The organism is Geodermatophilus sp. SYSU D00708, assembly GCF_054050115.1.
Map to the genome: position 1 here is coordinate 1 of NZ_JBJGYS010000008.1, position 57671 is coordinate 57671.

The window sequence follows — 57671 nt, forward strand, 5'->3', positions numbered from 1 at the left end:
GGCCGGGGGGGGGTGGACCCCGGGGGGGGGTGGCCCGCCCCCGCCCCGGCCGGGGGGGGGGGCGGCGGGGGGCGGGCCGCGGCGGCGACCGCGGTGCTGGGGGCGGCGGCCGTCGGCGTCCCGCTGGCCCTCCGGGGGCCGGCGCCCGCGCCCCCGCTCGACCCCGCCCCGATGGCCGCCGACGCCGCCGTCCTCGCCGAGCCGACCCGCGGCACGCTCGCCGGCGACCGCGGCTTCGTCGAGGCCCTCCGCCGGCGGGACTGGGGGCCGCTTGTGGCGCCGCCGATCGCCGAGCGGCAGGTCGTCCTGGCCACCGACACGGCGTCGGGCCGGGTCGCGCTGGTCGCGGGCACGGTCGACGAGGACCTGCGCGGCGTGTGGCTCACCGGGCCGGCCGGCGCCGCGGCCGGGGACCTGGTCGCGCACGTGCCCCCGCACCTGGGGCCGGGGCGCCCCGCGTCGCTGCTCCTCGGCGAGCCGGGGACCGCGACACTGGTCGTCGTCGCCGGCCGGGACGACGCGGTGGAGGTGTCCCCGCGGCTGCAGGTGGGCCCCCGCGGAACGGTCGCCCGCACCTACCGGCCGGTGGTGGCCGACGACGGCGTGGCGGTCGTCCCGGTGGAGGGGGCCGGCGCCGGCGCGAGCGTCCGGGTGCGCCGGGAGGGGCGGGTCGTGGACCGGTCCGCTCCCGAGCGCGCCACCGCGGCGCCGCCGGCCGCCGCCGCGCCCGACCTCGAGCCGCTGCGGCCGGTCCCGGTCCGGCCGGCCCCCGCGGTCGTCGCGGCCGCCCTCGCCGACCTCGCCGGGCCGCTGGGCACGACGCCGGAGTCGCTGGAGCCGCAGCTGCTGTGGTCGGGGCCGCTGCCGCTGCACCGGGTCCCCGGGACGGTCGCCGTCCTGGTCGGCCGCAGCCCGGGCGGCGGCCTGCTGGTGACGACGTGGGCGGAGAGCGGCACGCGGGCCACCCCGTGCGGCGTGTCGACCCCGCCGGGGACGACCGCGGTCGCCGGCCTGGTGGTCGCGCGGACCTGCGCGCTGCCCGACGAGCACGGCCGCTGGCTGGTGGTGGCCGCTCCGCCCGACGCCGTGCAGGCCGCCGTCCTGGACCGGCGCGGCGGGGTGCTCACCGCGCTGCCGCTGTCCGGCGGCGGCGCGGTGGCGCGGCTGCCCGAGGGCGCGCGGACGGTGCGCACCCTGGACGCGGCCGGCCGGGCCCTGGCCGAGGTCCCGGTCGCGGCCGCGCCCGTCACGCCGTTCGGCGACTACGGCGGCGGGCCGGTGCGCTGACCGGCGGCCGACCGGGTCGGTCGAACGTGATCATGCCGCGGAGCGACAGCCTCAGCCGGCGCCCGGGTCCCGCCGGCGCGGCACGGCCACGGTCTGCAGGTCGTCGGCGACGACCAGGTCGCCGTCGAAGACCGCCGCCGCCTCGTCCCGGTAGCGGGCCGGGTCGGGGTACCGCTGGGAGAAGTGGGTGAGCACCAGCCGGCGCACCCCGCACCGGGCGGCCACGGTGGCCGCCTGCCGGGCGGTGAGGTGGCCGTAGGCGGAGGCCAGCGCGGCGTCCTCCTCGAGGAAGGTCGACTCGACCACCAGCAGGTCGGCGCCCTCGGCGAGGGAGAAGACGGCGTCGCACAGCCGGGTGTCCATGACGAAGGCCACCCGCTGCCCCGGCCGCGGCGCGCTCACCTCGGCCAGGTGCACGACCCGGCCGCCGACGTCCAGGCGGCCCTCGCGCTGCAGCCGCCCCACGTCCGGCCCGGAGATCCCGGCGCGGGCCAGCTCGCCGGGGAGCATCCGGCGGCCGTCGGGCTCGACCAGCCGGTACCCGAAGGCCTCCACCAGGTGGTCGAGCCGGCGGGCCTCCAGCGTCCACGAGGGTCCGGCGGCCACCGGCCCGTCGCCGGTCAGCGGCACCTCGCGCAGGTCGAGCACGTCGTGGAAGACCGACGCGGCGCGCAGCCGGGCGAAGTACTCGCGGCCGGACGCCGGGAAGTGGGCGTGCACCGGGTGCGGGACCCGGTCCAGCGACATCCGCTGCACGACCCCGGGCACGCCCAGGCAGTGGTCGCCGTGGAAGTGGGTCAGGCAGATCCGGGTGACCGCGCTGCTGGGCACGCCGGCCAGCAGCATCTGCCGCTGGGTGCCCTCGCCGGGGTCGAACAGCAGGCCCTCGCCGTCCCAGCGGAGCAGGTAGCCGTTGTGGTTGCGGGTCCGGGTCGGCGCCTGGCTGGCGGTGCCGAGGACGACCAGCTCGCGGACCGTCACGCCGGCGACGGTAGTGCCGCCGGCGCGACGGTGCCGCCGGTCAGCTGTCGTGGAGGATGATGCCCCGGATGATCTTGCCCTCGTCGAGGTCCTGGTAGCCCTGGTTGACCTCGTCGAGCGTGTACCGGCGGCTGATCAGCTCGTCGAGCTTGACCCGGCCCTCGCGGTAGAGGGTGAGCAGCCGGGGGATGTCGTAGAGCGGGTTGCTCATCCCGAAGATGTGCCCCTGGATCCGCCGCTGGTAGCCGACGACCCCGCCGCCGGCCGCGAGCTGGATCTGGTTCTCCCCGGTCCGCCCCACCGAGGTGACGGTGACCTGGCCGCCCTTGCCGACGATCGCCGCGGCGGCCGAGACGACCTCGGCGGTGAGCACGCCGACGGTGCAGATCGCGTGGTCGGCGAGCTGGCCGCGGGTCATCTCGACGACGGCCTCGTGCGCCTCGCCGGCGTCGGCGAAGGTGTGGGTGGCGCCGAACTCGCGCGCCTTCTCCCGCTTGAACGCCACCGGGTCGACGACGACGAGGTTCCGCGCGCCGGCGTAGGCCGCACCCTGGACGGCGTTCATCCCGACCCCGCCCGCGCCGAAGACCACGACGGTGTCGCCGGGGGCCACCTTCGCCACGTTCACCGAGGACCCCCAGCCGGTGGGCACGCCGCACCCGACGAGCGCGGCGACCTCGAACGGGATGTCCTCGTCGATGCGCACGACGGAGGCCTCCTGGACCACCGCGCGCTGGCTGAACGTGCCCAGCATGCAGAACCCGCCGAGGTCGTTGCCCGCGTCGTCGTGGAACCGGAAGCCGCCGTCGGCGAGCTTCCCGGTGGCCATCTCCGCGCCCCGGTCGCAGAGGTTCTGGTGCCCGGTCGAGCAGTACCGGCAGACCCCGCAGGCGGGGATGAACGAGCAGACGACGTGGTCGCCCACGGCCACCCGGCGCACCGCCGAGCCGACCGCCTCGACGACACCGGCGCCCTCGTGGCCGCCGACCATCGGCAGCCGGGCGACGCTGTCCCCGGTGCGCAGGTGCTCGTCGGAGTGGCACATGCCGGAGACGGCGAAGCGGACGCGCACCTCCTCCGGCTGCGGCTCGTCCAGCTCCAGCTCGGTGACCTCCCAGGGCTTGCCCGGCTCCCGGATGATCGCGGCCCGCGTCCTCATGCTCGATGTGCTCCCTGGTGTCGTGCGGTGGTGTCGGTGGGTGGTCGTGCGGCGCCCGTGGTGCGGTGCTCGTGGTGGGTGCTCAGCCACCGGCGGCGGCGAGGGTGCTCAGCCGCCGGCGGCGGCGAGGGTGCTCAGCCGCCGGCGGCGGCGAGGGTGCTCAGCCGCCGGCGGCGGCGAGGGGTGCTCCGCCCGCCTCGTCGGCCTCCCCCGGCTGCCGGGGGTCGTAGGCGGTGAGGGCCGGCAGGTTGGCGTGCAGCCGGCGCAGCAGGGCGAGCAGCTGCTCCATCTCGGCGGGCTCGAGCCCGTCGACCAGGAGGCGCTCCCGCTGGAGGGCCACGGGGACCATCTCCTTGTGCAGCGCCGCGCCGGCGCCGGTCAGGTAGAGACGTCGGAAGCCCGGGGTGCTCTCGGCGGCGACCAGCCCGCGGTCCACCAGCGTCTTGACGCTGCGGCTGACCACCGACTTGTCCACCTGCAGCACGTTGCTGATCACCTGGGCGGTGCAGCCGGGCTCCATGCCGAGGTGGGAGATCACCCGCCAGTCGTTGACCCCGATGCCGAACTCCCGCAGGTACACCTGCGAAGCGGACGAGGACAGCGCGTTGGCGATGACCCCGAGGTAGTACGGCAGGTAGCGGTCGCGGTCGATCCGGGGGCTCATGGGCCGCCGGCGCACGGATCCGGACATGTCCCCCCGGCCCTCCTGGACACGCTGCGCCCGTGTCGTCTCGCTGCCGGTGGCCAGGCTAGTGGGCCGCACGGGGCGCCCCCTCGGCCTCGGTCGCCGGGGTCAGCGACAGCGGCACGCTGCGCCAGGCCCGCAGCGAGTTGTTCAGCTCCCGCTCGCCCTCTCCCCGCAGGGCCAGCGTCCCGACCCGCGCGGCCAGCTCCTGGAGCAGCACCTCCACCTCCGCGCGGGCGACGTGCTGGCCGATGCACTGGTGGACGCCGAGGCCGAGGTCGAGCTGGCCGTGGCCGCGCCGCTCCAGGCGGAAGGACAGCGGTTCGTCGTACCGGCGGGGGTCGGTGTCGGCCGCGGCGAGCAGCAGCATCACCTTCTCGCCGGCCGGGATCCGGACGCCGTCGACGACGACGTCGCGGGTCGTGGTCCGGAAGACGTTCTGCACCGGGGAGTCCAGGCGCAGGGTCTCCTCGAAGGCGTGCCGGGCCAGGCCGGGGTCGGCGCGCAGCAGCGCCCACTGGTCGGGGTGCGCGGCCAGCTGCCACACGGTGGCGGCGATCCCGGTGACCGTCGAGTCCAGCCCGGCGCCGAGCAGGGAGCGCACGAGCACCGGTGCCTCGTCCTCGGAGACCGTGCCGTCGTCGGTCAGCGCCCAGATCCGCGCACCCAGCCCGCTCGGGGACAACTCCTCGCGTCGGCACCGGTCCAGCACCCAGCCGGTGGCTCCCGCCGCGGCCTCCTGCGTCCGCCGGAACCGGTCGTTGAGCGGGCCGAAGCTGTTGAACAGCGAGCGCCCGTAGGGCAGCAGGTGCTCCCGCCCCTGCTCGGGCAGGCCCACGACGTCGGCGAAGACCCCGACGACGTAGGGCTCGGCCAGGTCGGTGACGGCGTCCACGTCCCGCCGGGCCAGCAGCCCGTCGATCAGCGCGGCGGCCGTGGCCGCGAACCGCGGGCGGTGCTCCTGCAGGGCCCGCGGCGACACCAGCGGGTCGACCGCGCGGCGGTACTCCTCGTGCTCGGGCGGGTCGGTCTCGAGCAGCAGGCTGCGCGGGCGCCAGGAGGGTTCCTCGCGGTAGTTCTGCAGGCCGGTCCCGGCGGAGGACTCGAAGTCGGTCCAGTTCCGCAGCACCGCCTTCACGTCGGCGTGCCGGCTGACCACGTAGCAGCCGTACCGGGCCAGGCGCACCACCGGCGCCGTCTCGCGCAGCCGGGTCTGCCACGGCACCGGGTCGGCGAGGGACTCGTCGGAGAACGGGTCGAGGTCGGTCTCCGGCGCGCTGAGCCCCAGGTCGTCGTCGACGGTCACGCGTGCACCGCCCGCCGCTCCAGGAGGAACCCGTCGTAGCCGGCGGCGACGACCTCCTCGCAGCGCTGCCGGTAGGTCGGCACGCCACCGAGGTAGGGCATGAACACCCGCGGCTTGCCCGGCACGTTCGCGCCGACGAACCACGAGGGCGCCTGCGGGTACAGCGTCCCGGCCGCCACCTCCTGCACGTGCCGTGTCCAGGCGGCCTCGGCCTCGGGATCGGGCTCGATGGTGTCGACGTCGTGCTCGCGCACGTGGCGCAGGCACTCGGCGATCCAGTCGACGTGCTGCTCGATGGAGACGATCACGTTGCTGACGACCGACGGGCTGCCCGGACCGGTGATCGTGAACATGTTGGGGAAGCCGGCGACCTGCAGGCCCAGGTAGGTCCGCGGCCCCTCCGCCCAGTGGTCCCGGAGGGCGACCCCGTCGCGGCCCCGGATGTCCATGCGCAGCAGCGGGCCGGTGACCGCGTCGAAGCCGGTGGCGAAGACCAGGGCGTCGAACTCGTGATGGCACTCGGAGGTGCGGATCCCGCGCGGGGTCACCTCGACGATCGGCGTCTCGCGCAGGTCCACCAGGGAGACGTGCGGGCGGTTGAAGGTGTCGTAGTAGCCGGTGTCGAGGCAGATCCGCTTGGTCCCGAGCGGGTAGCCCCGCGGCACGAGCTTCTCCGCGACGTCGGGGTCGCGAACGATCTCGCGGATCTTGCCGCGGACGAACTCCGCCGCGGTCTCGTTGGCCGCCGGGTCGGTGATGATGTCGGTGTAGGACGCCGGCAGGCACGCGAACAGGCCGGCGTCCCAGCACTGCTCGTAGCGCCGGGCCCGCTCCCCCGGGTCCACCTCCAGGGCCGACCGGGTGCCGCGCTCGACGAGGATCCCCGTCCGGGCCTGCAGGACCGCCGCCCGGTGCTCGCGGTACCGGGCCTTCCACTGCTGCTGGTGATCCGGGTCGAGCGGGGCGTTGCGCGCCGGGAGGCTGTAGTTCGCCGTCCGCTGGAAGACCGTCACCGACGCCGCCTGCTCGGCCAGGACCGGGATCGCCTGGATGCCCGACGAGCCCGTCCCGACGACGCCGAGCCGCAGGCCGCCGGCGTCCACGCCCTCGTGCGGCCAGTTGCTCGTGGACCAGATCGGCCCGGCGAAGGAGTCCACGCCGGGGATCTCCGGCGGTTTCGGGGCCGACAGGCAGCCGGCCGCGGTCACGAGCCAGGTGCAGGTGACGCGCTCCCCGGTGTCGGTGGTGAGCACCCAGCGGTTGGCCGCGTCGTCCCGGGCGGCCGACACCACGCGGGTGCCGAAGGTGATGTCCCGGCGCAGGTCGTACCGGTCGGCGACGTGCTCGATGTAGCGCAGGATCTCCGGCTGGGTGGCGTAGCGCTCGCTCCACTCCCACTCCTGCTCGAGCTGCGGGTCGAACGAGTAGGAGTACTCGAGGCTCGGCACGTCGCAGCGCGCGCCGGGGTAGCGGTTCCAGTACCAGGTGCCGCCGACGCCGTCGCCGGCCTCGATGACGCGGACCGACAGGCCCAGTCCGCGCACGCGGTGGACCATGTACAACCCAGCCAGCCCGGCGCCGACGATGACGACGTCCGGCTGCGGGCGATCGGTGGTGGGAGCCACGGTCGTCTCCTCGGGTCGGGTCCAGTGGGGACGGCGCAGGGGCGGCACGTGCTGCGCCGCCGCCCCCTGCGGTCAGTTGTCCGGCGTCCAGACCACCCGGTCGAGGTCGGGCTCCTGGTCGACGATGCCGAAGTGCACCGCGGCGTCGGCCAGCGGCGCGAGCTCCTGGGGCTCGAGGCCGGACTTGAAGGCCGGCAGTCCCATCGACTCGATGAGGGCGGGGTCCAGCTGGGTGTAGGTGGGCAGCTGGGCGCGGATCTCGTCGGGGTGGTCGGCGGCGTACTCCAGGGACTCCTGGATCGACTCCTGGATGCGCTGGTAGAGGTCGGGGTCCTCGGCGATCTGCTGCTCGGTGGCGAAGTACGACGAGGAGACGATCTGCTCCCCGGGCGCCAGGTCGTCGTAGGGGTTGGCGATCACCCGGGCGCCTGCGTCGGCGGCCATGCTGCAGAACGGCTCGGCGCAGACGAAGGCGTCGATGTCACCGGAGGCCAGCGCGGTGACCTGGTCGGGGAAGGACATCTCGGCGAGCTGGACCTTCGCCGGGTCCGCGCCGTCGGCCTCGACCGACACCTCGAGCAGCGCCTCGGAGAGGTTGTTCAGGGTGTTGACGCCGACCGTGCGGCCCTCGAGGTCCCCGGCGTCCTGGATCGCCGGGTCGACCGCCATGAGCATGTTGATGCCGACCTCGGGGTCGCCGGTGGCGGCGGCCGCGGGCGCGATGATCGTCAGCGGCAGCCCCTGCTCGCGAGCCTGCATCACCGAGATCACGTTGCTGAACGCGAAGTCGTACTCGCCACTGACCACGGAGGGGACCAGGGCCGCGCCGCCCTGCCCGGTGTTGAAGTGCAGCGTGAGACCGCGGTCCTCGAAGAAGCCCTTCTCCTGGCCGAGGTAGAGGACGGCCACGTCGGACACCGGGATGACCCCGACCTCCACCGTGGTCGGCTCGGCGGACGCGGAGCCCGACGTCGCCGACGCGCCGGTGGACGCCGGCTCGTCGTCGCCGCCGCAGGCGGCGAGCAGCAGGGACGCGGCCGCGGTGAGCGCCAGGGCCGCACCGGGCCCGGAGCTGCGGTGCCTGGGGACGCGCATGTCGCCTCGCTCTCGTGGGGGCCCGCACGGTGGCCGGCAGTGGCGCCCAACGTGGCCCGCGTCACAGCTGCTGTCAAGAGCGGAGTTGCAGTCACAACGCCACACGCCGCGGGATTCCCTGCGGCGCTGCGGCACCGTTCCGGCGCTTGACGGCCCCGTGGTCGCGCAGCACAGTTGCGAACGCAACCGGCCGTCGGACTCCCCGCCGGTCGTCGACGGCGCGGGCAGCCGCGCGGGAGCGGGGTGCAGGGTGGGCGCTGACGGCGTCGTGGCCGCGGGGCGGGTGGCGGTGGTGACCGGTGCGGCCAGCGGCATCGGGCTGGCGATGGTGCGGCGCTTCGCCGCGGACGACATGCGCGTGGTCATGGCCGACGTCGAGGCGCCGGTGCTCCGTGCCGCGGCCGCCGAGCTGGCCGCGGCCGGTGCCGAGGTGCTGCCGGTGGTCACCGACGTCTCCGACCCGGCCTCGGTGGAGGCCCTGCGCGACGCCGCGCTGGGGGCCTTCGGCGCGGTGCACCTGCTGTGCAACAACGCCGGCGTCGGCGGCTCGCAGGACCCGCTGTGGGAGGTCCCGCTCGCCGAGCTGGAGTGGGTGTTCGGCGTGAACCTGTGGGGCGTGGTGCACGGCGTGCGGGCCTTCCTGCCGGTGCTGCAGCAGCAGGACGTCGCCCACGTGGTCAACACCAGCTCGGTCTTCGGGCTGTTCGCCGGCTCGCTCGGCGCCTACGGGGCGTCCAAGCACGCGGTCGTGGCGCTGACCGAGTCGCTGCACTTCCAGCTGCGCGAGACCGGCTCCCACGTCGGGGTCACCGTGCTCTGCCCGAGCGCGGTGCGCACCAACTTCGACACCTCCTCCCGCAACCGGCCGGCACACGCGGGGCCGACCACGGACGAGGGCAGCGTCACCCAGGCCGCCCGCGCGGAGCTGCAGGCCCGCTCCGCGCCGCCGCGGGAGCCCGACGAGGTGGCCGACCTCGTCGTGGACGCGATCCGGACCGGGCGGTTCTACGTGCTCACCAACGCAGCCCGCGACACCGCGATCCGCCGGCGCGCCGAGGAGGTCCTGGCCGGCGGCCCGCCCACTCCCCCGCTGAGCTGGTGAGCCGGGCAGTCAGCCGCCCGCCCGGGCGCCGTACCGCTGCAGCAGGGCCGGGACGACCTCGGCCCCCACGGTGCCGGCGGCGGCCCAGCCCAGGACGACGCCCCAGGTCAGCGGGTCCAGCGGGGTGCAGCCGAAGAACCGGCTGACGCCGGGTGTGGAGACGAGCGCGACCAGCACCGCCAGCGACCCGGCGGCGGTGGCCAGCACCAGCGGGCTGCGCCGTCCGGCCCAGGCGGTCTGGCCCAGCTGGGTGGCGATGAGGGCGGCCAGGCCCATCGTCCCCGCCCGCCCGGCGGGACCGGTGAGCCGGCCGGCCGCCCACGCCCCGGTGGCGCCGGCCGCGGTGGCCGCGCCGCGGACCACGACCATCCGCCGGACGCCCTGGGAGAACCCGCGCTGCGGCCCGGCGCGCAGCACGGCTTCCAGCGGGTGCCCGGCCAGCGGCCCCTCCGACTGCTCCAGGACCGCCGCCCGCGGGGAGGCCACCGCGACGGCGAGCGCCGGGAACATGTCGGTGAGCAGGTTGACCAGCAGCAACTGGCGGGTGCCCAGCGGCGCGCGCCCCCCGAACGCGGTGCCGAGGACGGTGAAGGCCACCTCGCCGGCGTTGCCGCCGACCAGGATGGACACCGCGTCACGGACCCGCCGCCACATGGCCCGGCCCTCGCCGATGGCGTCCACCAGCCGGGTCAGGTCGAGGTCGGTGAGGACCAGGTCCGCCGCGGCCCGTGCGGCCGGGGACTCGGCTCCGGAGACGCCGATGCCCACGTCGGCCAGCCGGATCGCGGCGGCGTCGTTCACCCCGTCGCCGGTCATCGCCAGCGTGGCCCCGGCGCGGCGCAGTGCGCTGACCAGGGAGACCTTCTGCTCCGGGGAGAGCCGGGCGAAGACCGCGCCCTCCCGGACCATCCGCGCCCGCTCGCTGTCCGACGCCCGGGCGAACTGGGCGCCGGTGACCACCCGGTCGGCGCCGGGCACGCCGGCCTGCGCGGCGATCGCCCCGGCGGTCTCCGGGTGGTCGCCGGTGGCGAGCACCACCCGGACGCCGGCGGCGCGCAGCTGCTCGATCGCGGTCACCGACGACTCCCGCAGCGTGTCGGCCAGGCCGACCAGCCCGCGCAGCCGCAGGTCGTGCGCCGCGGCCTCCAGGTCGTCGGGGACGCCGTCCAGGTCGCGGTCGGCCACGGCGAGCACCCGCAGCCCGTCGGCCGCCAGCTCCTGTACCGCCGACCGCACGTCCGGCGACCCCGCGCAGCGCGCCGCGACCACCTCCGGCGCGCCCTTCACCAGCAGCCGGCCGTCCCGGACCGCCGCGGAGAAGCCGCGGTCGGCGGCGAAGGGCACGCAGGCCTGCGCCGCGCCGTCCGGGTCCACCCCGCGTTCCTGCGCGGCCTCGACCACCGCCCGGTCGGTCTCGTGCGCCCGGGCGTCGCCGTTGGCCACGCCCGCGGCGGCCAGGCGCAGCACGTCGTCCTCGTCGGAGGCGTCGGCGCCCTCGCCCAGCGGCAGCAGCCGGACCAGCCGCAGCCGGTTCTCCGTCAGCGTCCCGGTCTTGTCGAAGCACACCGTGTCGACCCGGCCGAGCGCCTCCAGCACGCGCGCGCTGCGGACCACCGCACCGCGGCGCGACAGCCGCCGCGCCGCGGCCTGCTGCGCCACGGTGGCGACCAGCGGCAGCCCCTCCGGGACGGCGGCCACGGCGACGGCGACGCCGGCGGCGACCGCCTCCCGCAGCGGACGGCGCCACAGCACACCCAGCGCCGTCACCGCCGCCCCGCCGGCGAGGGTGAGCGGCAGCACCGCCCGGGTGAGCTCGGCCAGCCGGGCCTGGACGCCGACCGGGGGTGCGGCCCCGCCGGCGGCGCGGGCGGCGCGGCCGGCCTGGGTGGCCGACCCGACGGCGACGACGACGGCCCGGCCGCTGCCGGCGACCACGGTGGTGCCGTCGTGCAGCACGCAGGTGCGGTCGGCGACGTCGGCCCCCGGTGTGGCCGGCACCGTCTTGGCCACCGGGAGGGACTCGCCGGTCAGGTTGGACTCGTCGACCTCGAGGTCGTTCGCCTCCAGCAGCCGGGCGTCGGCGGCCACCACGTCCCCGGCGGCCACGCAGACGACGTCCCCGACCCGCAGCGCGCTCGCGGGGACGTCCTCACACCGGCCGTCGACCTCCCGCCGGACGGTGACGTCCTGCTCGAGCAGCAGCGCCTCCAGGGCGGTCTCGGCGCGGAGCCGCTGCAACCCGCTGACCAGGGCGTTCATCACCGTGACCCCGCCGACCAGCAGCGCGTCGGTGTTCTCCCCGAGGGCGGCGGTGGCGCCGGCGCCGGTGGCCAGCACCGGGGTGAGCGGGTCGGCGAGCTCGGCGGCCACGGTCCGCAGGAAGCGGGCGGGCACGCGCACCACCGGCAGGGACCGCACCACCCGCACCGCCCCGGGGACCCGCCCGTCCGGCCCGTCGGGCTGCTGCGGGAGGTCGGCCAGCCGGGCGAGGACGTCGTCGGGGTCCAGCGCGTGCCACGGGGTGTGCACCGACGGCGGTGGTACCGGCCGCCGGGCGGCGCGGACCGCGGTGAGCGCGCCGTCGACCAGCGTGGCGGTGCTCGCCGTCTTGCCGGGCGCGGTCGCCTTGGCCTGCCCGTACCGGGCGCTGCCGACCGCGGCGAGCAGCCCGCCCAGCACGTTGCCGGTCACGGCGGTGGTCACCGACCGGCGGCTGACCGACCGGGCCGGGACCGTGGCGGCGACGAGAGCGCACGCGTCGACCAGGCCGGCCCCGGTGACCAGGTCCGCACCCCAGGCGGGGGCGCACCCCGGGACGACGGGGGCGATCGCGACGTCGGCGGCCATCAGCGCCGGGCCGTCCGTGGCCGACACGAGCAGCACCGCCCGCCCCTCGGCCTGCAGCCGCCGCACGGTCTCGACCAGCTGCTCCTCGGCGGGCGCCACCTCGTCGGCGGCGCCGGCGACCTCGCGGGTGCCGACGTGCCGCGGCAGCACCAGCCGGTGGCCGGCCTCGGAGGCTGCGGCCATCAGGGCCTCGGCGTGCGGGTCGAGTTCCGGCGCGATGGTCACCACGCCCACCCGGCGGCGCCCGCGCAGCAGGCTGCGGACCTCGCCGCCCTCGGCGCCGTCCGCGGTGCGCGCCGGGCCCAGCCGGACCCGGGGCTCGCCGTCGTCGTCGCCGTCGGGCGCGGCGTCGTGCTCGCCCAGCAGCCGCACCGCGGCGGTCCACACGGCGGCGTCGTCCCAGCCCTCGGCGGTGGCGGTCGCCTCGATGACGACGGGCGGGCCGGTGCACAGGGTCGCGGCGTCGAGGACGACGGTGTCGACGCGGTCGAGCCGCCGGTAGGCCGCGCCGTCCAGCGGCAGGACCCCGCGCCGGCACATCAGCAGGTCCAGCGTGGCGCCGAAGGACTCCCGGCCCAGGCCCGCGGCCTTGGGGTTCTGCGACTTGAGCATGTCCGCCGCCCGCCCGGGGCTGCCGGTGAGCGGCAGCATCCCCAGCGCGGCGGCGAGCGAGATCGGCTCCAGGCGGGCGCGGTAGGTCTCGACGGGCCCGTCCGGCAGTGGCTGGGGGCGCTTCCCGGGCGGGGTGAGCGGCTCGCTCTCGTCCTCCGGCTCGGGGCCGCACAGCTCCGCCTCGCGGCGCTGCCACACCTGGCGGCGGGCGCGCAGCTCCGCCACCTGCTGGATGGCGGCCGCGGCGTTGAGCGCCGGGATGGCCGGGCTCTGCGTCAGCGCGTGCAGGAACGCGCTCGTCCCGTTGAACACGAGGTCGGTGCCGATGACACCGACCCGCTTCTCCAGGTTGGACCGGACCCAGCGCTGGCTGTCGAGCAGGGCGATGGCGAGGGTGACGTGCCGGGACACCGCCGGGATCGGCAGCACCTTGGCCAGGTAGGCGACGCCGACCGAGGCGGTGTCGACGGCGGCCGCCACGGCCGCGGCGAGCAGCGGCTCGAGATCGGCCGGGTGCTCCACCGACTCGGGGAAGACCTGCGCACCACCCCGGGCCTGCTCGATGGCGGTCACCGCGCCGACGACGTCCCCGATGCCCACCCGGCGCTCGTCGAACGCGACGAAGACCCGGCCGACGACGTCGTTGACCGTCGCCCACTGGACACCCTCGAGCCGCTCGAGCTGGCGGCGCAGCGCCCGGCGCACCTCCGGCTGCTCCTCGACCGAGGGGGCGCACACCTCCAGCTGGACGTGCCCGCGGTCGGCCCACACCCGCCGGGTGTGCCGGTGCTTCGGCGGCTCGACCATGCCCCTGGCGGCGTCGAGCAGCGAGTGCAGGTGCCCGTCGGGGACAGGGTCGGCGCCGGTGAGCACGGTGCCGACGGTGCGGGCCCCGGTGACCGCCGCGGTGTGGGCCAGTCGGCGGCCGACGCCGACTGCCGCGGTGGTGACCTCGCCCGCAGTCCGCACGGTGGCCCGCGCCGGTCCGCCCAGCAGGCCGGCCGTGACCAGCGCGGGGGCGGCGGCCAGGCCGATGCCGAGGCGGGCAGCCGCGCCCGCGGCGCCGCGTGCGGCGTCGATCCGGCGGAGCAGGCCCATGGGCGTCCCTCGAACGGTGGTGCCGGAACGCTACGCCGCCGGAACGGGATCGGCTCGACGAGCGGATCTCCCGTCTGCGGTGTGATCCACGTTACTTTCGGCCGACCGCCCCGACTCCTGGAGGACCCATGGACAGGCTGCGCTTCGGCACGTTCCTCGCCCCGTTCCACCCCGCCGGGGAGAACCCGACGCTGGCCCTGCAGCGGGACCTGGAACTGGTCGAGCACCTGGACCGCCTCGGCTACGACGAGGCGTGGATCGGCGAGCACCACTCAGCGGGGACCGAGATCATCGCCTCGCCGGAGATCTTCATCGCCGCGGCGGCGGAGCGGACCCGGCACATCAAGCTCGGCACCGGCGTCACCTCGATCGCCTACCACAACCCGCTGTGGGTGGCCGAGCGCATGGTGCTGCTCGACCACCTCACCCGGGGGCGGGCGATGCTCGGCTGCGGCCCCGGCTCCCTGCCCACCGACTCGATGATGCTGGGGCTCAACCCGACCGACACCCGCGAGCTGCTCGAGGTCGACCTCGACATCATCATGCGGCTGCTGCGCGGGGAGACCGTCACCCAGAAGACCCGCACGCACGAGCTGGTCAACGCCCGACTGCACCTGCGGCCCTACACCGAGCCGCGCTTCGAGGTGGCCGTCGCGGCGGTCGCCTCTCCCACCGGGCCCCGCATGGCCGGCCAGCACGGCATCGGGCTGCTCTCCATCGGGGCGACCCTCACCAAGGAGGGCTTCGACGCGCTCGCCCACCACTGGAACGTCGTCCAGGAGCGGGCCGAGCACTTCGGCCAGACGGTGTCACGGCGCGACTGGCGGCTGGTCGGGCTGATGCACGTCGCCGAGACGCGGGAGCAGGCCTACGCCGACGTCCAGTACGGCATCGAGACCTGGTTCCGGTACTTTCAGAAGACCGCGGCCTTCCCGCAGATGGCGGTCGAGGGCGGCGACGCCAAGGAGATGATCGACTTCATCAACGAGGCCGGCATCGGTGCGATCGGCACCGTCGAGGACGCCCGCGCCCAGGTGCAGCGGCTGTGGGACCAGTCCGGCGGGTTCGGCTGCATGCTGCTGCTCGGCCACGAGTGGGCCAACCCGCAGGCCACCAAGCGGTCGTGGGAACTGATCGCCCAGCGCGTCGTGCCGCACTTCCAGGGCGGCGAGGTGAGCCACGCGCAGCAGACGCTGGACTGGAAGGAGTACGCCAGCGGCAAGCGGGAGGACTACGCGGCCCAGCAGATGCAGGCGGTGGCCACGATGACCGAGCGGTACGAGAAGGAGAAGGCCGAGCACTGAGAAAGGACCCCCTGCCCCCCACCGCTCGCGAGCTCGCGGCGGGACCCTGCGGGGGGCCGAGGCCCAGGGCGGCCCGACGGGGCTCATCATCCCCCTGCCCGCCCGCCCGCTGGCCGCTCCCCGGGGCGGCCGGCGGGTCAGGGCAGCGGGAACGAGTGGTGCTCGTGCGCGACCACCCAGCGGCCGTCCTCCCGGCGCAGGCCCAGGGTCAGCCGCAGCCGTCGGCCCGGGGCCTCCGCGAGCTCCTCGGGGGTGCCGCAGCGCAGCAGCGCGTGGGCGTAGGCCACGTCGGACCCGGCCGTGACGTCGAGCTCGACCAGCTCGAACGACGCGCCCTGGCGCTGCCACGCGAAGAACGCCGGCCAGATCTCGCGGTAGGCGGCCAGCCCGCGGACGCCGTCGTCCGGCGGCGGGACGTCGAACACGACGACGTCCTCGGCGTGGTCGGCGAGGACCGCGTCGAGGTCGCCGGTGTGCACCGCCGCCGCCCAGCGGGTCACCAGGTCGCGGATGGCTGCCGCGTCGTCGCTCATGCCGGTTCCGACCGCGCCTCCGGGGCGGACTCATCGGCGCGACCGTCCGCCTCCTCGTCGGGCACCAGCTCGTAGCGGCGGCCGTAGGTCTCGACCACCGCCTGGACCGCGGCGACGACGGGGATGGAGACCAGCGCGCCCATCGGCCCGAACAGCGCCGCCCCGACGATGACCGACCCGAACGCGACCGCGGGGTGGATCTCCACGGTGCGCGCGGTGATCCGCGGGCCGAGGAGGTAGTTCTCCACCTGCTGGTAGACCGCGCCGAAGACCACCACCCAGACCGCGTCGATCGGCTGGCCGGCCAGGGCGATGAGCGCCGGGACGCCGATGGCCAGGTAGGTGCCGATCGTCGGGATGAACTGCGAGACCACCCCGGTCCACAGCGCCAGCGGCAGCCAGAACGGGACGCCGAGGACCCACAGGAGGATGCCGGTGGCGAAGGCGCTGATGAAGGCCAGGAGGAAGCGGGACACGAGGTACCCGCCGGTCTTCTGCGCGGCGATCGCCCACACCGTGGAGATCACCCGCTGCTGGCGCGGCGGGAACCACCGGGCGACGGTGGCGCGCAGCACCGGGCCCTGCGCGGACATGTAGTAGGCGAAGAGCAGGAACGTCAGGCCCTGGAACAGCAGCCCGACCAGCGCGGTGAGGATGCCGACGACACCCGGGGTGAGGTCGGACAGGATGCCCTGCACCCGCGCCGGCGTGAGGTCGAGGGAGTCGACGATGTCACTGGGCCGGAAGGACGAGTCGAAGGTGCGGTTGACCCAGAGGACCACCTCCTCGACGACGCCGGGCAGGGCCCGGAGGAGCTCGATGAGCTGGTCGACCAGCAGCGTCCCGAAGACCGCGAGGAAGCCCACGGCCAGCGCGGTCACCGCGAACAGGACCAGGCCGGTGGCCGCGCCCCGGCGCAGGCCGGCGCGGGTGAGCCGCTCGACCACCGGCTCCACGCTGATGGAGAACAGCCAGGCGAGGAACAACAGCCCGAGGAAGCCGCGCAGGCTGGCGAAGGCCCACACGGCCACCTGGAAGACGGCGACCGCGACGAGCGCGAAGACCACGCCGCGCCGCAGCCAGGGCGGGGCCTGCCGGAACCAGCCGGCCTCGTCGGCGGGGCGCCGGGCGGCCGGCTCCCCCCGGCGGGGACCTGCGCGTTCGTCGCCGTCCACGCGCGGACGCTAGACCCTCCCGCCCGCCGGCGGCACCGGTCGCCGGCGGGACCCGGCGTGCGCGGCGCCGTTCCCGCCCGCCACGATGGGGGCATGGCCGACACCAGCGAGGACGTGCAGGCGGTGCTCGAGGCGGAGGACCGCCGCTACCGGGCGATGGTCGAGGGCGACCTCACCGCGCTGGACGCCCTCCTGGCCCCGGGGATGAGCTACGCCCACTCCAGCGGCAGGCGCGACACCAAGGACGAGTACCTCGACAAGCTCAGGACGGGCTACTACGTCTACCGCAGCGCGGAGCACCCGGTCGAGCGGGTCGAGGTGGCCGGCGACGCGGCGATCGTCATCGGCCGGATGACCTCGGACGTCGTGGTGGACGGCACGCCGAAGCACATCGACAACCTCGCCCTCGCCGTCTGGACCCGCGCGGACGGCAGCTGGCGGATGCTGGCCTACGCGCCGACGTCGCTGCCCCGCTGACCCCCGCTCAGCCCACGCGGAAGAAGTCGAAGACCACCGCGGCGGGGTGGCGCACCCCGGAGCCGACGAAGACGTGCGAGGTGAGCATCGCCAGCCGGGGCGCGTCGGTCTCGAAGCGGGGCGTGGACCGGAAGTAGATGCGCGCCGGGTCGACCGGGAGGTCCTGCCGCAGCCGGGCGACGTCCTCGGCCGAGCCGGTGCGCAGGCCCAGGTTCTCGACGTACACCCGCTCGCCCCGGTCGCTCTCCAGGACGTAGCGCGCCTCGGCCACCGTCTCGGTCTCGGTGCGGATGACCTGGAAGTCCGCGCCGCCGGGGAGGACCCGGCCGGTCATCAGCGGCCCGGACACCGTCCCGCCGGTGATCGGGATGACCCGCCGGTGCCCGGCGGGGGTCGTCCCGATCTCGATCGGCCGGTCGACGGTCACCTCCAGGTGCAGCACGTGCTCGAGCGGCGGCGGGACGACGGTCACGGTTCTCCTGGGGCGGTCGGGTGCGGGTCGCTGCGATCCTGCCCTGCCTCTCCGGACCACCCGCGCAGCAGGGCGCCCGGGTCGACCAGCAGCGCGTCGGCGTCCCACGAGGTGCCGCGCAGGTCCCGGACGACGACCGGGACGTCCGTGTCGAGGGCGCGCTCGCTGACGCCGACGACGGTCGCCCCGGCTGCGCGACCGGCGGCGATCCCGGCCGGGCTGTCCTCGAGGACGGCGCACTCCCCCGGCGGCCGGCCGAGCGCCTCGGCGGCGGCGCGGTAGCCGGCCGGGTCGGGCTTGCCCGCGGAGACGTCCTGGGCGCAGACCAGCACCGCGGGCAGCGGGAGGCCGGCCGCGGCGAGCCGGGCGGTGACCAGTTCCCGGCGTCCGGAGGTGACGACCGCCCACGTCCCGGCGGGCAGGGACGCGAGCAGGTCCGCGGCCCCGGGCACGGCGCTCACCCGGGCGGCGTCCTCGACCTCGTAGCGGTCGATGGCCGCCAGCGCGTCGGTGCGCCCGGCCTCGTCCACGAGCAGCGCGACGGTGTCCGCCGTCCGTCGCCCGTGCACCACCGCGGCGACCGCCCGGGGGTCCAGCCCGCGCTCCCGGGCCCAGCGCGACCAGGACAGCTCGACGCTGGCGTCGGAGTCGACCAGCACGCCGTCGGCGTCGAAGAGCAGCCCTCGACAGGGGACGCGCAGGCTGACCACCTCAACGATCCTGCCGCAGCGACACTCGGTGCAGTCTCCGCAACCGAAGGGATCGGGTCGGGCGGGGTCAGGCGGCGGCGGGTCAGGCCGCGGGGGGCCCGCGGCGGGTCAGGCGGCGGCGGGGAGCAGTGGGCCGGTGTGGATCGGGGTGCCGTCGGGGCGCCAGGTGCGCCATCGGCCGTCGGGTCGTCGCTCGACGCGGAAGCCGTGGTGCACCTTGGTGTGGTGCCGCTCGCAGAGGAGAGCGGAGTTGTCCAGGCTGGTGTGGCCGCCGTGGATCCACTCCAGCACGTGGTGCACGTCGCACCACCAGGTGGGGGCGCCGCAGCCGGCGAACACGCAGCCGCCGTCGCGCACCTCCACCGCCCGCCGCAGGTGGGGCGGGACGAGGCGGAGGGTGCGGCCGTAGTCCAGCGGGACCCCGTCGGGGCCGAGCACGATCCGGGTGAGCTGTCCGTCGCAGGCCAGCCACCGGGCGCGCGCCGCGGAGATCACCGCCCCGAGGCGAGCGTGCCGGCACCGGAGGCGGTGGCCGGGTCGACCAGGTCCTCGATGCCGATCTGCACCAGCACCTGCGGCTTGTGCCCGCGCAGCTGCGGCAGCGACCCGGCGGCCAAGGCGTTGTCGCACAGCTGCACCAGCGCGTCGGCCAGCTGCTGCGGCCGGGAGCGGTCGTCGGCGGCGCAGCGGCCGGCCTGCACGACCGACTCCAGCGCGGCGGCCAGCTTCTCCCCGCCGACCGCGTCCAGGTCGAACCGGCCCGTGAGCGACCCGTCGGCGTGGCGGGCGATGGTCAGCCGCCGACCCGCGGTCGGATCCGGCTCGGGCCCGTCGGGATCGAGGCGGGCCAGGTAGTGGTGCACCACCTGCCGCAGCTCGTCGTGCGGCCGCTCCGCGGCGACCTGCGCCAGCACCGCGTCCACCTCGCCGAGGTCGGCACCGGCGGCGGCCGCGGCGGCCTGCGCCTCCGGGCGGGTGATCGGCTCGATGAGCGCGACCTGGCCCTCGGTCACCGCCCCGGCGGCGAAAGCCGCCCCGACGGCGGGCAGGTGTTCCAGCGCCCGCCCGGCGCGGACCACCCGGCCGGCCTCGGCCACCGACAGGTGCCCGTGCCCGCGCAGCCACGACGCCATCGACTTCAGCCCGTCGAACTCCGCCGCCCCGGTGCCCTCGCACTCGGCCACCGTGCGCGCCACCTCGGCGGCCAGCCGGTTCTGCGCGCACAACAGCCCGCGCAGCCGGACCAGCAGCGCCGGCCCGAACAACCGCGCCAGCTCCTCCCCGCCGAGGGTGTCGAGGGCTGCGGTCAGCTCGTCCACGACACCTCCCCAACGGTTCGATCACGTGTTCGAAGTCTACCGCCGCAAGGCCCCCGCCGCAGCTCGAATCCCCAGCTCAGAGCGCTGTCCACAGATCATCGCAGGGGCTTGACTCGTGCTCGACGCACCGCCGCAGCAGCACGACCGACGACCGCGGTGTCCCGGCGATCACGAAGCCACGGGTCACCCCGACGAACCCGGGAAGGGCGCCGGCGCTGACCCGTCGAGCGCTACTCCTCGCTCGGGGCCGGCTTCCCGCGGCCGGTGCGGCGCCGGCCCAACCAGCGGATCAACCGCGCCAGCGCCAGCTCCAGGCCGGCGTCGTTCCCCGCGCTGGACTGCTGACCGAGGAAGTCCGCCCCGGTGTCGCGTCGCGGTGAGCCGTCCCCCCAGGGACCGCGGTCGAGGGTGCCCATCGCCACTCCTGGGTCAGGCCTGCGCTGCTCACGCCCACTGTGCCGTACGCGTCGCGGTCCGTCGCGGAGGTCGCCCCAGTGGCGGACGAGGGTCAGACGCGCCGCAGGTGGCCGGTGACCAGGTCGGCGACGGCGCGCATCCCGGCGGCGTTCGGGTGGTACGGCACGACGCCGCCGGCCGTCACGTCGCCGAACTCCCAGCCGGTGACCCACGGATCCGCGGAGCAGACCGAGTGGTCGCGGCTGGCCGCCGACGCGCGCACGAGGTCGGCGCCGGCCGCCCGGGCGGCGGTCGCGGTGGCCGCCTCCAGCTGCTCGGCGATCCCGCGGCAGAGGGCGAGGTCGCCGTCGTCCATGGGCAGGGCCGGGCACCCGCCGCCGGACGGCGGCAGCACGGTGAGGTAGTCGACGAGCACCACGCGGGCGCGGGGCGCCCGCTCCCGCACCGCTGCCACGGCCGCGGTCAGCTCCACGGCCAGCCCGCCCAGCGCCCGCTCGACGGCGGCCGGGTCCACCGGCGCGCCGAAGAACGCGCGGGCCGAGGCGGGCGCGGCCGAGGGCGCCACCCGGTACGAGCAGCGCAGCATCGTCAGCAGGTACTCGACGTCGTTGCCGCCGACGGTGACCGTGACCAGGTCGGTCCGCTCGTCGACGGCGTCGATCTGCGGCGGCACGGTGGCCCCGCCGAGCAGCACCTGCGGCGTCCGGACGACGGAGGCCAGGGTGGCGCCGCCGCAGGAGACGTCCACGAGGTCCAGGCCGAGCCGCTCGGCGACCAGGTGCGGGTAGTTGGCGCCCGAGCGCCCGCAGCCGGGCTCCAGCACCGGCTCGATGCCCGGCCCGGCCGCGAACGAGCTGCCCAGGGCCACGTAGCGCACGGTCAGCCCACCCGCGCCGCGGCGGCCCGCTCGAGCAGCCGGTCCAGCTCGCCGGCCGGGATCGACGCCCCCAGGTCGGCGACGAATCGGCGCATCGGCATCGAGGCGACCATCCGCAGCATGCCGAGCCTGGCCTCGGTGGACGGCGGCGGGAGGTCCGGCAGCCACGTGGCGAACCCCTCGACCAGCGCCGTCCCGACCACCGGGTGGGCCACCCACTCGCCGAGGGCGGAGTCGAGGGTGAGCACCGGGACGAGGTCGTCGCCGGCCAGCGTCAGGACCGCCTCGGCCACCACGTCGAGCGCGCTGGCCCCGACCTGCACCGCGTACTCCCCCGGCGCGACGACCCAGCCGCTCTCGCGCACGTCCCAGTAGGCGAATGCCCGGCGGTCCAGGTCCAGCCGCACGGTCCGGCTCTCCCCCGGCGCCAGCGCGACCTTGGTGAAGGCGCGCAGCTCCCGCGCCGGACGGCGGACCGGCCCGGCCGTCGTCGCCACGTAGACCTGCACCACGTGCTTGCCGGCGCGCCCGCCGGTGTTGGCCACCGTCACCGACACCGTGGCCGTGTCGTCTCCGGTGGCGACCACCTGCAGGTCCGTCGTCTCGACGGTCGTGTAGGTCAGCCCGTGCCCGAACGGGTAGCGCACCGGCCGGCGCAGCGTCGCGAACCCCCGGTAGCCGACGATCACCCCCTCCGCGTAGCGGACGTGCCCCTGCTCGCCGGGGAAGGCGAGGAAGCTCGGGACGTCCTCCAGCCGCAGCGGGATGGTCTCGGCGAGGTGCCCGGACGGGGCGACGACGCCGAACAGCAGGTCGGCCAGCGCGCCGCCGCCGGCCTGCCCGAGCAGGGCGCCGTCGAGGATCGCGTCGACGTCGTCGTGCCAGCCCTCCAGCGACACCACGCCGCCGTGGGAGAGCACGACGACGGTCCGCGGCGCCACGGCAGCGACTGCGCCGATCAGCTCGACCTGGACCGTCGGCAGGTCGAGGTGCTCGCGGTCGAAGCCCTCGGACTCCTCGGCCTCCCCCAGCCCGGCGAAGACGACGGCGACGTCGGCGGCGCGGGCCACCCCGACCGCCTCCTCGCGCAGGGCGGCGGCGTCCCCGGAGCCGTCGAGGGAGAAGCCGGGGGCGAAGGCCACCGACGGCGCGAGCGCCCGCACGGCGTCGAGCGCGGAGTCCACGCGGGTGGGGGCGACGTTCGAGCTGCCGCCGCCCTGGAAGCGCGGGGTGCGGGCGAACTCGCCCACCACGGCGATCCGCGCCCCGGCCGACAGCGGCAGCGTCGCGTGCTCGTTGCGCAGCAGGACGGCGCACTCGGCGGCCAGCTCGCGGGCCAGCGCGTGGTGGGCGTCGGCATCGAACCCGTCGGTCGGCTCGCCGGCGTAGCGGGCCAGGGCGGCGACGCGGGCCGCGCTCGCGTCGACGAACGCCTCGTCGAGCTCACCGGCGCGCACGGCCTCGACCACCCGCCGGTCGCCGGCACCGCGGTCGCCGGGCATCTGCAGGTCCAGCCCCGCAGCAAGTGCGGCGACCCGGTCGTCGACCGCGCCCCAGTCGGAGACGACGACGCCCTCGAAGCCCCACTCGTCGCGCAGCACCTCGGTGAGCAGCTCCCGGTGCTGCGACGCGTAGACGCCGTTGACCTTGTTGTAGGCGCACATGACCGTGGCCGGCCGCGCCTCGGTGACGACCCGCTCGAAGGCCGGCAGGTAGATCTCGCGGAGGGTGCGCTCGTCGACGTCCGCACTGACCTGCATGCGGTCGGTCTCCTGGTTGTTGGCGGCGAAGTGCTTGACGGACGCGCCGACGCCCTCGGCCTCCTGGCCCCGCACGTGCGCGGCGCCGAGCACTCCGGCCAGCAGCGGGTCCTCGGAGTAGTACTCGAAGTTGCGCCCGCACAGCGGCGACCGCTTGATGTTCACCCCCGGCCCGAGGACGACGTGCACGCCGAGCGCCCGCGCCTCGCGGCCGATGGCCCGCCCGACGCGCTCGGCCACCGACGGGTCCCAGCTCGCGGCGACGGCGACCGCCGGTGGGAAGCACGTCGCCGGGACGTTGGCGTGGATGCCGATCGTGGCGAAGTCGCCCTGCTGGCGGCGGACGCCGTGCGGCCCGTCGGTGAGCACCACCGACGGGACGTCCCCGACCGGCTCCGTCGTCCAGAAGTCGCGGCCGGAGAGCAGCGCGGCCTTCTCCTCGAGCGGGAGCGCGTCGAGGGAGGGGTCGGGCGTCACGGGAGCTCCCGGGGGTCGTCGGTGCCGGCGTACGAGAACGAGCGCACCACCAGCTCGCCGCGCGCGCACCACGGGCCGCCCAGCCGGCCGGTCATGCCGCCGGCGACCTCGGTCGCGACGTACCGGCCGTCCAGCCGGCCGAGCTCGGCGAACCCGCCGTCCCGGCCGACCAGACCGGCGACCAGGACGTCGGGCGCCAGCGCGGTCGAGGAGAAGTGCCCCTCGCCGGGCAGCGTCCGGATCTCCAGCACGACCTCGCCCGCGACCGCGGCCTCGCCCAGCACCGACCGCAGCGGGCCGACCTGGGCCACCGCCCGCACGCGGTCGCCGTCCAGCTCCAGGTCGAGGTGGTGGCGGGCGTCGATGCGCAGCGACAGCCCGCCCACGCCGTCCACCCGCACGGTCGCGCGGAACCGGGCGGACAGGTGCTCCTGCCGGCGGCCGGCGGACGCGAGGTCCTCCGACGCGGGGTCCGGGTCGCGGGCGGCCAGGCGCCACCCGCCCTCGACCGGCGTCAGCAGGTCGCCGGGGAACCGGCGCGGCGCCACCCAGGAGACCGGCAGGGCCGGCCCGGCCAGCTCGTCGACGACCACCGGGCCGTCAGGCGGGTTGGCCGGGCACGGCTCCCCCGCCGCGCCGCCGTTCCTGCTGCTGCACGGCACGGCCGACCGCTTCGTCCCCTGCGTGCAGAGCCAGCGGCTGGCCGCGGCGCTGCAGGGCGCGGGCGCGCACGTCACGCTGTCCACCTCCGCCGGCGCCGACCAACATGTGGCTCGGCGCCCCCGACGCCGCCCGCGACGCGCTCGACCGCACACTCGCGTTCCTGCGGCGCCACCTGACGAACGAGAGGAACCAGTCATGAAGATCGTGGGCATCCGCCGGGACGGCGGACCGGTCGAGGTCGCAGCGCTGTCCGACGACGGCGCGCAGGTGACCGTGGTGGCGCCGCTGGAGGAGTTCTGGGCCGACGCGGCAGGCCTGCTCTCCCGCGAGCCGGCCGGGGAGACCCTCGCCGTCGCCGACGTCGAGCGGGTGCCGCCGGTGCTGCCCGGCGCCCGCGTGGTCTGCATCGGGCTGAACTACCTCAAGCACGTCGCCGAGGGCTCCTTCGCCGGCCAGGACCTCCCGCCCTACCCGACGCTGTTCGCCCGCTGGACGGCCTCGCTGACCGTGGACGGCGCCGAGGTCCCGGTGCCCTCCGACGAGGACGGCCTGGACTGGGAGGGCGAGGTCGTCGCCTACGTCGGCTCCACCCTGGTCGACGCCACCCCGGAGGAGGCGCTGGCCGCCGTCGTCGGCTACTCCACGTTCAACGACCTCACCTCGCGGCGGGCGCAGAAGCTGACCAGCCAGTGGATCCTGGGCAAGAACGGCGACAACTCCGGCCCGTTGGGCCCGCTGGTGCCCGCGGCCGAGGTCGGCGACCTGCGCGAGGGCCTGCGGGTGCAGACCCGGGTCAACGGCGAGACGGTGCAGGACGGCCGCACCGACGAGATGGTCTACACCGTCGGCGACACCCTCGCGCTGATCTCCCGGACGTTCACCCTGCGCCCGGGCGACCTGCTGGCCACCGGCACCCCGTCCGGCGTCGGCTACGCCCGCGACCCGCAGTGGCTGCTGCAGCCCGGCGACGTCGTCGAGGTCGAGGTCGAGCGGCTGGGCGTGCTGCGCAACCCCGTGGTCGGCAACGAGTCCCGGAAGGCCTGAGCCGTGTCCGGGGAGTTCCGCCAGTACCTGTTCCCGCACGACCACCCGCGGCTGGCCGAGGTCCGCGGCCTGGACCCCTACGCCTACGGCGAGCTGGCCAAGACCCCGGGCACCTTCACCGGTGGCCTGGTCGAGGGCTGGACGCCGCTCTACGGCAACGAGTTCCGCGGCGTCACCGAGGACGGCACCCTGCGCGAGGGCCTGTACCCGCTGGAGCCTGCCCGGCCGGGCGAGGAGGCGCCGGTAGAGGCGATGGTCGGCGCCGCGGAGGCGCTGCTGGCCGCCCTGTCGCCCGAGGACCGCGCCCGGGTCGCCTTCGACGTCGACGCCGTCGAGTGGCAGACCTGGGCCAACCCGGAGTTCATGCAGTACGACACCGGCCTGCGGCTGGAGTTCCAGCCGCCGCCGGTGCGGGAGGCCGCGCTCGCCCTGGTGCGGGCCTCCCTCTCGCCCGAGGGGGCGGCCTCGGTGCACGCGATGATGCTCGTCAACGGCTTCCTCGGCGACGTCGTCGACCTGCCCACCGTGCTCGGCGAGTGGAGCTACAACGTCGCCGTCTACGGCACCCCGGACCTGCGGGCGCCGTGGGGCTGGCAGCTCTACGGCCACCACTGCGCGGTCAACTGCCTGGTCGTCGAGGGCCGGATGGTGGTCTCGCCGGTGTTCCTCGGCGCCGAGCCCGACGAGATCGACGCCGGTCCGCACGCCGGCATCTCCGGCCTGTTCGCCGACCGGATCGACGCCGGGCTGGCCGTCATGGCCGCGCTGGACCCCGACCAGCGCGCCCGGGCGACGGTGTACGAGCAGATGGTCGACCCCGCCATGCCGCCCGGCCGGGTGCACCCCGGCGACGAGCGGCACCTGGCCGGCGCCTTCCAGGACAACCGGGTCATCCCGGTCGAGGGCGTGCCGGTCGCCGAGCTCTCCGCCGAGGCCCGGCAGCGGGTGCTCGACGTCGTCGCCACCTTCGTGCGGCTGCTGCCCGAGGGCCCGCGCGCCGCGCGGATGCGGGAGGTCGAGGCGCACCTGGACCAGACCTGGTTCTGCTGGATCGGCGGGCACGAGCCCGGGGACGTCTTCTACTACCGGGTCCAGTCGCCGGTGGTGATCGCCGAGCTCGACCACCACTGCGGGGTCTTCCTCGACTACGACACCCCGAAGACCTTCCACATCCACACCGTGCTGCGCACCCCGCACGGCAACGACTACGGTCGGGCCTGGGTGCGGCAGTGGCAGGAGCGCGCGGCCGGGAACTGACCCGGTCGGGGGGGCGCCGTCCGCCCCGCCCGCTCAGGCCCCGGCGGGGCGGTGCCGCGCGCGGTACACGCGCGGCGGGACGCCGTGGGCGGCCCGGAACACCCGGCTGAAGTGCGCCGGGTCGGGGAAGCCGACCGCCACGGCGACGTCGGCGACGCCGAGGTGGTCCTGGCGGGGGTCGAGCAGCAGGTCGCGGGCCCGCGCCATCCGCTGGCCGCGGACGTAGGCGGCCACCGGGCCGATCTCGGCCGAGAACGCGGTGTAGAGGCGGCGCCGCGAGACGCCGAGGACCGCCGCCACCAGCTCCGGCCCGAGCCCGGGGTCGTCCAGGTGCCGGGCGACCACCTCCCGGCCGCGCGCCACCAGGTCGGCGTCACCGGTCCCGATGCCGGCCCGGGAGCGGGGGGTCTCCCGCACCGCGCGGTCGAACTCGCCGGCGAGCTCGCCGTCCGTGGCACCGGCCAGCAGCCGGGCGGCGAGCCGCTCGGCCGCGGGACCGGCCATGACGGTGGCCGAGACCGCCGCGACCCGGTCCCGCGACACGGCGACCAGCTCCTGGGGCAGCAGGGCGATCAGGACCCCGAACGGCAGGTCGCTGCCCACCTCGTAGGGCGCGGAGGTGTCGTAGACCGCGACCTGGCCCGGCGCGAGCCGGCAGCGTCGCCCGTGCTGGCCGACCGACACACTGCCGGCCAGGGCGACCGCCGCCTTGTAGTGGCCGGCCCCCGCGCCGCCGGCGAGCTCCCCGGTGCGCACGCCGGTGTGCGCGGTCGCGTGCAGGCGGCACACCCGCACGTCGCCGGCGCGGCGCATCCGCATCCGGCCGTGGATGTTCGCCGCCGTGCTGCGCATCCGCAGCGGGACCAGCATCCGCGAGGCGGCCGCCGTCCACCGGGCGACCGTCTCGGGGCCGCCGGCCGGCCCGGACTCGTAGCGGTCCTCGGCGGGGAGAGGGGGCACGGGCCGTCCAGGAGTCAGGAGCGGGGGACGCGGTGCCGCCGAGCCTAGGAGCTGGTGCGTCCCCGACGTGGACATCCGTGCACGGCTGCACGGATGTCCAAGTGCCCGGCCGGGGTGCTCCCTAGCGTCCGCGCCATGACTTCCTCCCCCTCCGTCGTCCGCGTGGCCGCCGTCCACGGTGCCGCTCCGTTCCTCGACCTCGACGCGGGCGTCGCCCGCGCGGCCGAGCTGATCGTCGAGGCGGGCCGCAACGGCGCCCGGCTGGTCGCCTTCCCCGAGACCTACCTGCCCGGCTACCCGAGCTGGATCTGGTCGCACACCGCCAAGTACGCCGCGCCGCTGTTCGCCGAGCTGTTCGCCTCCTCCGTGGACCTCCCCGGCCGCGCGTCGGACACCCTCGCCGCCGCGGCGAAGGAGGCCGGCACGTGGGTGGTCATGGGCATGAACGAGCGCGACGGCGGAACGCTCTACAACACCCAGGCCTACTACTCCCCCGAGGGCCGCCTGGTGGCCCGGCACCGCAAGCTGGTGCCCACGAACGCGGAGCGGACGGTGTGGGGCCGCGGCGACGGCCGCGACGTCTTCGTCGTCGACACCGGCTTCGCCAAGGTCGGCGGGCTCATCTGCTTCGAGCACAGCATGGACCTCAACAAGTACGCCCTCGCCACGCTCGGCGAGCAGATCCACGTCGCCGCGTGGCCGGCCATCAGCGCCACCCACGCCGACCCCAACGCCGGCAACTTCGACCACTACTCGCAGACCCTCGCCGCAGCCCACGCCATCTGCGCCCAGACCTACGTGATCGTCGTCCAGGGCCGGCTGTCGGAGGAGATCGTCGACCGGCTCGGCGTGCCGGAGGGCCCCGACGCCCCCACCGTCGGCGGCGGGATGACCGGCTTCATGGGGCCCGACGGCCGCTGGCTCACCGAGCCGCACCGGCACGACGAGGCGGTCCTCTACGCCGACCTCGACCTCGGGGTCATTCCCTTCGCCCGGTTCTTCGCCGACTCGGCCGGCCACTACGCCCGTCCGGACGTCTTCCGCTTCGGTGTCGACCGCACCCCGCAGACCGTGCTCGGGACGCAGCGGGTGGCGCCGGTCCCCGTCGCCGCCGTGGGCGGCGTCGAGCCGCGGGACGGCGAGCCGGCGGCGAGCTACCGGGTGCTCTCGGCCGTCACCGGCTGAGCCGCGGGCACCCGCGCGGCACGGTGCCGCGCGGGTGCCCGCCTGCGAAAGCGTTCCGCTGATCCAGCGAAAGCCCTTCGCTTTCGCTTCCCTGCGGAGCCTTGACGTTGGATTTCGGGCGGCTCTACCTTTCGCGCGCCGAGTGACCCCGGTCACATGTGAGGCGCGAGGAGGTGGCGGTGCCCTCCCTGGACGAGCACGCTCGCTCCCAGGCGATCCTGTCCGCGCTGGGTGCCACGGGCCGGGTCGAGGTCAACGACCTCGCCCAGCGGCTCGACGTCTCCGCCGTCACCATCCGCAAGGACCTCGACGCGCTCGAGCAGCGGGCCGCCCTGCGGCGGGTCCGCGGCGGGGCGGTCGCGGCCGCGCTGGTCGACGAGGGGTCCTTCGAGACCCGCCTGCGCGTCCGGCGGGCGGAGAAGGCCGCCATCGCCCGGGCCGTCGCGCCGCTGGTGCAGGACGGCGACGTCATCGCGCTCGACTCCTCGACCAGCTGCCACTACCTGGCCCACGAGCTGCTGCGCCGCCGGTCCCTGGTGGTGATCACCAACAGCATGCCGACCGCGACCCTGTTCTCCGAGCGGTCGGAGGCCACGGTGCTGGTGACCGGCGGCATCGTGCGCCGGTCGGCGCGGTCGGTCGTCGGGCTGATCGGCGACGTCCTGGCCGGGCGCGGGCGCATCGACAAGGGCTTCATCGGCGCCCACGCCGTCTCCGCCGAGCGCGGCGTGCTGGAGATGGCGCTGGAGGAGGTGCAGGCCAAGCAGTACTTCGCCGCCCACTGCAGCGCGCTGTTCGGGTTGGTCGACTCCAGCAAGTTCGGCAGCTTCTCGCTGCACACGGCCACGCCGCTGGCGCAGCTCACCGCCGTCTACACCGACGCCGCGGCCGACCCCGCCGTCGTGGCCGCGATCGAGGCGGCCGGCACCCGCGTGCACCGGGTCGCCGTCCCGGAGGAGCAGCGGTGAGCGCGGTCCGGACCGTCGCGGCGGTCGACCTCGGCGCGGAGAGCGGCCGGGTGGAGCGGGCCGACTTCGACGGCGAGCGGCTGACCGTCCGGGAGGTCGCCCGCTTCGCGCACGCCCCCGCGCCGGTCGACGGCATCCTGCGCTGGGACCTCGACCTGCTCACCCGGGCGGTCACCGACGGGCTCGGCGCGCTCGCCGCCGAGGGGTCGCCGGTCGCCTCGGTCGGCGTGGACGCGTGGGGCGTCGACTACGGGCTGCTGGACGCCGACGGGCGGCTGGTGGACGCGCCGACGTGCTACCGCGACCCGCGGCAGTCCGCGGCGATGGACGAGGTCCTGGCCACCGTCGGCCGGGAGCGGCTGTACCGGGCCACCGGCGTCCAGGTCAACGAGATCAACACCGTGTTCGCGCTGGTGTCCGACGCACGGACGACCACCCGGCTGGACCGGGCGGCGTCGCTGCTGATGCTGCCCGACGTCTTCCACTCCCTGCTGTCCGGCGCCCGCGTCACCGAGGCCACCGCCGCGTCGACCACCGGCCTGTACGACGCCGGCGCGGGCCGCTGGGCGGGCGACCTGGCCGAGGAGCTGGGCATCCCGGCCCGGCTGTTCCCCGAGGTGGTCGACCCGGGCACCGACCTGGGCCCGGTCGTCGGGCCGCTCGGGGACGGCCCGCTCGCCGGCACGCGCGTGGTCGCCCCGGCCGCGCACGACACCGCCAGCGCCGTCGTCGCCACCCCGTTCCCCGGGCCCGGCGCGCTGTTCGTCTCCTCGGGCACCTGGTCGCTGGTCGGCGTCGAGGTGGCGCGGCCGGTGGTCACCGACGGCTCGCTGACGGCCAACCTGACCAACGAGGGCGGCTACGCCGGCACCACCCGGCTGCTGCGCAACGTCATGGGCCTGTGGCTGCTGCAGGAGTGCCGCCGCGCATGGGCGGCCCGGGGCCTGGCGTTCACCTACGCAGAGCTGACCGAGCTGGCCGCCCGCGAGCCGGCCCTGCGCAGCGTGGTCAACCCCAACGCCCGCGAGTTCCTCGGCCGCGGCGACATGCCCGCCCGCGTGCAGGCGTACTGCCGGCGCTCCGGGCAGCCGGTGCCCGAGACCCCCGCCGCGGTCGCCCGCTGCGTCGTCGACTCCCTCGCGGTGTCCTACCGGGTGACCGCCGAGGACATCGCCGCGGTGACCGGCACGGCGCCGGCCGCGGTCTGCGTGACCGGGGGCGGGGCCCGCAACGGGCTGCTCGCCCAGGCCACCGCCGACGCCACCGGGCTGCCCGTGCACTGCGGCCCGGTGGAGGCGACCTCCCTGGGCAACGCCGCCGCGCAACTGGTGGCCCTCGGCGAGCTGGGCGGCGTGGCCGACGTCCGCGCCGTCGTCGCCCGAACCGCCGACCTCCGTACTTGGTCCCCGCGCCCGGACGCGCGCTGGGAACAGGCCGCAGCCCTGCTGCGGGAGCGAACTCAGGACGACGACCGCGAGCGGGGGCTCATCCCGACCTGACCAGCGGACGTTCCTGGACCCACCGGCTCGCCGAGCCCGGTGGCACCGCGGGGGGCGACCCCCCACTCCGAGAGGTGACCGATGAGCAGGACAGGAACGACGAGGTGGGCCGTCGCGCTCGGGCTGGCCGCCACTCTGACCCTCGCCGCCTGCGGGCAGGGCAGCGGTGGCTCGGCCTCGGGCGGCGGCGGGAGCGACAGCGGCGGCGGCTCGGAGGGCGGCGGGGGCGGCGGGGGCGGCGTGACCGTGGCCTTCGTCCCGAAGCTGCAGGGCATCCCCTACTTCGAGGCGATGAACACCGGCGGGCAGGCCGCCTGCGAGGAGCTCGGCTGCACCTGGCTCTACCAGGGCCCGGTCGAGGCCGACCCGGCCGCGCAGGCCGACATCGTGCGCTCCTACATCCAGCAGGGCGTCGACACGCTGATCGTGGCCCCCAACGACCCCGACTCGATGGCGCCGCTGCTGCAGCAGGCCCAGGACGCCGGCATCGCCGTGGCCACCTCGGACACCGACGCCCCCAACTCGGTGCGCCAGGTCTTCGTCAGCCAGGCCTCGACCGAGGGCATCGGGCAGGCGCTCACCGACGCGCTGCTGGAGGCCATGGGCGGCTCCGGCAAGTACGCGATCGTCTCGTGCGGACAGACCGCCGAGAACCTCAACTCCTGGATCGAGGTCCAGAAGGCCTACACCGCGGAGAAGTACCCGGACGCCGAGATCGTCGACATCGTCTACGCCGGTGAGGACCAGGCCGCGGCCACCCAGATGGCGACCGACCTGATGAACGCCCACCCCGACCTCACCGGGTTGGTCGGCGAGTGCACCTCGTCGGCGCCGGGCGTGGCCCAGGCCGTGCGGGACGCCGGGAAGACCGGCCAGGTCTTCACCGTCGGACTCGGGACGCCGCAGTCGATGCTGCCCTACCTGGAGGACGGCTCCTCGAGCGCCAGCATCCTGTGGGACGTCGAGAACCTCGGCTACCTGACCGCGTGGGCCGGCGTCCAGCTGGCCAACGGCGAGTCGTTCCAGGCGACCAACGACGTCAGCGCCGACATGCCCGAGGTGGCCTACGACGACAGCACCAAGGTGCTGCTGCTCGGCCCGCCGCTGCGGATCACCAAGGACAACGCCGGCCAGTTCGACTACTGACCGGTCCCGGGGGGGGGGGGGGGGGGGGGGGGGGGGGGGGGGGGGGGCGGGGGGGGGGGGGCGTGGGGGGGGGGCGGGGGGGTGGGCGGAGCGGCCCGCCCCCGTCGCCCCCCGCGCCGCCCCCCCCCGCCCCCCCCCCCCCCCCCCCCCCCCCCCCCCCCCCCCCCCCCCCCCCCCCCCCCCCCCCCCCCCCCCCCCCCCCCCCCCCCCCCGCCCGGCCGCAGCGAGGAGGACCATGAGCGAGACCCGGACCAGCGGACCGGCCGAGCCGGCGACCGCCCCGCCGACCCACGCGGGGACCGAGCGGCTGTCCGTGACGGGGGTGTCCAAGCGGTACGGGGCCGTGCGGGCGATCCGGAACGCGGACATGACCGTGCGGGCGGGCAGCGTGCACGCCCTGGTCGGCGAGAACGGCGCCGGCAAGTCCACCCTGATCAAGATCCTCTCGGGGGCGGCGACCGCCGACACCGGCCGGATCACCTTCGAGGGCCGGCCGGTGACCATCGGCGGCACCGCCGACGCCATCGGCCTCGGCATCGCCACCGTCTACCAGGAACCGCAGCTGTTCCCCGACCTCACCGTCGCCGAGAACGTCTTCACCGGCCGGGAGATCACCCGCCGCGGCAAGGTCGACTGGGCGGCGCAGAACGCCCGCGTGGTGGAGCTGCTGGAGCTGATCGGGCTGCCCGCGCGCTACGCCACCGTGCCGGTCAGCGAGCTGTCCATCGCCGAGCAGCAGCAGGTGTCCATCGCCAAGGCGCTGGTCGGCAACGCCAAGGTGCTCATCCTCGACGAGCCCTCGGCGATCCTCACCGACGCCGAGATCGAGGTGCTCTTCGGCGTCGTCCGCCGGCTGGCCTCCACCGGCGTCGCGATCATCTACATCTCCCACCGGCTCGACGAGCTGTTCGTCATCGCCGACGAGGTCACCGTCATGCGCGACGGGCAGACCCTGGGCACCTGGCCCATCGAGGAGCTCTCGGTGCGGCGGGTCGTGGAGCTCATGGTCGGTGGCATCCTCGAGGACACCCCGCCGGCGCACGCCGTCCCCGATGCCCCGCCGCGGCTGGTCCTCGAGGGCCTGTCCTGCGAGGGCGAGTACAACGACGTGGACGTCGCCGTCCGCCCGGGCGAGATCGTCACCCTCTACGGCCTGATCGGCTCGGGGGCCGCGGAGATCGCCGAGACCGTCTACGGCATGCGACGGGCCACCTCCGGCCGGGTGCTGCTCGACGGGAAGCCGATCGCGCCGCACTCCCCCCGCGCCGCCAAGAAGCTGGGCATCGCGCTGCTGCCGGCCAACCGCAAGCTGCAGGGCCTGTTCAGCTTCCAGTCGATCGCGTTCAACATCTCCGCCGGGCACCTGCCGATGCTGTCCAGGCTCGGCACCTGGATGGACCGGCGCCGCGAGCGGCAGGTCGCCCGGGACTTCATCGCCCGGCTGTCGGTCAAGACGCCGTCCGAGCGCCAGCCGGTCTCGGCGATGTCCGGCGGCAACGCGCAGAAGGTCGTGCTCGCCCGCCAGCTGGTGGAGCGGCCCAAGGTGCTGGTGCTCGCCGAGCCCACCCAGGGCGTCGACGTCGGCGCCAAGGAGGAGATCCACCGGATCGTCCGCTCGCTGGCCGACGAGGGCACCGCCGTCCTCATCGTCACCTCGGACCTGCCCGAGGCCATCCGCATCTCCGACCGGCTGCAGGTGGTACGGGCCGGGACCACGACGGTCGAGTTCGGCCCCGGGGCGAGCCAGGCCGACGTCCTGGCCGCGGCCGCCGGCGCGGTCGACCAGGAGGAGGCGGCATGAGCGCGTCCACCCTCACGCCCCCGGGCGGCGCTCCCGCGGCCGCGCACACCGCGAAGGCGCGCGGCCGGGTCCTGCCCTTCCCGATCACCGGCCAGGAGATCGTGCTGATCGTCGTCATCGTCGCCCTGTGGGTGGCGCTGGCGCTGGCCACCCCGGCCTTCCTCACCGAGGGCTCGATCGTGCCGCTGCTGGTGGCGATGGCGCCGGTGGCGCTCATCGGCATCGGGATGACGGTCATCATCATCACCGGCGGCATCGACGTCTCGGTGGCCGGCATCGTCATGGTCTGCGCGGTCGTCGTCGCCAAGGCGATGGTCGACTCGGGGGTCGGCCTGCCGGTCGCCGTCGCGCTGTCGGTCGTGCTCGGCGGCGTGCTCGGGCTGGTCAACGGCGTGCTCATCGCCTACGGGCGGGTGCACGCGATCATCATCACCTTCGGCACCGCGAACCTGTTCAAGTTCCTCGGCCTGCAGCTGTTCGGCGGCACCACGGTCGACAACATCCCCGGCACGCTGGCCTTCTTCGGCCGCGGCGAGGCCGGCCGCACCCTCGGCGTCCCGCACAGCTTCCTGCTCATGCTGCTCGTCGCGGCGGCGGCCTGGTACTACCTGCGGCACACCCCCGGCGGCCGGCACCTGTACGCCATCGGCGGGGACGCCGACGCCGCGCGGCTGGCCGGGGTGAAGGTGCAGCGGCGGGTGATGTCGGCCTACGTCCTCACCGGGCTGCTCACCGGGCTGGCCGCCTGCTTCGTCATCGCCCGCGGCACCTCCACCCTGGCCCCGAACGTGGGTGCCGGGATGGAACTGGCCGCGATCGCCGCGGTGGTCATCGGCGGCACCTCGATCATGGGCGGCCGCGGCTCGGTGCTCGGCACCGTCCTCGGCGCGCTGCTCGTGCAGACGGTCACCTCCGGGGTGACCCAGCTGGGCTGGCGCTCGCAGCTGTCCAGCCTGTTCATCGGCATCTTCATCCTGATCGCCGTCGGGGCCGACCTGCTCCGGCAGCGGGCGAGGAGGACGACGTGAGCACCACGGTCTCCCCCGAGGCCCCGGCGCCGGCCCCGCGCCCGGACGACGAGGACGGCGCCCGGCCGTCGCGGGTCCGCCAGCTGCCCGAGCTGCTCCTGCGGGCGCTGCTCACCCAGCGGATCGTGCTGCTGCTGGTGCTGCTCGTCGCCGTCGTCGTCACGTTCCTGACCCTGTCGGCGCGCAACTACCTGACCGCGCCGTACGACGCGTCCTACCTGTCGGCGACGCTGATCAGCGCCGTCCCGCTGGTCATGCTGGGGCTGGCCGAGCTGCTGGTGATCACCTCCGGCCGCGGCGGGATCGACCTGTCGGTCGGCGCCATCGTGTCGCTGACCAGCATGGTGTTCGGCTTCGCCTACGGGGAGTGGGGCTGGCCGCTGTGGGCGTCGATCGTGCTGGCCGCCGCGTTCGGCGGGCTGTGCGGCGCGCTCAACGGGTTCCTGATCGCCTACATCGGTTACCCGGCGCTGATCACCACGCTGGCCACGTACTACGCGTTCTCCTCGATCGCGATCGTCATCAACGACCAGCAGCCGATCAGCACCCAGCCGATCCAGGACTTCTTCTCCGCCGCGCGGTCGGTGCCGATCGGCGGCGGCGAGGACCCGCTGCAGGTGCCGCTGGGCATCCTCACCTTCCTGCTGCCCACCACCGTGGTGGTCTGGCTGATCCTCAACCGCACCACCTACGGACGGCGGCTCTACGCCATCGGCACCAACGACGTGGCCGCGGAGTGGACCGGCATCGACGTGCGGCGCACCCGGTTCACCGCCTACCTCACCGCCGGGGTGATCTCCGGGCTGGTCGCGGTCGTGACCGTCGCGCAGTTCGCCTCCGCCCGGCCCGACGCCGGGGTCGCGGGCAGCGGCATGGCGCTGCCGGCCATCACCATCGCCGTCCTCGGCGGGGTGGCGATCACCGGCGGCATCGGCCGGGTGGCCGGCGTGGTGCTGGCGACGCTGCTGATCGTCTGGCTCAACGCCGGCATCCTGCTGGCCGTGCCGGGCAACGCCGGCTCGCAGTGGCAGCTGGCCGCGCTGGGCATCGTCCTGGTCTTCGCCGCGCTGCTCAACGGCTACGCCGGCCGCCGGTACGGGCGGACCGGGTGAGCGCCGTGTGGGACCCGGGGCTGGTGAGCGAGGAGCTCGTCGCGCTCACCCGGGCCCTGGGCGAGCGGTCCCGGGACCTCGTCGTCCTGGCCGAGGGCAACACCTCGCAGCTGCTGCCCGACGGGCGGGTGGTGGTGAAGGCGTCGGGGTCGGCCATGCGGACGGCGACGGCGGAGGACTTCGTCGTCGTCGACGTCGACCCGCTCGTGGAGCTGATGGCCGCCCCGACGGCGACGCAGGCCGACCTCACCGCCGCCCTCGACGCCGGCGAGCACGGCGGCCGCCGCCGGCGGGCCTCGATAGAGACCCTGGTGCACGTGGCCGCGCAGGCGTGCGCGCCGACGGCGTTCGTCGGGCACACCCACCCGACGGCGGTCGTCGGCCTGCTCGCCAGCGTGCACGGGCCCACGGCGTGGGATCGGCACGTCTACTCCGACGAGGCCGTGGTGATCGGCCGCCCGCTGTACGTGCCCTACGCGACGCCGGGCATCGACCTCGGCCGGGTCTACCTCGCGGCGCTGCGGCGGTACGTCGACGAGCACGGCGCGCTGCCCACCCTGGTGCTGCTGGGCAACCACGGCATCGTCGTCAACGCGCCCGGCCCGGCCGGCGTCGAGGCGGCCTCGGAGATGGCGGTCAAGGGCGCGCAGGTGCGGGTGGCCGCGTACTCGGTGGGCGGCGTGGTGCCGCTGGAACCGGCGAAGGTGGAGGAGTTCTTCGCCCGGGAGGACGTGATCGAGCGCCGCGCCCGCCTCGGCGGCTCGCCGGCATGACCCTGCCCCGGGAGCTGCGCGCGGTGTTCCTCGACGTCGGCGGCCCGGTCTACGACGACGGCAACTTCCTCGCCGCGGTGGTCCGGGCCCTCGACGAGCTGCGCGCCGACCAGGGCCGCGGCCCGGTGGACCGGGCGGCGGTGCGGCGGGTGTACGACGCGGCGCGGGCCCGGCAGGGCGGCTCGCTGCGCACCGCGCTCGCCACCGAGCTGCTCGGGGACGCCGGGCTGCGGGGCGTGCTGCACGAGCGGACCCGCCGGCACTGGGTGCACCCGCCGGGCACGCTCTACGCCGACGTGCTGCCGCTGCTGCGGGCGCTGCGCGGCAGGGTGTCCGTCGGGGTGCTGGCCAACCAGGAGGCGACCGTCGTCGACGCGCTCACCCGCGACGGGGTCGCGCCGTTCGTCGACGTCTGGGGCGTCTCGGCGATCGTCGGGTTCGAGAAGCCCAGCCCCGAGCTGTTCGCCTGGTGCCTGGAGCGGGCCGGCTGCGCCCCCGGGCAGGCCGTGCACGTGGGCAACCGGCTGGACAACGACGTCCGGCCCGCGGCCGCGCTGGGCATGGGCACGGTGTGGGTGCTGCGCGGCGAGGCGCCCGACGAGCCCACGCCCGAGCAGCTGGCCGAGCCCGACCTCGCGGTCGCCGACCTCACCGGGCTGGCCGACGTCCTGCTGCCCCTCGCCCGCGCGGGGAACGGCTGACCGTGGCCGACCTCGTCCTCGGCGTCGACCTGGCCACCGCCGCGGTGCGCGTCACGGCCGTGCGCGTCGACACCGGGGAGGTGACGGCCACCGCCTCGGCCCCGCTGCCCGAGCCGTCGGTACCCGGGCCGGGGTGCCAGGAGCAGCCCCCGGTGCACGCGTCGGTCGTGCGCTCGGTGCTGCGGGCGCTGACCGCCGACCTGGGCACCCACGCGGCCGGCATCGGGGCGCTGGCGGTCACCGCGACGAGCGGGAGCGTGGTGGCCACCTCCGCGGGCGGGGCGCCGCGCGGACCGGTGCTGCTCTACGCCGACCAGCGGGGGGCGGCCCGGGTGCGCGCCGCGCTCGGCCGCCCGGCCGGCGCGGCCTCGACCCTGGGCCGGCTGGCCTGGCTGGCCGAGCAGGACCCCGCCGGCCGCTACCTGCACGTGCCCGACCTGGTCGTCGCCGACCTGACGGGGCGGCTGGTCACCGACACCTCGCACGCGCTCAAGGCGGGCATCGACCCGGTCGCCGCCCGCTGGCCGCTCGACGTGCTGGCCGCCGCGGGCGTGCCGGTGGCCGCCCTGCCGGAGCTGGTGCACCCGGGCACGGTCGTCGGCGAGGTCCGCCCCGGCGTCGCGGCCGGGCTGGGCCTGCCCGCCGGGGTGCGCGTCGTGGCCGGCATGACCGACGGCTGCACCGCGCAGCTCGCGGCCGGTGCGGTGGCGCCGGGCCGCACCACCGGCGTGCTGGGGACGACGCTGGTGCTCAAGGGGGTCGCCGGCGGCGAGGTGACCGGCTTCGGCGGTGCGGTCTACTCCCACCTGGCCCCCGACGGCCTGTGGTGGCCGGGCGGTGCGTCCAACACCGGCGCCGGGGCCCTCCCCGGGCTGCCCGACCTGGCCGCCGCCGACGCCGACGCCGCGCGGCAGGGGCCGTCGGCCTGGACCGCTTACCCGCTCCCGGGCACCGGGGAGCGCTTCCCGTTCGTCCGGCCGGACGCGACCGGCTTCCTGCTCGGCCCGGGGACGCCGTCCCCCCGTGAGCGGCACCGGGCGGTCCTGGACGGCGTCGCCTTCGTCGAGCGGCTCGGCCTGGAGCGGCTGGCCGCGCTCGGCGTCGCCTCCACCGACCACCGGGTCGTCGGCGGCGGATCGGGCTCGGCGGTGTGGACGGCGATCCGCGCGAGCGTGCTGGGCCGGCCGGTGTCGCGGCCGGCCGAGCCGTCGAGTGCGTTCGGCGCCGCCGTCCTGGCCGCCGCCGCCCTGACCGGGGCGCCCCCGGCGGAGGCGGCGGACCGCATGGTGCGCACCGCGGCGGTCGTCGCCCCCGACCCCGCACAGGCCGGTCCGCTCGAGGAGGGCTACCGGCGGCTGGTGGCCGAGCTGCACCGCCGCGGCTGGCTGGACGACTGACCCCGGAGATGAGGAGACTCCCATGGCGATCACCCACGGCGTCCACGCGCTGGTCTGGACCGGGGGCTGGTCCCCCGACGAGGCGCGGTCGGCGATCGCGTCCACCGCCGCGGCGGGCTACGACCTGATCGAGCTCGCGCTGATCGACCCGACGACGTTCGACGCCGACATGACCGCGCGGTTGCTGGAGGAGCACGACCTGCAGGTGAGCGGGTCGCTCGGGCTCAGCGAGGACACCGACGTCTCCAGCGAGGACCCCGACGTCGTCGCCCGCGGCCGGGCGCGGCTGGCGACGGCGCTGTCGGTGCTGCGCGACAGCGGCGGCTCGGTGCTGTGCGGCGTCCTGTACTCCAAGCTCGGCAAGTACGCCGGACCGGCGACCGAGCGCGGCCGGGCCCACTCCCAGGAGACGATCGCCTGGCTGGCCGACCGGGCCGCCGCCTCCGGCATCACGCTGGCCCTGGAGTTCTGCAACCGCTACGAGACCAACGTCATCAACACGACGCAGGAGACGCTGGACTTCATCGCGGCCGTCGACCGGCCCAACGTGATGGCCCACCTGGACACCTACCACATGAACATCGAGGAGCACTCGTTCCGCGAGGCCGTGCGGGCGGCCGCGGCGGCCGGGCGGCTGGGGTACGTGCACGTCGGGGAGTCCCACCGCGGGGCGCTGGGCACCGGGACGATCCCGTGGGCGGAGTTCTTCGGCGCGCTCTCCGAGGTCGGCTACGACGGGATCATGACCTTCGAGTCGTTCTCCTCCGAGGTCGTGCACCGCACGCTCTCCAACGACCTGGCGATCTGGCGCAACCTCTGGACCGACAACGCGGCGCTGGCCCGGGAGGCGCTGGCCTTCACCCGGGCCGGCCTCGCGGCGGCCGCCGGCCGCGCCTGAGCCGGCGCGGCGCGGACGGCTGCCCGCGGTGCCGGGGTGGGCGCGTCGGCGAGTCCTGCCGGGGACACGCCGCCGCCTGCTGACGGCAGCCGGGCCGCCGTGGTGCCATGGAGCTCCGCCCCGCCCCGGGGGTTTCACGGCCAGGGCGGGGCGGGCGTCTCGATGATCAGGCCTCGACCGGCCGCCAGCGACACGAGGACCGCGGACGTCGGGGCACCGCGCCGGCCCGCCGGCTGGCCGGCGCTACGGGACCGGCCCGCCGCTCGACCGTCCGTCGCTCCCGTCGCGCGACCCGGCACGCCGGTGGGTCAGGCGGGAGAGCGGCCCGACGCGCCCCGCCCGGCCGGCCCGGGCGGCGAACTCGCGGGCCAGCTCCCGCTTCACCTCGGGCCACCGAGGCACCCACCAGTAGGCCGCGACCACCGCCGTCAGCGGGATCCAGCCCAGCAGCGACCACACCCACCACGGCATCGCAGGCCTCCCCCTCCCGGCGTCGACGACGCCGGGACCCGCGCGGTGTCCGCCGGGATCGGACGGGCGACCCGCGCCCGCCCAGGCTGCCCGGAGGACGCGGCGCCGCCCACCCCCACCGAGGGGAGTCGAGCGCACCTCACACGGGGCTGGCGCGGGTTCGACCGGGGAGCCGGTCGAGCCCGCCTGGCTGCCGGAGCGGGGGTCCGGTACAGATCGGGGCGCGCAACCGGCGGCAGGGAGGCGACGACCGTGGCGGAGCACTCAGCGACCTCGACCGGCGAGAACGCCCTCCACGTCGCCGGCCTGGGGTTGCCGGTCCTCGGCGTCGGCGTAGCCGGGACGGCCGTGGCGATCGCGCGGGCCGCGGCGCGCGACCGCGGGCTCGACGCCGAGTTCGCCGTGGCCGACGCGCTGCACCTGGAGGCGCTGGGGCGCCGGTTCGCGACGGTGCTCGACTGCGGGCTGTTCCACACCTTCGACGCCGACGAGCGGCCGCGGTACGTGGCGGGCCTGGCGTCGGTGACCGAGCCCGGCGGGAGGGTGCACGTGCTGTGCTTCCGCGACGACGGCCCCGCCCCCGGGCCCCACCCCGTCACCGAGGCAGACCTGCGCACGGCGTTCGACCCCAGCCGCGGCTGGGACGTCGTCGCCGTCGCACCCGAGCGGATCGAGACGCGGTTCCACGACGACGGCGCCCCGGCCCTGGCTCGCGACGATCACCCGGGTCTGAGCCGGGACCTGACTCGCCCGGTCCCGCGGAGGGCGGGTCAGGCGTTCTCCCGCCGGAAGGTGGCGGTGCCCCACCACACGGCGAGGGTGAACAGCGCCAGGGACCACAGGCCGCCCCACAGCAACCCCGAGGACGCGAAGTCGCCGAGGAAGGAGGCGCGGACGGCGTCGACCACGTGCCGGATCGGCATGAAGTCGCTGGCCTCCTCCAGCCAGGCGGGGCCGATCGTCATCGGCAGCAGGATCCCCGACAGCAGCAGCACCGGCATCATCACCATGTTGACCACCGGCGCCATGACCTCCTCGCTCTTGGTGGTCAGCGCCAGCGCGTTGGACGCCGCGGCGCAGGCGCCGCCGATGAGCAGGGTGAGCAGCGTCCCGAGCACGATCCCCTGGAGCGGCGCGTCCATGCCCAGCGCGTAGCCCAGGGCGATGAGGATCAGCGCCTGCGCGAACAGTTGCAGCAGGTCGCGCAGGAGCCGGCCGGCCAGCAGCGCCGTCCGGCTGGCCGGGGTGACGCGCTCGGCCTCGATGACGCCCTCCCGCCACTCGCCGATGAGGCCGAACCCGGCGAAGAAGGCGCCGAACATGCCCAGCTGCACCAGCATCCCGGGCACGAAGAAGGTGTAGGCGTTGGTCGCGCCGAACTGGTCGACCAGCGGCGTGAGCAGCGGGCCGAACAGCAGCAGGTAGAGCACCGGCTGGATCGCCCCGATGATCACCCACGCGGGGTTGCGCAGGTTCATCCGGAGCTGGCGCCGGAAGACGATCCCCGACTCGCGCAGGAACGAGGTCATCGCCGGGCTCCTCCGTCCGCGGGCACGGTCTCGGTGTCCTCGGCCGGCCCGGGGGCGGCGTCGGCGGCCGCGGCGGCGGTCTCGGCGTCGCGCAGGGACCGTCCGGTCAACGCCAGGAAGACGTCGTCCAGGGTGGGCCGGTGCACCTCGATCGAGTCCAGGTCGATCGACGCGCGGTCCAGGTCGCGCAGCAACCCGGGGACCGCGCGCCCGGCGCGCGGCACCCGCCCGCGGACGTGCCGGTCGTCCACCTCCACCTCGGCGCGGCCGTCGGTGAGGCCGGCGAGCTTGCGGGCGGCCTCGGGGACGTCGGCCCGGTCGGCCACCTCCAGGTCGACCAGGTCGCCGGCGACCCGCGTCTTGAGCTCGTCGGCGGTGTCGGCCGCGACGATCCGGCCCCGGTCGATGATCAGGATCCGGTCGGCCAGCGCGTCGGCCTCGTCCAGGTAGTGGGTGGTCAGGAACACCGTCGCGCCTCGCCGGCGCCGCAGGTCCCGGATGTGCTCCCACAGGTTGGCCCGTGCCTGCGGGTCCAGGCCGGTGGTCGGCTCGTCGAGGAACACCAGCGTCGGCTCGTGGATCAGCCCCATCACGATGTCCAGCCGGCGCTTCTGCCCGCCGGACATGGCGCGCGGCTTGCGGGTCCACAGACCCTCCAGGTCCAGCTGCGCGAACAGTTGCCGGCCCCGTTCCTCCACCTCCGCCCGGGTCAGCCCGTAGAGCATCCCGTGGTCGACCACCTCGTCGCCCGCGCGGGCGCCGCTGAACGCCCCGCCGGCCTGCGAGACGTAGCCGATGCTCCGGCGCACCTGCACCGACTCCGTGACGACGTCGAAGCCGGCCACCGTCGCCGTGCCCGAGGTCGGCTTCAGCAGCGTCGTCAGCATGCGCAGCGTGGTGGTCTTGCCCGCCCCGTTGGGACCGAGGAACGCGACGACCTCCCCCTCGGCGACGTCCAGGTCCACCCCGTCGACGGCTCGGACCTCGGTCCTGGCCCGCCCCTGGCGCGTGCGGAACGTCTGCACCAGTCCCCGTGCGTGGATCACCGCTGCCCTCTCCGTGCCCGCCGGCCGGGGCACCGTCCTCGCAGGTCGGGCCCGGCTCGCGCGGCCCCGTGCGGACGCCGGTCCACCGGCACCCACCGCTACAGACCGCCGCGCCCGCGGGAACTCATCGGTCGCTCGTGCGGTGCCGACTCAGCGGACGGGGAGCCGGGCGGCGGCGGCGTCCCACGCGGCCGGCGACCCGGACGGCGTGTACGTCCGCACCTCCTGGGTGGCCCGCAGCAGCGCGCGGAGCTCGGCCAGCCCGCCGTGGAGCACCCCGGCCGCCCGGGCCTGGACCAGCGCGTTGCCCAGCGCCGCGGCCTCGACCGGACCGGCCACGACCGGCAGCCCGCACGCGTCCGCGGTCAGCTGGCAGAGCAAGGCGTTGCGCGCTCCCCCGCCCACCAGGTGCACCACCTCGACGTCCCGCCCGGAGAGCTCCACGGCCTTCCGGACCGCCCGCCGGTAGGCCAGCGCGAGGCTGTCGAGGATGCAGCGGACGGTCTCGGCCTGGCTCTGCGGCGGCGTCTGCCCGGTCTCGGCGCAGGCCGCCGCGATCCGCCCCGGCACGTCCCCCGGCGGCAGGAACCGCGGGTCGTCCGCGTCGACCACGGCCGGAAAGCCGTGCACCTGCGCGGCGGCGGCGAGCAGGTCGGGCAGGTCCGCGGGCAGGCCGGCGGCCGCCCAGGTCCGCTGCGACTCCTGCAGCAGCCACAGGCCCATCACGTTGTGCAGGTAGCGGACGGTGCCGTCCACGCCCAGCTCGTTGGTGAACCCGGCGGCGCGGCTCGCCTCGGTGAGCACCGGCTTCTCCAGCTCCACGCCGACCAGCGACCAGGTGCCGCACGAGACGTACGCGAACCGGTCCGACGACGCGGGGACGCCGACCACCGCCGACGCCGTGTCGTGCGAGCCGACCGCGGTGACCGGCACCGGGCCGGCCAGCCCGGTCTCGGCCAGCACGTCGGCGGTCAGCTCCCCCAGCCGCTCCCCCGGCTGCCGCAGCGGCGGCAGCAGCCCGCGGTCCAGGCCGAGCCGGTGGACGAGCTCCCCGGCCCACTCGCGGGTGGTGGCGTCGAGCAGGCCGGTGGTGGAGGCGTTGGTGACCTCCGCGCCGACCGCCCCGGTGAGCCAGTACGCGAGCAGGTCGGGGATGAGCAGCGCCGTCCGCGCCGCCGCCAGCTGCGCGGTGTCCCGTGCCGCCGCGAGCTGGAAGACGGTGTTGAACGGCAGGTGCTGCAGCCCGCTCACCCGGTACAGCTCCTCGGGCGGGACGGCGGCGTGCACCGCCGGCACCGCGGTCGCGTGCCGGGCGTCCCGGTAGTGCACCGGGATGCCCAGCAGCGCGCCGTCGGCGTCGAGCAGGCCGACGTCGACGGCCCAGCTGTCGATGCCCACGCCGTCGAGGTGCCCGCCGTCGGCCCGGCCGGCCTCGCGCCCGGCGGCCCGCAGCCCGTCGAGGACGCCGGCGTAGAGGCCGAGCACGTCCCAGTGGAGGGTGCCGCCGAGGCGCACCGGCCGGTTGGGGAACCGGTGCGCCTCGGTGAGCTCCAGCCGCTCCGGGCCGACCCGCGCGGCCATCACCCGGCCGCTCGACGCCCCCAGGTCGACCGCCGCGAACACCCCGGGGGCAGAAGTGGCCATTTCTGCCCCGTGTCAGCGGAGGAAGGCGGCGGCCACGCCCGAGTCGACCGGCACGTGCAGCCCCGTCGTCCGGGTGAGGTCGCCCCCGGTCAGCGCGAAGACGGCGTCGGCGACGTGGTCGGGCAGCACCTCGCGCTTGAGCAGGGTCCGCTGCGCGTAGAACTCGCCCAGGTCCTCCTCCTTGACGCCGTAGACCGCGGCGCGGGAGGCGCCCCAGCCGCCGGCGAAGATCCCCGACCCGCGGACGACGCCGTCGGGGTTGATGCCGTTGACCCGGATCTGGTGCCCGCCGAGCTCGGCGGCCAGCAGCCGCACCTGGTGGGCCTGGTCGGCCTTGGTGGCGCCGTAGGCGATGTTGTTCGGGCCCGCGAACAGCGAGTTCTTCGACGAGATGTAGACGATGTCGCCGCCCATCCCCTGCTCGATCATGATCCGGGCGGCCTCGCGGGAGACGAGGAAGCTGCCCTTGGCCATGACGTCGTGCTGCAGGTCCCAGTCGGCCTCGGTGGTCTCCAGCAGCGGCTTGGAGATCGACAGGCCGGCGTTGTTGACCACCAGGTCGACCCCGCCGAAGGCCAGCACCGCCGCGCGGAACGCCTCGGCCACCGCCTCGCCGTCGCTCACGTCGGCCGCCACCCCGACGGCGACGTCGGCGTTGCCGATCTCCGCCGCCGCGGCCTCGGCCTTGGCGAGGTCCAGGTCGGCGACGACGACGCAGGCGCCCTCGCGGGCCAGCCGGTGGGCGATCGCCTTGCCGATGCCGCTCGCCGCACCGGTCACCAGCGCCACGCGGGTGGCCAGCGGCTTGGGCTCGGGCATCCGCTGGAGCTTGGCCTCCTCCAGCGCCCAGTACTCGATGCGGAACTTCTCGCTCTCGTCGATCGGGGCGTAGGTGGAGACCGCCTCGGCGCCGCGCATCACGTTGATCGCGTTGACGTAGAACTCGCCGGCCACGCGCGCGGTCTGCTCGTTCGCGCCGAAGCTGAACATGCCCACGCCGGGCACCAGCACGATCGCCGGGTCGGCGCCGCGCATCGCCGGGCTGTCGGCGGTGGCGTGCCGCTGGTAGTAGGCGGCGTACTCGGCGCGGTACTGCTCGTGCAGCTCCTTCAGCCGACCGACGACGTCCTCCACCGGCGCGGTCGCCGGCAGGTCGACGACCAGCGGCCGCACCTTGGTGCGCAGGAAGTGGTCCGGGCAGGAGGTGCCGAGCGCGGCCAGCGGCTGCAGCTTCTCCCGGGACAGGAACTCCAGGACGATGTCGGGGTCGGTGAAGTGCCCGACCTGCGGCTTGTCGGTCGAGGCGAGCCCGCGGATGACCGGCGCCAGGGCGGCCGCGCGGTGCCGGCGTTCGACCGCGGGCAGCGGCTCGAAGCCGGGCACCACCCCGCCGAACGGCTCGGGCTTGCCGCGCTCGGCGAGGAAGCGCTCGCCGGTGCGGATGATGTCGAGCGAGTTGGCCTCGGCCTCGGCGCTCGTCGCGCCCCAGGCGGTGATCCCGTGGCCGCCGAGGATGCAGCCGATGGTCTGCGGGTTCTTCTCCTTGATGGCCGCGATGTCCAGGCCGAGCTGGAAGCCGGGGCGCCGCCACGGCACCCAGACGACGCGGTCGCCGAAGCACTCGCGGGTCAGCGCCTCGCCGTCGGCCGCGGTGGCCAGCGCGATGCCGGAGTCGGGGTGCAGGTGGTCGACGTGCGCGGCGTCGACGAGGCCGTGCATGGCGGTGTCGATCGACGGGGCGGCGCCGCCCCGGCCGTGCAGGCAGAAGTCGAACGCGGCGACCATCTCGTCCTCACGCTCGACGCCCGGGTAGACGTCGACGAGGCTGCGCAGCCGGTCCAGCCGCAGGACGGCGAGACCCGGCTCGGTGAGGGTGCCGAGGTCGCCGCCGGAGCCCTTGACCCAGAGCAGCTCGACCGGCTGTCCGGTCACCGGGTCGGTCTCGGTGCCCTTGGCGGAGGTGTTGCCGCCGGCGTAGTTGGTGTTGCGCGGGTCGGCGCCCAGCCGGTTGCTGCGCTCGAGCAGCTCACTGAGCACGGGGTTCGTCACGTCTGGTGTCCTCTCGGGGTTCTGTGCCGGCGAGATCCCGGGATCTCGCACGGTTGGAGGGGCTGGGCTGTTCGAGATCGCGCGATCTCGCCGACGAGGTGGGCCGTCAGGCGCCCCAGCCGGCCTGCTGGCCGCCGACGCGCTCGCGCTCGATGCGCTCCTGGTACCCGCTGCGGGCGAAGGCGGTGTACGGGTCGGCGTCCAGACCCTTGCTCTCCCGCAGCTGCGCCAGCAGCGGCCGGACGTCGGTGCTGAAGGCGTCCATCAGCACACCGTGGGCGCCGAGCACGTCACCGGCGACCTGGGCGGCGCGCAGCGCGTCGCGGTCGACCAGCAGCGCCTTGGCGGTGGCCTCCTGGACGTTCATCACCGAGCGGATCTGGCCGGGGATCTTCTTCTCGATGTTGTGGCACTGGTCGAGCATGAAGTTGACGCCAGCGCCGAGCAGCGCGTCGTTCTGCACGATCTCGTTCATGATCCGGAACAGCTGGAACGGGTCGGCCGACCCGACGATGAGGTCGTCGTCGGCGTAGTTGCGCGAGTTGAAGTCGAACGCGCCCAGCCGCCCGACCCGCAGCAGCTGCATGACGATGAACTCGATGTTGGTGCCCGGCGCGTGGTGCCCGGTGTCGAGGACGACCAGCGCCCGCTCGCCGAGGGCCAGGCAGTGCACCAGGGACGTGCCCCAGTCGGGGATGTCGGTCGCGTAGAAGTACGGCTCGAAGAACTTGTACTCGAGCAGCAGCCGCATGCCCGGGTCGAGCAGTGCGTAGACCTCCTGCAGCGACTCGGCCAGCCGGTCCTGCCGGGCGCGCAGGTCGTCCTGCCCGGCGTAGTTGGTGCCGTCGGGCAGCCACAGCTTCAGGTCGGTGGAGCCGGTGGCCCGCATGACCTCGACGCACTGGGCGTGGTGGGCGATCGCCTTGCGGCGGACGGCGGCGTCGGGGTGGGTCAGCGAGCCGAGCCGGTAGTCGTCGTCCTGGAACAGGTTGGAGTTGATCGCCCCGATCGAGACGCCGAGGTCGGCGGCGTGCGCGGCGAGCTTGCCGAAGTCGTCGACCAGGTCCCACGGGATGTGCAGCGAGACCCGGGGGGCAGCGCCGGTGTGCTTGTGCACCTGGGCGGCGTCCTCGAGCTTCTCGAAGGGGTCGCGGGCCACGCCGGGCTGGCCGAACACCTTGAACCGGGTGCCGGAGTTGCCGAAGGCCCAGGAGGGCAGCTCGATCGTCTGCTCGGCGAGTGCGGCGAGTGCGGCGGCGGTCATCGTCGATCTCCTCGGTGCGGGAGGGGCACGGTCCGGCTCTGCCTGTCGGTCCCGGTGCTGTGAAACGTCTCAATCGCTGCCCGGACATTAGGACGTGTCGCCGGTCACGTCAACAGTGTCCCGCTCGAACGTCGGAACGCGCAGCTCGCCGGGTTCCTCCACCGCCCGCGGCGGGGTGATCTTCGCTGGACCGCAGCTGTTTCGGGCGCTCGCCCGCGCCCTCGGAGCCCAGGCCCGTCGCGCCGGCCGGCTCGTACGGGCGGGTGCGTCGTGCCACGGTGCACGGCCGTCGCGATCTGAAACGGTTCATCGACGTGGACGAGCCGGCGGGGCTCCCCGAACGCCCCGCGACGACACCCTCCCCAGAAAGGCAGCTGCGACCATGCGCATCGGAGCCCTGCCCTTCGTCGGCACGCTGTGCATCGGGCTGCTGCTGGCGGCCCTGCAGGTCGGCACCATCTGGACGCCGCAGACCCGCGGCACGTCGCTGCACCAGATCGAGGCCGAGCGCCACGGCGAGCCGGTCTGCGCCCGGGCGGCGGCCGAGGCCGCGGGCACCGGCGGACGGCGGCCCTGACCGCGCTCCGGCCCGGGCGCCGCCGGTCCCGGCCGCGAGCGCCCGGGTCGGCGACACTACGGAGGACCCCGGCGGCGACGCCGGGCGACAGGCGGGGAGAGGGCGGCTCGGTGGCCAGCATCAAGGACGTCGCGCGGCACGCGGGCGTGTCGGTCGGCACGGTGAGCAACGTGCTCAACCGGCCCGACCTGGTCGGGCCGGCCACCCGCGACCGGGTCCGCGCGGCCATCGCCGAGCTGGGCTTCGTGCGCAACGAGTCGGCGCGGCACCTGCGCGCGGGCTCCAGCCGCACCGTGGGCCTGGTGGTGCTCGACATCGCGAACCCGTTCTTCACCGACGTCGCGCGCGGGGTCGAGGACGTCGTCAACGCCGCCGGGCTGGCGCTGATCCTGTGCAACTCCGACGACCGGCCGGACAAGGAGGCCGCGCACCTCGCGGTGCTCGCCGAGCAGCGGGTGCAGGGCGTGGTCATCACCCCGACCGCGGAGCTGACCCCCGACCTGGCGGCGCTGCGCGCCCGGGGGGTCCCGGTGGTGCTGCTCGACCGGCGCGCGCCCGGCCCGGACCAGTGCGCCGTCGCCGTCGACGACGTCCTCGGCGGGCGGCTGGCCGCCGAGCACCTGCTCGAGCGCGGGCACCGCCGGATCGCCTTCGTCGGCGGGCACTCCGACCTGCCGCAGGTGCAGGAACGCCGCGCCGGCGTGGAGGCCGCGGTGGGCGAGGTGCCCGACGCCGAGCTGACCGTCCTCTCCCCCGAGGAGCTCACCGTGGCCGGCGGGCGTGACGCCGCCGGGCGGGTCATCGGCATCCCGGCGGCCCGGCGCCCCACGGCGGCGATCTGCGCCAACGACCTGCTCGCCCTCGGCGTGCTGCAGGAGATGGTGCGCCAGCGCGTGCGGGTGCCCGACGAGTTCGCGATCGTCGGCTACGACGACATCGACTTCGCCGCCGCGGCCGCCGTCCCGCTGACCTCGGTGCGCAAGCCGCGGCAGGAGCTCGGGCGGCGGGCGGCGCAGCTGCTGTTGGCCGAGACCCGGGAGGGTCACCACCACGAGCAGCCGGTGTTCGAGCCGGAGCTGGTGGTGCGGGAGTCGAGCATGGTCCTCCGAGACGTCGGGGCCGACGGGGAGGAGACACGATGAGGGTGGCGCTGTTCGCCACGTGCCTGGTGGACACGATGGTGCCGCAGGTGGCGCGGGCGACCGCGACGCTGCTGGAGCGGCTGGGCCACGAGGTCGTCGTCCCGCCGGGGCAGGCCTGCTGCGGGCAGATGCACGTCAACACCGGCTACCGGCGCGAGGCGGTGCCGATCGTGGCCAACCACGTGCGGGCGTTCGCGGGCGCTGCGGCCGTGGTGGCGCCGTCCGGGTCGTGCGTGGCCTCGATCCACCACCAGCAGGCGATGGTCCTGCGGCGGGCGGGTGAGTCCGCGCTGGCCGCGGAGGCCGAGGCGCTCGCCGAGCGGACCTACGAGCTCTCGCAGTTCCTCGTCGACGTCCTGGGTGTCACCGACGTCGGCGCCTACTACCCGCACCGGGTCACCTACCACCCGACCTGCCACTCGCTGCGGCTGCTCCGGGTCGGCGACCGGCCGCTGCAGCTGCTGCGCGCCGTCCGCGGGCTGGAGCTCGTGGAGCTCCCCGGCGCCGACCAGTGCTGCGGCTTCGGCGGCACGTTCGCGGTGAAGAACGCCGACACCTCGACCGCGATGCTCACCGACAAGATGGCCAACGTGCTGTCCACCCACGCCGAGGTCTGCACCGCCGGCGACGCGTCCTGCCTGATGCACATCGGCGGCGGGCTGTCCCGGCTGCGCTCGGGGACGCGGACGGTGCACCTGGCCGAGATCCTCGCCTCGACGGAGGACGCCGTGACCCCTGACCAGGCCACCCGACCGGCGGTGCCGGCGTGACCGTCACCCAGCCGCCGATGCACGAGTCGGTGCCCCCGCCCGCGCCGACCTTCCTCGGCCTGCCGACGGCGCCCCGCGGGGTCGGCCACCTGCGCGGCGAGCGGTCCTTCCCCGAGGCCGCCCGTGACGCGCTGCGCGACGGCCAGCTGCGGGCCAACCTCGGCCACGCGACCAGCACGATCCGCCGCAAGCGGGCCGCCGTCGTCGGCGAGGTGCCCGACTGGGAGGAGCTGCGCTCGGCCGGCAAGGCGCTCAAGGCCGCCACCATGGCCCGGCTCGACGAGCACCTGGAGGAGCTCGAGCGCCAGGTGACCGCGCGCGGCGGCACGGTGCACTGGGCCCGCGACGCCGCCGAGGCCAACGCGATCGTCACCCGGCTGGTGCAGGCCACCGGAGCCGACGAGGTGGTCAAGGTCAAGTCGATGGCCACCCAGGAGATCGGCCTCAACGAGGCGCTCGAGGCCGCCGGGATCACCGCGCACGAGACCGACCTCGCCGAGCTGATCGTGCAGCTCGGCGACGACGCCCCGTCGCACATCCTCGTCCCGGCCATCCACAAGAACCGGGCCGAGATTCGCGAGATCTTCCTGCGCACCATGCCGCAGTTCCAGGGCCCGGACGCCGACCGCGACCTGCCCGACGAGCCGCGCCGGCTGGCGATGGCCGCCCGCGCCCACCTGCGCGAGCGGTTCCTCCGCGCCCGGGTGGCGATCAGCGGAGCCAACTTCGCCGTCGCCGAGACCGGCACCCTGGCCGTGGTGGAGTCGGAGGGCAACGGCCGGATGTGCCTGACCCTGCCGCAGACCCTGATCACGGTGATGGGCATCGAGAAGCTGGTGCCGACCTGGCGCGACCTCGAGGTCTTCCTGCAGCTGCTCCCCCGCTCCTCCACCGGCGAGCGGATGAACCCCTACACCTCGCTGTGGGCCGGGGTCACCCCCGGCGACGGGCCGCAGGAGTTCCACCTGGTGCTGCTCGACAACGGCCGGACCGCGGTGCTCGCCGACGAGGTGGGCCGCGAGGCGCTGCACTGCATCCGCTGCTCGGCCTGCCTCAACGTCTGCCCGGTCTACGAGCGCACCGGCGGGCACGCCTACGGCTCGGTCTACCCGGGCCCGATCGGGGCGGTGCTCTCCCCGCAGCTGACCGGGGTCGAGGACAACGCCTCGCTGCCGTACGCGTCGTCGTTGTGCGGCGCCTGCTACGACGCCTGCCCCGTGGCGATCGACATCCCGTCGATCCTGGTGCACCTGCGCGCCGAGCACGTGGAGGCGCAGCAGAAGGTCACCCCCGAGGCGGCCGCCTTCCGCGCCCTGGCGACGGCGATGTCGCGGCCGCGGCTGTGGCGGCTGGCGCAGCGCGCCGCCGGGCTCGGCCGGTTGCTCTCCCGCGGCCGGCCGGCGCTGCCCGCGGCCCTGCCGCCGCCGATCTCCGGGTGGACCCGCAGCCGCGACCTGCCGGCCCCGCCGCGGGAGACCTTCACGCAGCAGTGGGCCCGGGAGCACGGGGGCCGGTCGTGAGCGCGCGGGACGAGGTGCTGGGCCGGATCCGCACCGCGCTGGGCGACCGGCGCGCCGTCCCGGAGGTGCACCGGCACTACCGCACCACCGACGACCGGCCGGCCGGGACGCTGCTCGACGTCCTCACCGAGCGGCTGGAGGACTACCAGGCCTCGGTGCTCCGCTGCGGCTCCGACGACGTCGCCGCGACCGTCGCCGCCGCGCTCGACGCCGGCGTGGGCGCCGGCTGGGCCCCGGCGGACGTCGTCGTCGCGCCCGGCGTGCCGCAGGCGTGGCGGCCGGCGGGCGTGTCCGAGGACGACGGCCGGCCCGCCGTCGGGCTCGCCGCGTTCGCCGCCACCGTCACCGGGATCGCCGTGGCCGTCGCCGAGACCGGGACCCTCGTCCTCGACGGCTCGCCGCTGTCCGGCCGCCGGGCGCTGTCGCTGCTGCCCGACTGCCTGGTGTGCGTGGTCGAGGCGGGCCAGGTCGTCGGCGGCGTGCCGGAGGCGCTGGCCCGGCTGGAGCCGACCGCGCCGCTGACGATGGTCAGCGGCCCCTCGGCGACCAGCGACATCGAGCTCAACCGGGTGGAGGGCGTGCACGGGCCCCGCACGCTGGTCGTCGTCCTCGTCGCCTGAGCCCTCACCGCTCGCCCGGGTCGACCTCGCTGATCGCGCGCGGGGTCCACGCCGTCCCGCCCTCCGCGAGCTCCCGGATCCGCCGCGGCAGGTCGACCAGGTCGGCGCCCTTGAGCAGGTAGCCGACGGCTCCGAGGCGCCGGGCCCGGTGGAAGTTCACCAGGCTGAAGCAGCGGGCGAGGACGACGACGCGGGTGCCCGGGGCGACGTCGAGCAGCTCGCGGGCCGCCTGGAGCGGGTCGGTGCCGGGCAGCTCCGGGTCGACCAGGACGATGCGCGGGCGGGTGCGCAGACCGGACTCCAGGAGCTCGTCGCCGGTCTCGGCCTCCGCCACGACGGTGATGTCGTCGGTGTCGTCCAGGCAGTCGGTCAGGACGCGGCGCAGCACCGGGTGCGCATCGGCGACCAGGACCGTGGTGACCGGGGTGCGCGGCGGGTCGCCGACGGGCGCCGCGGGCCGGATGAGCCTCGTCGTCACGTCTTGAGAAACGCCCGGGCGCGGCCGCCATGACGACGTGCAGGCCAGGGCTGCGTGCCCGCCGCCACTCTCACCGCCCGTGGCGGCCCGGCGGTCCCCGGTGACCGACCGGCCGCCCGCTGCGGCGGACGCCGGTGGACGCGTTGACCCCGCTCGGGAGCAGGAGTAGGAGGGTGCGGTTCCTCCCTGGCTGGTGGGCGACACCACCCGCGGTCCTCCGGAGGGCAGCATGCGGGTCCCGACACGGACACGGGGGGATGCACCGGGCAGCGCGGCCGAGGACGCCGGCGCGCGGCTGGCGGCCGCCCACGCCCGCACGGCCGGGTGGTCCGGGCTGGTGCTGGCCGCGCTGATCGTGGTGGCCCTGGTCCTGGTCCGCCGGATCCCCGGGCTGGCCGACCCCGACGACACCTACCGCGCGTTCTACGACGGCGGCGGGGCCGACACGCTCACCCTCGTCGGGCTGTACGTGGTGCCGTTCGCGGGGATCGCCTGCCTGTGGCACGCGATGGCCACCCGCACGGCCTTCCAGTTGCGGCGGCCGCGGTCGTGGGCCGAGATCCCGCACTGGCTGCACCTGGCCAGCGCGGTGCTGTTCGTCTGCATGCTCTTCGCCGGGACCGCGGCGGTCGGCGCGGTCGCGCTGCTCACCCGCTTCTCCGACGCCCCGCTCCCGGGGCCGGACGTCACGCGCGCGCTGTCGTCGGCCGGCTACGCGCTGGTGTTCGTCTACGGCGTGCGGGCCGCCGGCATGTACATGATCACCACCACCGGGCTGGCCACCGCGGCCGGGATGCTGCCCCGGCCGCTGGCCGTCGTCAGCTACCTGCTGGCCGTCTTCCTGCTGGTCAGCGTCACCTTCCACCCCGCGATCCTGCTGGTGTTCCCGGCCTGGGTGCTGCTGGTCAGCACCGTGCTCCTGGTGCGCCGGCCGTCAGGAGGCTCCCCGTGACCGCCACCATCGCCCTCGACGAGGTCCCCGGCCCGCGGGGTGTGCCCGTGCTCGGCAACGTCCTCGACATCGACACGGCCAGCCCCTTCGAGAGCCTGATGAGGATGGCCGAGGAGTACGGGCCGCTCTACCGGCTCACCGTCCCCGCCGGCACGCGGCTGATCGTCTCGGGGCCGGAGCTGGTCGCGGAGGTCTGCGACGACGCGCGGTTCGACAAGCTGGTCGGCGGCGGGCTGGCCAGCCTCAAGAAGGACGCGCTCGACAACGGGCTGTTCACCTCCGACACCGACGACCCGATGTGGCACCGGGCGCACGAGATCCTGATGAGCCCGTTCAGCCTCCAGGCGATGCGCGACTACCTGCCGAAGATGCTCGACGTCGCCGAGCAGCTGGTGGAGAAGTGGTCGCGGCTCAACCCCGGGGAGGACGTCGACGTCCCGGCCGACATGACCCGGCTGACCCTCGACACCATCGCGCTGTGCGGCTTCGGCTACCGGTTCAACTCCTTCTACCGGGAGACCCCGCACCCGTTCGTCGACGCGATGATCCGCACCCTCGCCGAGTCGCAGGCCCGCGCCCGGCAGCTGCCGATCCAGACCCGGCTGAAGGTCCGGGCCCAGCGGCAGCTCGACGAGGACCAGGCGTTCATGAACGACCTGGTCGACCGGCTCATCGCCGAGCGGCGGGCGCAGGGGGACGCCGCGGACACCACCGACCTGCTCGGCCGGATGCTGACCGGCGTCGACACGACCGGGGAGCGGCTGCCCGACCGCAACATCCGCGCGCAGTGCATCACCTTCCTCATCGCCGGGCACGAGACGACCTCGGGGCTGCTGTCGTTCGCGCTCTACTTCCTGGTGGCCAACCCGCGGTTCCTGGAGCGGGCCCGGGCGGAGGTCGACACCGTGCTCGGCCGGACGCCGCAGCCGACGTTCGAGCAGGTGCAGCGGCTGCGCTACGTCCGGCAGGTGCTCGACGAGTCGCTGCGGCTGTGGCCGACCGCCCCGGGCTTCAGCCGGGCGCCGTTCGAGGACACCGTGATCGGCGGCCGCTACGCCGTCCCGGCGCACACGCCGATCACGGTGCTCTCCCCCGCGCTGCACCGCGCCACCTCGGTGTGGGGCCCCGACGCCGCCCAGTTCGACCCCGACCACGTGGCCCCCGAGCGGCTGGCCGCGCTGCCGCCGCACGCCTACAAGCCCTTCGGCACCGGGCAGCGGGCCTGCATCGGCCGCCAGTTCGCGCTGCAGGAGGCCACGCTCGTGCTGGGCATGCTGCTGCAGCGGTTCGACCTCGTCGACGACCGCGGCTACCAGTTGCACACGAAGACCACGCTGACGATCAAGCCCGACGACTTCCACCTGCAGGTGCTGCCGCGGGCCGACGTCCCCCTCGGCATCCCGGTGCAGCGCACCGGCCCGGAGCCCGCCGCCCGGGCCGCCGCCCCGCAGGCCGAGCCGGTGCCGACGGTGGCGCGGCACGGCACGAAGCTGACCGTGCTGTTCGGCTCCAACCTGGGCACCGCGGAGTCGATCGCCACGCGGCTGGCCCAGGAGGGCACCGAGCGCGGCTTCGACGTGACCCTCGGGACCCTCGACGACCACGTCGACGACCTGCCCGCGGGCGGCGCCCTGCTCGTCGTCTGCTCCTCCTACAACGGGACGCCGCCGGACAACGCCGCGCAGTTCTGCCGCTGGATCGGCTCGGCGCCCCCCGGTGCGGCCGCGGGCGTGACCTACACCGTGTTCGGCTGCGGCAACACCGAGTGGGCGAGCACCTACCAGGCCGTGCCCACCCTGCTGGACCGGGAGCTGGCCGCCCACGGCGCCGAGCGGGCGCACGACCGCGGCGAGGGCAACGCGGCCGGCGACTTCGACGCGCAGTACCGGGCGTGGCACGGCGACCTGTGGGCGACGCTGGCCGAGGCGCTGGACCTGCCCGCCGAGGTCGCCGCGACGGCCCCCGCGGGGCCGCGGCTGTCGATCACCCTGAGCAACCGGCAGCTCACCAACCCGGTGATCCTCTCCTACCGCGCGCGGCCGGCCCGGGTGCTGGCCAACCGCGAGCTGCTCACGGCCGGCCCGTACGGCACCCCGGGGAGGTCCACCCGGCACCTCGAGGTGGCACTGCCCCAGGACCAGGGCTACCGCGCCGGCGACCACCTCGGCGTGCTGCCGCGCAACAGCATCGAGCTGCTGCGCCGGGTCATGGGCCACTTCGGCCTGGACGCCGGGCAGTACGTCACGATCATCCCGAACGCCGGGTCGCACACCCACCTGCCGATCGACGAGCCGGCGCCCGTGCTCGGGGTGCTGGGCAGCTGCGTCGAGCTGCAGGACGTCGCCACCCGCGACGACCTCGAGCTCCTCGCCCGGTACACCGACGACCCGCAGCAGCGGGCGGAGCTCGAGCAGCTGGCCGGGGACGACGAGCGGTACCGGGAGCGGGTCCACGCGCCCAACCGCTCGGTGATCGAGCTGCTCGAGGAGTTCCCGGCGTGTGCGCTGCCGTTCGCCGAGTACCTCGACCTGCTGCCGCCGCTGCGCCCGCGGTACTACTCCATCTCCTCCTCGCCGCTGTCCTCCCCCGACGTCTGCAGCATCACGGTCGGGGTGCTGCAGGCCCCCGCCCGCTCCGGGGCCGGGACCTTCACCGGGGTCGCCTCGGGCCACCTGGCGCAGCTGCCCGAGAACGGGACGGTGTTCGCCTTCGTCCGGGAGCCCACGATCGCCTTCCGGCCGCCGGCGGACCCGGACGTGCCGATGGTGATGGTGGGTGCCGGCACGGGCCTGGCGCCGTTCCGCGGGTTCCTGCAGGAGCGCGCGGCGCAGCAGGACCAGGGCGTGCCGGTGGCCCGGTCCCTGCTGGTCTTCGGCTGCCGCGAGCCGGGCTCGGACCTGCTCTACGCCGACGAGCTGCTCGACTTCCAGCAGCGGGGGCTGGTCCGGGTGGAGAACGCCTTCTCCCGGCAGGACGGCCGCCCGTGCCGTTACGTGCAGGACGCGATCCTCGACTGCGCCGACGAGGTGTGGGAGCTGCTGCAGCAGGGCGCCGTCGTCCTGGTCTGCGGCAACGCCGCCACCATCGCCCCGGGGGTGCGGGCCGCGCTGGTGCGGGTCTTCCGCGAGCGCACCTCGACCGGCGAGGCCGACGCGCAGGCCTGGCTCACCGGGCTGCGCAGCGCCGACCGCCTGGTCGAGGACATCTGGGGCGGCTGACCGCGCGCCTCAGGGGCGGGCGTCGTCCTCCGCGTCGTCCCGCCGGCGGGCGTGCCGCACGTCGACCACGGCCAGCACGAGGGCGGCGCCCACCCCGGCCACGGCCACCGCGAGGCCGGCCGCGGCGGCCGACGCGTAGTCCTGCCCGGTCGCGGCGAGCACGACGTAGAACAGCCCGGGGAGCGCGGCGGTGCCGATGGCGGCGCCGAAGCGCTGCGCGGTCTGCAGCCCGCCGCCCGCGGCGCCGGCCATCCGCACCGGGACGTCGCGCAGGGTCATCGTCACGTTCGGGGAGATCACGCAGCCGCCGCCGATCCCGCCCAGCAGCAGCGCCGGCGCGGTGGCCCACCCGACCGCGGACGGCGGGACGGTCAGCAGGACGACGGCGACCGCGGCCAGCCCGGTCATCACCAGCACCAGCCCCAGCACCGTGATCGCGCGGCCGAGCCGCTCGACCAGCTGGCCGGCGACCACCGCCGAGACCGCGGCGCCGAGGGCGAACGGGGTGACCGCCAGGCCCGACTGCAGCGGGGTGTAGTCCAGGCCGGTCTGGAAGAACAGCGCGAAGACCAGCCAGATGCCGCTGAAGCCGACGAAGTAGACCGTCGCCAGGGCCGCGCCGATGGCGTAGCCGCGGGTCT

General features: G+C 75.6%; 50 protein-coding genes and 2 pseudogenes (1 of these 52 running past the window's edge). 26 read left to right on the forward strand and 26 right to left on the reverse strand.

Features of this window, described 5'->3' with window-relative positions:
- Window positions 1–93: 93 nt before the first annotated feature.
- Complete coding sequence (locus ACI79D_RS08910) at window positions 94–1287, forward strand: hypothetical protein (RefSeq protein ID WP_456918010.1); 1194 nt, start codon at window positions 94–96, stop codon at window positions 1285–1287.
- A 51-nt stretch (window positions 1288–1338) separates the two neighbouring features.
- Here ACI79D_RS08910 and ACI79D_RS08915 read toward each other — a convergent pair whose 3' ends face one another.
- The 6 genes from ACI79D_RS08915 to ACI79D_RS08940 all read right to left on the reverse strand — a co-directional run bounded on the left by ACI79D_RS08915 (window position 1339) and on the right by ACI79D_RS08940 (window position 8138).
- Window positions 1339–2268 (reverse strand): ribonuclease Z, encoded by a 930-nt coding sequence (locus ACI79D_RS08915; protein ID WP_456918011.1) that lies wholly within the window; start codon window positions 2266–2268, stop codon window positions 1339–1341.
- Between the two features lie 40 nt (window positions 2269–2308).
- Window positions 2309–3427, reverse strand: coding sequence for an NDMA-dependent alcohol dehydrogenase (locus ACI79D_RS08920; RefSeq protein ID WP_456918012.1), 1119 nt, complete (start codon window positions 3425–3427; stop codon window positions 2309–2311).
- A 160-nt stretch (window positions 3428–3587) separates the two neighbouring features.
- Window positions 3588–4118 carry a MarR family winged helix-turn-helix transcriptional regulator gene (locus ACI79D_RS08925; protein ID WP_456918013.1) on the reverse strand — a complete coding sequence of 177 codons (531 nt, stop codon included), beginning with the start codon at window positions 4116–4118 and terminating at the stop codon, window positions 3588–3590.
- 58 nt (window positions 4119–4176) lie between these two features.
- Window positions 4177–5418: a cytochrome P450 gene (locus ACI79D_RS08930; protein WP_456918014.1), complete on the reverse strand. Its 1242-nt coding sequence runs from the start codon at window positions 5416–5418 to the stop codon at window positions 4177–4179.
- Window positions 5415–7043, reverse strand: a complete 1629-nt coding sequence (locus tag ACI79D_RS08935) for a flavin-containing monooxygenase (RefSeq protein WP_456918015.1) — start codon at window positions 7041–7043, stop codon at window positions 5415–5417. Before ACI79D_RS08935 ends, ACI79D_RS08930 begins: the two co-directional genes overlap by 4 nt.
- A 72-nt stretch (window positions 7044–7115) precedes the next feature.
- Window positions 7116–8138 (reverse strand): ABC transporter substrate-binding protein, encoded by a 1023-nt coding sequence (locus ACI79D_RS08940; protein ID WP_456918016.1) that lies wholly within the window; start codon window positions 8136–8138, stop codon window positions 7116–7118.
- Window positions 8139–8388: 250 nt separating this feature from the next.
- Between ACI79D_RS08940 and ACI79D_RS08945 the strand changes: the two genes are divergently transcribed.
- Complete coding sequence (locus ACI79D_RS08945; RefSeq protein WP_456918017.1) at window positions 8389–9240, forward strand: SDR family NAD(P)-dependent oxidoreductase; 852 nt, start codon at window positions 8389–8391, stop codon at window positions 9238–9240.
- Window positions 9241–9249: 9 nt separating this feature from the next.
- Here ACI79D_RS08945 and ACI79D_RS08950 read toward each other — a convergent pair whose 3' ends face one another.
- Window positions 9250–13797, reverse strand: a complete 4548-nt coding sequence (locus ACI79D_RS08950; RefSeq protein ID WP_456918018.1) for a cation-translocating P-type ATPase — start codon at window positions 13795–13797, stop codon at window positions 9250–9252.
- 128 nt (window positions 13798–13925) lie between these two features.
- Here ACI79D_RS08950 and ACI79D_RS08955 point away from each other — a divergent pair, with 128 nt between their 5' ends.
- A complete protein-coding gene (locus ACI79D_RS08955) occupies window positions 13926–15101 on the forward strand; it encodes an LLM class flavin-dependent oxidoreductase (RefSeq protein ID WP_456918019.1) in 1176 nt (391 codons plus the stop codon).
- Window positions 15102–15238: 137 nt separating this feature from the next.
- On the opposite strand, the gene ACI79D_RS08960 is transcribed toward ACI79D_RS08955, so the two are convergent.
- Both ACI79D_RS08960 and ACI79D_RS08965 read right to left on the reverse strand, forming a co-directional pair.
- Window positions 15239–15634 carry a YybH family protein gene (locus ACI79D_RS08960; protein WP_456918020.1) on the reverse strand — a complete coding sequence of 132 codons (396 nt, stop codon included), beginning with the start codon at window positions 15632–15634 and terminating at the stop codon, window positions 15239–15241.
- Complete coding sequence (locus tag ACI79D_RS08965) at window positions 15631–16809, reverse strand: AI-2E family transporter (protein ID WP_456918021.1); 1179 nt, start codon at window positions 16807–16809, stop codon at window positions 15631–15633. Before ACI79D_RS08965 ends, ACI79D_RS08960 begins: the two co-directional genes overlap by 4 nt.
- A gap of 93 nt (window positions 16810–16902) precedes the next feature.
- Between ACI79D_RS08965 and ACI79D_RS08970 the strand changes: the two genes are divergently transcribed.
- Window positions 16903–17286, forward strand: a complete 384-nt coding sequence (locus ACI79D_RS08970) for a nuclear transport factor 2 family protein (RefSeq protein WP_456918022.1) — start codon at window positions 16903–16905, stop codon at window positions 17284–17286.
- Between the two features lie 7 nt (window positions 17287–17293).
- Here ACI79D_RS08970 and ACI79D_RS08975 read toward each other — a convergent pair whose 3' ends face one another.
- From ACI79D_RS08975 to ACI79D_RS09010, 8 genes are all read right to left on the reverse strand, one after another.
- On the reverse strand, window positions 17294–17758 hold the full coding sequence (locus ACI79D_RS08975; RefSeq protein ID WP_456918023.1) for a DUF3237 domain-containing protein: 465 nt from the start codon (window positions 17756–17758) through the stop codon (window positions 17294–17296).
- Complete coding sequence (locus ACI79D_RS08980) at window positions 17755–18468, reverse strand: HAD-IA family hydrolase (protein ID WP_456918024.1); 714 nt, start codon at window positions 18466–18468, stop codon at window positions 17755–17757. Before ACI79D_RS08980 ends, ACI79D_RS08975 begins: the two co-directional genes overlap by 4 nt.
- A gap of 108 nt (window positions 18469–18576) precedes the next feature.
- Window positions 18577–18963: an HNH endonuclease gene (locus ACI79D_RS08985; RefSeq protein ID WP_456918025.1), complete on the reverse strand. Its 387-nt coding sequence runs from the start codon at window positions 18961–18963 to the stop codon at window positions 18577–18579.
- The gene (locus ACI79D_RS08990) at window positions 18960–19787 is read right to left on the reverse strand and encodes a DUF222 domain-containing protein (RefSeq protein WP_456918026.1); all 828 of its coding nucleotides are present in this window, start codon (window positions 19785–19787) and stop codon (window positions 18960–18962) included. Before ACI79D_RS08990 ends, ACI79D_RS08985 begins: the two co-directional genes overlap by 4 nt.
- A gap of 230 nt (window positions 19788–20017) precedes the next feature.
- On the reverse strand, window positions 20018–20203 hold the full coding sequence (locus ACI79D_RS08995; protein ID WP_456918027.1) for a hypothetical protein: 186 nt from the start codon (window positions 20201–20203) through the stop codon (window positions 20018–20020).
- Between the two features lie 92 nt (window positions 20204–20295).
- Entirely contained in the window at window positions 20296–21081 is a 786-nt protein-coding gene (locus tag ACI79D_RS09000) for an SGNH/GDSL hydrolase family protein (RefSeq protein ID WP_456918028.1), read from the reverse strand.
- Window positions 21082–21083: 2 nt separating this feature from the next.
- A complete protein-coding gene (locus tag ACI79D_RS09005) occupies window positions 21084–23318 on the reverse strand; it encodes a glycoside hydrolase family 3 C-terminal domain-containing protein (protein ID WP_456918029.1) in 2235 nt (744 codons plus the stop codon).
- A complete protein-coding gene (locus ACI79D_RS09010; RefSeq protein WP_456918030.1) occupies window positions 23315–23704 on the reverse strand; it encodes a hypothetical protein in 390 nt (129 codons plus the stop codon). The genes ACI79D_RS09005 and ACI79D_RS09010 overlap by 4 nt, the downstream gene beginning before the upstream one ends.
- Between ACI79D_RS09010 and ACI79D_RS09015 the strand changes: the two are divergent.
- From ACI79D_RS09015 to ACI79D_RS09025, 3 genes and pseudogenes are all read left to right on the forward strand, one after another.
- A pseudogene (locus ACI79D_RS09015) lies at window positions 23682–24065 on the forward strand (hypothetical protein); the annotation flags it as partial. The gene ACI79D_RS09010 and the pseudogene ACI79D_RS09015 sit on opposite strands and share 23 nt — an antisense overlap.
- 111 nt (window positions 24066–24176) lie before the next feature.
- Window positions 24177–25025: a fumarylacetoacetate hydrolase family protein gene (locus tag ACI79D_RS09020; protein WP_456918161.1), complete on the forward strand. Its 849-nt coding sequence runs from the start codon at window positions 24177–24179 to the stop codon at window positions 25023–25025.
- A gap of 3 nt (window positions 25026–25028) precedes the next feature.
- On the forward strand, window positions 25029–26282 hold the full coding sequence (locus tag ACI79D_RS09025) for a DUF3500 domain-containing protein (protein ID WP_456918031.1): 1254 nt from the start codon (window positions 25029–25031) through the stop codon (window positions 26280–26282).
- 33 nt (window positions 26283–26315) lie between these two features.
- On the opposite strand, the gene ACI79D_RS09030 is transcribed toward ACI79D_RS09025, so the two are convergent.
- Window positions 26316–27242: a helix-turn-helix domain-containing protein gene (locus tag ACI79D_RS09030; protein ID WP_456918032.1), complete on the reverse strand. Its 927-nt coding sequence runs from the start codon at window positions 27240–27242 to the stop codon at window positions 26316–26318.
- A gap of 135 nt (window positions 27243–27377) precedes the next feature.
- On the opposite strand from ACI79D_RS09030, the gene ACI79D_RS09035 reads away from it, so the two are divergent.
- The 11 genes from ACI79D_RS09035 (at window position 27378) to ACI79D_RS09085 (ending at window position 39750) form a co-directional block, all read left to right on the forward strand.
- A complete protein-coding gene (locus ACI79D_RS09035; RefSeq protein WP_456918033.1) occupies window positions 27378–28427 on the forward strand; it encodes a carbon-nitrogen hydrolase family protein in 1050 nt (349 codons plus the stop codon).
- Between the two features lie 179 nt (window positions 28428–28606).
- Entirely contained in the window at window positions 28607–29395 is a 789-nt protein-coding gene (locus tag ACI79D_RS09040; RefSeq protein ID WP_456918034.1) for a DeoR/GlpR family DNA-binding transcription regulator, read from the forward strand.
- A complete protein-coding gene (locus ACI79D_RS09045; RefSeq protein ID WP_456918035.1) occupies window positions 29392–30894 on the forward strand; it encodes a rhamnulokinase in 1503 nt (500 codons plus the stop codon). The genes ACI79D_RS09040 and ACI79D_RS09045 overlap by 4 nt, the downstream gene beginning before the upstream one ends.
- An 81-nt stretch (window positions 30895–30975) precedes the next feature.
- Complete coding sequence (locus ACI79D_RS09050) at window positions 30976–32040, forward strand: autoinducer 2 ABC transporter substrate-binding protein (protein ID WP_456918036.1); 1065 nt, start codon at window positions 30976–30978, stop codon at window positions 32038–32040.
- A 235-nt stretch (window positions 32041–32275) separates the two neighbouring features.
- The gene (locus ACI79D_RS09055) at window positions 32276–33841 is read left to right on the forward strand and encodes a sugar ABC transporter ATP-binding protein (protein WP_456918037.1); all 1566 of its coding nucleotides are present in this window, start codon (window positions 32276–32278) and stop codon (window positions 33839–33841) included.
- A complete protein-coding gene (locus ACI79D_RS09060; RefSeq protein ID WP_456918038.1) occupies window positions 33838–34869 on the forward strand; it encodes an ABC transporter permease in 1032 nt (343 codons plus the stop codon). Before ACI79D_RS09055 ends, ACI79D_RS09060 begins: the two co-directional genes overlap by 4 nt.
- Window positions 34866–35981: an ABC transporter permease gene (locus ACI79D_RS09065; RefSeq protein WP_456918039.1), complete on the forward strand. Its 1116-nt coding sequence runs from the start codon at window positions 34866–34868 to the stop codon at window positions 35979–35981. Before ACI79D_RS09060 ends, ACI79D_RS09065 begins: the two co-directional genes overlap by 4 nt.
- Entirely contained in the window at window positions 35978–36754 is a 777-nt protein-coding gene (locus tag ACI79D_RS09070; protein ID WP_456918040.1) for a class II aldolase/adducin family protein, read from the forward strand. Before ACI79D_RS09065 ends, ACI79D_RS09070 begins: the two co-directional genes overlap by 4 nt.
- Window positions 36751–37455, forward strand: a complete 705-nt coding sequence (locus ACI79D_RS09075) for an HAD family hydrolase (protein ID WP_456918041.1) — start codon at window positions 36751–36753, stop codon at window positions 37453–37455. Before ACI79D_RS09070 ends, ACI79D_RS09075 begins: the two co-directional genes overlap by 4 nt.
- A gap of 2 nt (window positions 37456–37457) precedes the next feature.
- Window positions 37458–38852, forward strand: coding sequence for an FGGY-family carbohydrate kinase (locus ACI79D_RS09080; protein WP_456918042.1), 1395 nt, complete (start codon window positions 37458–37460; stop codon window positions 38850–38852).
- Window positions 38853–38874: 22 nt separating this feature from the next.
- The gene (locus ACI79D_RS09085) at window positions 38875–39750 is read left to right on the forward strand and encodes a sugar phosphate isomerase/epimerase family protein (protein ID WP_456918043.1); all 876 of its coding nucleotides are present in this window, start codon (window positions 38875–38877) and stop codon (window positions 39748–39750) included.
- 243 nt (window positions 39751–39993) lie between these two features.
- Here ACI79D_RS09085 and ACI79D_RS09090 read toward each other — a convergent pair whose 3' ends face one another.
- Window positions 39994–40221 (reverse strand): hypothetical protein, encoded by a 228-nt coding sequence (locus ACI79D_RS09090; protein WP_456918044.1) that lies wholly within the window; start codon window positions 40219–40221, stop codon window positions 39994–39996.
- A 252-nt stretch (window positions 40222–40473) separates the two neighbouring features.
- On the opposite strand from ACI79D_RS09090, the pseudogene ACI79D_RS09095 reads away from it, so the two are divergent.
- Window positions 40474–40707, forward strand: a pseudogene (locus ACI79D_RS09095) (methyltransferase domain-containing protein); the annotation flags it as partial.
- 284 nt (window positions 40708–40991) lie between these two features.
- On the opposite strand, the gene ACI79D_RS09100 reads toward ACI79D_RS09095, so the two are convergent.
- From ACI79D_RS09100 to rhaI, 5 genes are all read right to left on the reverse strand, one after another.
- Window positions 40992–41750, reverse strand: a complete 759-nt coding sequence (locus ACI79D_RS09100) for an ABC transporter permease (RefSeq protein WP_456918045.1) — start codon at window positions 41748–41750, stop codon at window positions 40992–40994.
- The gene (locus ACI79D_RS09105) at window positions 41747–42796 is read right to left on the reverse strand and encodes an ATP-binding cassette domain-containing protein (protein ID WP_456918046.1); all 1050 of its coding nucleotides are present in this window, start codon (window positions 42794–42796) and stop codon (window positions 41747–41749) included. The genes ACI79D_RS09100 and ACI79D_RS09105 overlap by 4 nt, the downstream gene beginning before the upstream one ends.
- A 150-nt stretch (window positions 42797–42946) precedes the next feature.
- The gene (locus ACI79D_RS09110) at window positions 42947–44440 is read right to left on the reverse strand and encodes a rhamnulokinase (RefSeq protein WP_456918047.1); all 1494 of its coding nucleotides are present in this window, start codon (window positions 44438–44440) and stop codon (window positions 42947–42949) included.
- A 12-nt stretch (window positions 44441–44452) separates the two neighbouring features.
- Complete coding sequence (locus ACI79D_RS09115) at window positions 44453–46489, reverse strand: bifunctional aldolase/short-chain dehydrogenase (protein WP_456918048.1); 2037 nt, start codon at window positions 46487–46489, stop codon at window positions 44453–44455.
- Between the two features lie 106 nt (window positions 46490–46595).
- Window positions 46596–47753, reverse strand: coding sequence for an L-rhamnose isomerase (gene rhaI / locus ACI79D_RS09120; protein ID WP_456918049.1), 1158 nt, complete (start codon window positions 47751–47753; stop codon window positions 46596–46598).
- A 382-nt stretch (window positions 47754–48135) separates the two neighbouring features.
- Here rhaI and ACI79D_RS09125 point away from each other — a divergent pair, with 382 nt between their 5' ends.
- The 5 genes from ACI79D_RS09125 (at window position 48136) to ACI79D_RS09145 (ending at window position 52382) form a co-directional block, all read left to right on the forward strand.
- Window positions 48136–48330: a hypothetical protein gene (locus tag ACI79D_RS09125; protein WP_456918050.1), complete on the forward strand. Its 195-nt coding sequence runs from the start codon at window positions 48136–48138 to the stop codon at window positions 48328–48330.
- A 110-nt stretch (window positions 48331–48440) separates the two neighbouring features.
- A complete protein-coding gene (locus ACI79D_RS09130; RefSeq protein WP_456918051.1) occupies window positions 48441–49472 on the forward strand; it encodes a LacI family DNA-binding transcriptional regulator in 1032 nt (343 codons plus the stop codon).
- On the forward strand, window positions 49469–50242 hold the full coding sequence (locus ACI79D_RS09135) for a (Fe-S)-binding protein (protein WP_456918052.1): 774 nt from the start codon (window positions 49469–49471) through the stop codon (window positions 50240–50242). Before ACI79D_RS09130 ends, ACI79D_RS09135 begins: the two co-directional genes overlap by 4 nt.
- Window positions 50239–51762 carry a LutB/LldF family L-lactate oxidation iron-sulfur protein gene (locus ACI79D_RS09140; RefSeq protein ID WP_456918053.1) on the forward strand — a complete coding sequence of 508 codons (1524 nt, stop codon included), beginning with the start codon at window positions 50239–50241 and terminating at the stop codon, window positions 51760–51762. The genes ACI79D_RS09135 and ACI79D_RS09140 overlap by 4 nt, the downstream gene beginning before the upstream one ends.
- Window positions 51759–52382 carry a LutC/YkgG family protein gene (locus ACI79D_RS09145; RefSeq protein WP_456918054.1) on the forward strand — a complete coding sequence of 208 codons (624 nt, stop codon included), beginning with the start codon at window positions 51759–51761 and terminating at the stop codon, window positions 52380–52382. Before ACI79D_RS09140 ends, ACI79D_RS09145 begins: the two co-directional genes overlap by 4 nt.
- Window positions 52383–52386: 4 nt before the next feature.
- Here ACI79D_RS09145 and ACI79D_RS09150 read toward each other — a convergent pair whose 3' ends face one another.
- Window positions 52387–52860 carry a response regulator gene (locus ACI79D_RS09150; RefSeq protein WP_456918055.1) on the reverse strand — a complete coding sequence of 158 codons (474 nt, stop codon included), beginning with the start codon at window positions 52858–52860 and terminating at the stop codon, window positions 52387–52389.
- 229 nt (window positions 52861–53089) lie between these two features.
- Here ACI79D_RS09150 and ACI79D_RS09155 point away from each other — a divergent pair, with 229 nt between their 5' ends.
- Both ACI79D_RS09155 and ACI79D_RS09160 read left to right on the forward strand, forming a co-directional pair.
- The gene (locus ACI79D_RS09155; RefSeq protein ID WP_456918056.1) at window positions 53090–53812 is read left to right on the forward strand and encodes a hypothetical protein; all 723 of its coding nucleotides are present in this window, start codon (window positions 53090–53092) and stop codon (window positions 53810–53812) included.
- The gene (locus tag ACI79D_RS09160) at window positions 53809–57030 is read left to right on the forward strand and encodes a bifunctional cytochrome P450/NADPH--P450 reductase (RefSeq protein WP_456918057.1); all 3222 of its coding nucleotides are present in this window, start codon (window positions 53809–53811) and stop codon (window positions 57028–57030) included. Before ACI79D_RS09155 ends, ACI79D_RS09160 begins: the two co-directional genes overlap by 4 nt.
- Window positions 57031–57039: 9 nt before the next feature.
- On the opposite strand, the gene ACI79D_RS09165 is transcribed toward ACI79D_RS09160, so the two are convergent.
- Window positions 57040–57671 carry the end of an MFS transporter gene (locus ACI79D_RS09165; RefSeq protein ID WP_456918058.1) on the reverse strand. The gene runs 850 nt beyond the window's last position, so 632 of the gene's 1482 nt are visible here — the last part of the coding sequence; its start codon lies beyond the right edge, outside the window; its stop codon occupies window positions 57040–57042.

Coding starts and splice junctions, on each gene's coding strand:
- ACI79D_RS09050 (WP_456918036.1), top strand. CDS start 30,976: ATGAGCAGGACAGGAACGACGAGGTGGGCCGTCGCGCTCGGGCTGGCC.
- ACI79D_RS09125 (WP_456918050.1), top strand. CDS start 48,136: ATGCGCATCGGAGCCCTGCCCTTCGTCGGCACGCTGTGCATCGGGCTG.
- ACI79D_RS08950 (WP_456918018.1), bottom strand. CDS start 13,797: ATGGGCCTGCTCCGCCGGATCGACGCCGCACGCGGCGCCGCGGGCGCG.
- ACI79D_RS09110 (WP_456918047.1), bottom strand. CDS start 44,440: ATGGCCACTTCTGCCCCCGGGGTGTTCGCGGCGGTCGACCTGGGGGCG.
- rhaI (WP_456918049.1), bottom strand. CDS start 47,753: ATGACCGCCGCCGCACTCGCCGCACTCGCCGAGCAGACGATCGAGCTG.
- ACI79D_RS08940 (WP_456918016.1), bottom strand. CDS start 8,138: ATGCGCGTCCCCAGGCACCGCAGCTCCGGGCCCGGTGCGGCCCTGGCG.
- ACI79D_RS08925 (WP_456918013.1), bottom strand. CDS start 4,118: ATGTCCGGATCCGTGCGCCGGCGGCCCATGAGCCCCCGGATCGACCGC.
- ACI79D_RS09055 (WP_456918037.1), top strand. CDS start 32,276: ATGAGCGAGACCCGGACCAGCGGACCGGCCGAGCCGGCGACCGCCCCG.
- ACI79D_RS09135 (WP_456918052.1), top strand. CDS start 49,469: ATGAGGGTGGCGCTGTTCGCCACGTGCCTGGTGGACACGATGGTGCCG.
- ACI79D_RS09085 (WP_456918043.1), top strand. CDS start 38,875: ATGGCGATCACCCACGGCGTCCACGCGCTGGTCTGGACCGGGGGCTGG.
- ACI79D_RS08920 (WP_456918012.1), bottom strand. CDS start 3,427: ATGAGGACGCGGGCCGCGATCATCCGGGAGCCGGGCAAGCCCTGGGAG.
- ACI79D_RS08995 (WP_456918027.1), bottom strand. CDS start 20,203: ATGGGCACCCTCGACCGCGGTCCCTGGGGGGACGGCTCACCGCGACGC.
- ACI79D_RS09035 (WP_456918033.1), top strand. CDS start 27,378: ATGACTTCCTCCCCCTCCGTCGTCCGCGTGGCCGCCGTCCACGGTGCC.
- ACI79D_RS09090 (WP_456918044.1), bottom strand. CDS start 40,221: ATGCCGTGGTGGGTGTGGTCGCTGCTGGGCTGGATCCCGCTGACGGCG.
- ACI79D_RS09100 (WP_456918045.1), bottom strand. CDS start 41,750: ATGACCTCGTTCCTGCGCGAGTCGGGGATCGTCTTCCGGCGCCAGCTC.
- ACI79D_RS08970 (WP_456918022.1), top strand. CDS start 16,903: ATGGCCGACACCAGCGAGGACGTGCAGGCGGTGCTCGAGGCGGAGGAC.
- ACI79D_RS09060 (WP_456918038.1), top strand. CDS start 33,838: ATGAGCGCGTCCACCCTCACGCCCCCGGGCGGCGCTCCCGCGGCCGCG.
- ACI79D_RS09075 (WP_456918041.1), top strand. CDS start 36,751: ATGACCCTGCCCCGGGAGCTGCGCGCGGTGTTCCTCGACGTCGGCGGC.
- ACI79D_RS08960 (WP_456918020.1), bottom strand. CDS start 15,634: ATGAGCGACGACGCGGCAGCCATCCGCGACCTGGTGACCCGCTGGGCG.
- ACI79D_RS08955 (WP_456918019.1), top strand. CDS start 13,926: ATGGACAGGCTGCGCTTCGGCACGTTCCTCGCCCCGTTCCACCCCGCC.
- ACI79D_RS09155 (WP_456918056.1), top strand. CDS start 53,090: ATGCGGGTCCCGACACGGACACGGGGGGATGCACCGGGCAGCGCGGCC.
- ACI79D_RS09020 (WP_456918161.1), top strand. CDS start 24,177: ATGAAGATCGTGGGCATCCGCCGGGACGGCGGACCGGTCGAGGTCGCA.